Origin of the sequence: Halalkalibacterium halodurans, from assembly GCF_004376175.1 — a bacterium.
In the GTDB taxonomy this organism is placed as follows: Bacteria; Bacillota; Bacilli; order Bacillales; family Bacillaceae_D; genus Halalkalibacterium; species Halalkalibacterium halodurans.
Genome location: NZ_SNUY01000010.1, coordinates 12,298 through 69,255 on the forward strand (window position 1 = coordinate 12,298; position 56,958 = coordinate 69,255).

Below are 56,958 nucleotides of genomic sequence, written 5' to 3' on the forward strand. Positions count from 1 at the left end.
AAATAAGAGATTCTTTAGAATCGGTGAGTAAATGTGGTGCAGAAGGGAAACCAATTCGGTGGGCCTTTTAGGCCGAGGCCGGCAACAAAGGCTTTTAGCCGAAGAGCAAACCACCAGTTCACACTGGTGGTTTTGATTATGAAAGAGAAAGGGTCACAGCGCTTTATATAGACCAAGAAGGTCCCATCGTTCATCCACGAGTCTCATTTTCTTTACGCTGCTCATCTCGCAATGTTAATTGTCTTTGACGCTCGGAAATAACTTGACTCCGGTCTCGAGTGGAGTGCTTTTCGATAAGCTGTATATTCGTCAAGTCACTGTCGATACCCCAAACCCCTCCCCATTCGCGACATTTTGCTTGGGCGTACTGAAGGACATCTGGCGCTAGCGGTAGATTCATGTCGAAAAAAGGGCGTTTGCCTAATAAGTCCAGATGGTTTTGCACTAGGGCCGATAGTTTCTCTGGATCAAGGCCTAGCTCCTGTAATGGGGCATGCTCGATTGAAATGAGGCGAAGGGCGTTTTTATACATTTTTCTGGCCCCGTCTTCGTTGCCTCTCCGTTCGTGGTAGAGCCCTACAGCAATTTGGATGAGCGCCACCCAATGAGGCTTTCGCCTGCCTGGTGGGTCTTGCTTCCAACGCTCTTCTAGCACTTCATGGCATTCAAAGTAATCTCGAAATCCGTGAAAATACACAAGATATTCATGGAAGGCTTCGTCGTACATAGCTATTCACTCCACTCTATCTAAAAACTCTAACAATAGTCTAACATAGGATGTAGGCATTTTACTTCTATTTACATGAAACGAAACTCCCGTTGGATGGGAAGTTATGATATAATCCCACTAGTCCAACGAACTTAACGGTGATGAAATGAATCCATACAGTGTAAAACTTGATACGTTTGAGGGGCCTCTTGATTTACTGTTACATTTAATTAATCAAGCGGAAGTAGATATTTATGATATTCCTGTGGCGTTAATTACAGAACAATATATGGCATATATCCACACGATGCAAGAGCTTCAGCTAGATGTGGCGAGTGAATATTTGGTGATGGCCGCGACCTTGCTGCAAATCAAGAGCAAAATGTTATTGCCAAAACAGGAGGAAATTTTTGATGAGACGTTTGAGTATGAAGAGGAAGATCCGCGTGAGGAGTTAATGTTCCGGCTCATTGAGTATAGGCGCTACAAAGAAGCGGCACAAGAGCTAAAGGAAAAAGAAGGGGAGCGATCCCAAGTACATACGAGGTTACCCGACAACTTGGATGACTATTTAACAGAGGAAGAAAGACAGCGACAGTCCATTCAAGGGGTGACTCTTTTTGACATGCTTGCTGCCTATCAAAAGTTGTTGAAGCGAAGAGCGTATAGCAGACCAAGAACGAGTACGGTCAAGGTTGAAGAATATTCGATCGATGAACGGATGACGGATATTTTGATAGATTTAGAAAAGTGCAACGGGAAATGCCGGTTTCAGGATCTTTTTGTTGAAAAGGGGCGTGGCCATATGGTTGTCACATTTTTAGCAATGCTGGAATTAATGAAAACGGACGCGATCTATTGCGAGCAGAACGAAAATTTTGCCGACATTTGGATTTACCGAAGAGAGGGGAAGAATCGTGACATTGAAAGAGCTTCAAGCAGCCATTGAGGGGATCTTGTTCGTGCGGGGAGATGAGGGCGTGACGCTCGAGGAGCTTTGCGATTTGCTTGAATTAAGCACAGATGTCGTCTATGCAGCACTTGAGGAACTGCGCCTTTCCTATACGGATGAGGCGCGCGGCCTCCGAATTGAAGAGGTGGCCCATGCCTTTCGTCTTTCAACAAAACCTGAATTGGCTCCTTATTTTAAGAAGCTAGCGTTATCAACATTGCAGTCAGGGTTGTCCCAAGCCGCATTAGAAACGTTAGCGATTATCGCCTACAGGCAACCGATTACGCGAATCGAGGTTGATGAGGTCCGTGGGGTGAAATCGGAGAAAGCGATCCAAACGTTAACGTCTCGATTACTCATCAAAGAAGTCGGGCGGGCACAAGGAACGGGGCGGCCGATTTTGTACGGGACAACACCTCAATTTCTTGATCATTTCGGCTTAAAGTCATTGAAAGAACTACCGCCATTACCAGAAGATATTGATGAATCCTCCATAGGAGAGGAAGCCGATTTGTTTTTTCAACAAATGGAACAAGGAAGCTTGTTTCAAGAAGAATAAAAAGAAAAGCTGTGCTAAAGTCGAAACGAAGCGAATCCAGCGACTTAGCACAGCTTTTTGAATGTTGGTCCATCTATGTTTTCGTACGCGGCTTTGTCGGATCACAGTCTGGTGGGTGGAGCTCTGTCACTTCCGCTAGCTTCATCAAGTAGTAGCATTCTTCGCGAAACATGTGATCCGCCATTAAAGCATCCAATGTTCCAAGCAAGCGATTGGATAGCTCCATCTCTTCAAGTTCATCTAAAAAGGTCTGAAATAGAACGATTTCTAGTTGGACATCCTCGTTAAAGCGTTGTAGGGCAGGGAATTGCTCAACGTTCGCTCGTAAATAACCGGCCATTTCCACCGCTTTAATATAATATTGTTCAAACCTTACCGTAAATTCATCACTTTTTTCCTTTAACTTTTTTTCGGTTAAGTCCATCGAATTGGAAAGGCCACCTGCGTGTCCAGCAGCATCCAATAGCCAAACTAAGTGGTGATGAAGGGGATGTGTTTTAGGCGGGATTTGTTGATTTTCTAAGTATGGCAATAGACGTAAATATTCCTCTACTTCGTTCACCATATGGTTTAAAAATGTCGGGGACAGCTCGATCGTAATTTGGTTGACTAAATGCTCACGAATGAGCTGAAGCTTAAACGATCGAATCGCTCCCGCTTGCTCGTGGGCAGATGTCGTTAGTTGAAACAGCCTTTCTCCCGTTAGAGGCTGCTTGCTCTCTTCAAGCAAACGATCGAAGATATCAATAAACATTTGCGCCCGCTCGATATGATCTTCCTCTTTCACCGAAAGAGAATCGCGAATGAACCTAGCATGATCGCCCAATACTTGTAACCAGAAGCGGTGCTCAAACAAAGCAACCTTCTCATACCCTTGCATACATATGACCTCCTTTTTCTCGATTCAACGTATGAGGGAAAAGTCGAAACTATGAACCTTTTTTTCATAGGCCAAGACCTAACCACATATGGTGACATGAATGGAAGAAAAAAGGGAGGTTCTTCAATGAGCATAGAATGGGGGCAGCTACATGCATGGGTAAACCGTGTAGAGGAGGCGTGGAATCAAAACAAGGCGTTGCTCCGATCAGAAAGTGTAGACACCTTTTTATTTGAAGAAACGTTAGAACGATTGAAGGAACAACTACAAAATGATGGGGAGCCAACGGAAATTGGGGAGTTAGCGGAGCACCTGTATGAGGAGTGGGCAAGGCTTTTTAGCGAACAGACAGAGGCAGGAGGAAGTAACGGTATGCGGCGACCTGTGCCGATTGGCGGGCACCGGCTGCCACCATTACCGTATCCGTATGAAGCATTGGAGCCTTATATTGACCGAGAAATTATGCGGTTGCACCATCAGAAGCATCACCAGAGCTATGTCGATGGACTAAATAAAGCCGAGAAGGAAATGGAGAGAGCGAGACGGACGAATCATTTTCAGCTGATCAAGCATTGGGAACGGGAGGCCGCTTTTAATGGAGCGGGTCATTATTTGCATTCGATTTTTTGGGAGGTGATGTCTCCTCACGGGGGCGGGGAACCGAAGGGAGAATTGCGTCGACAAATCGAACGGGATTTCGGTAGCTTTGCCCGGTTTAAAAATCATTTTTCCCAAGCGGCTGAAAAAGTAGAGGGAGTCGGATGGGCGATTCTCGTTTGGGCACCTCGTGCTCATCGACTGGAAATTTTGCAGGCGGAGTTTCATCAAAACTTGTCACAACAAGATGCCATCCCGCTTCTCCCTCTGGATGTGTGGGAACATGCGTACTATTTACAATATAAAAATGAGCGAAAAGACTACATTGAAAATTGGTGGAATGTCGTCAACTGGGATGCTGTTGAAAAACGATACAACGCAGCTAAACAGTTACGCTGGATCCCATATTAATTTTCTTCTGTCATGAGTCTGATAATAAAATCTTTCAGATCGACCATTCGCAGGTGAGCTGGCGCCTTGTCTGTTCCTGCGATAATCATCGCGGCTTTCGTATCCTCTTCATGAATCCCTCCGTGCTCCCCTCCACCGATGTGGGCGGGAGCTCCTTCCGATTCAAAAATATAACCTGGCTTCGCCGTTAACACAAGAGTAGATGTATGGCTGTCTAACGCATGGAAGAGTTGGTTAAAGAGGTCTGGGTTTTCGCCGTACATAATCCGCTTGCAGTCATGATCGAAAAATACATCACCAATTTGTTCATTCCCCTCAATAGTCCACGTCTGTCCATACGGATCAATCCAAGAACCTCCCTTCTTAACCTTGAGCGGTTCCTTATGTTCAGGAGCTTTAATCACAAGCTCGTCGTCTTCTAAATAAGCAGCAAATTGAATTCGTAGATCCTCAAGGGCTTCGTTTGCGAGTGTATCAAAGGAATGTGCAGGTTGAAACGAATAGACGTAAACCATTCGATGGTTGTTCGCAATCACAATTTCACCGTCACTAGGAGCGTCCATTAAGGAGGCAATCTCATACTCCTCATAAAGGGTAGGAAGAGGTATGATGGCATCGCTTGCTGTAGAAGCAATTTGCGACTGTCCATGGTCGCCAATGACGATAAAAATGTTTTCTTCCAAAGCTTGCTCCCAGCTATCATAGCTATTTAAAATGTCTTGGAACGCATGATCGACTTTTTCAAAATCTTCAAGGTTCAATTGCCCATGGTCGTGAGTGGCTTGGTCAAAGTCCGGCATGAACAAAAACAAAAACTGAGGCTGTTCGTTTTTTTCAATCAGTGTACGAACGACCGCTGTACCGTAGGAATCGTTGAGCCCGTAAAGGTCGAGAAAGTGATCATCATCCAGCTCTTTAGCTTGAATGACATTCGGTTCGATGATCGTTCCAAAGGATAACAAGTCAGGTCCTTTCGTTTCAAATGGCTGTCCTTGCATCCATGTGTCAAATGGCTCAGGCAAATTCACTTTATGAGAAGTATTCCCCCTGTAAACAAGGGCATTTACGGAACCAGTTGACATTTGACTATCCTGCAAGATTTCATGGATTGTCGGTACATCTTTACTCAAATGACGGTTGTTCAAGTTGCTTAGGTCGTCAAAAAGGACTCGATTTAATCCTAATTTCATATAGGTTTCTGGTGTAGAGCCATAATCGACGAGACGATCTTCCTCCGCATGATACCAAACAAGTCCTGGAACCTTATGTTCATCTGGCAGTGATCCTGTAATAAGTGTGCTCTCAATGACAACCGACATGGAAGGGAACGGGGCAATCAGTTCGTCAAAATATGTACCGTTCTCCATTAAAAACGATAACCCTGGAATGATGCCTTCTTCTTTGGCAGCATCTAAAAGGTCTGCCGTCATCGAATCGATCATCACCATGATCACCGACTTTTCTGTTGACTGTGCAAAATCTTTTCCTTGAATTGAGGCTCCCTGCGGCTCTCGATTTTGGCAGCTTGTGACGATAAACAAACAACAGATACCAATCAAACACACTCTCCTTATCATGCTGGGCCACTCCTTTCTCTTCGTTCCTTAATAGGTTTGAATCTCCCATCCGTCTTCCGAAAGATATTCTGCATAAAGCACCGATTTATAGTTAGAAATACCTTGCTTGCGTAAAGAGTCGTTAAACGCCTCTTTTGTCATTCCCGCTTTTTCTAGGTTCTGTTCGTTTAACACACCATCGGCTACAACGACAATAGGTAATGTTTTGTAGGTTAACTGACCATTTGTCGTTTGGTAGCCTTGTTTTTTCACAACGCTAATGGAACCGTTCGGCTCAAGAATACCGTAGTGAACCTCCCGAATTGAAAACACCTCTTTTTCTCTAAGCAGCATCGCAAGTTGATCAATATCTAGCTTGCTACGTTTCAACTCGTGATACATGATCTTCCCATCGTTAATAATCAGTTTTGGTGATCCTTCTAAAAAAGGCCTTGTAATCGGAAACTTTTGTGTGATGATTTCGACTGTATAGATGAGCAAACCCCAGGCACTAATGGCATAAAGGACATAAAGGATGCCGATATCTTTGTCGTAAATGGCATTTCCTAGGAGCTCACCTAAGACGAGAGCTGAGATGAAATCAAAAGGGGTGAGTTGGTTAATCTGACTTTTTCCAAGCACTTTCATTAAAACAAGAAGAGCCCAAAAGCCAACGAAAAGCTCAACGGACAACGCTACAAAATTGGTGTTCACGATCTCACCCCTCTAAGGTGTTATGGTCAAAATGACCACGGTGTCATCAAACACCGTGGCTAATCTCTTTTAATGGAAATATGAGCGTGATTTAGTGTGCACTGCTTTACGTCGTTTTATGAGGAAGAGTTGAGATTAGAAAGAAGCTCATCGAAGATAGGGAGAATGTTTTTAGAGGCGATGACCATTTGGCCATATTCAGAATTAGGGAGATGGGGTGCTCCTCGAAACACAGATTTTATCTTACCTTTTTCTGTTAGCCAATGTTTTCTTAGGTAGGTCTCATAATGCTGCCAAAATGTTTGGATCGTGTGGACCTCTTCCTCAGTAAAAAGAAGACGAAGCTTTTTTATCGAGAACGGTAGCGCCCGTTGTGTCCGTTCAAGCGCGCGACGATGGAGCGCTTGCTCTTGCTTAGCGACAGCTGAGCGAATTTCGTACATTAAGGTCATCACATAAGCAGCTTCCTCTTGATATAGACGATGCTGGGCAAGGTCAGCCTCTTTTTCTTCAATGAGTTTTGCTTTTTGGAGAGCGATCGTCAATCGGCGTACTTTCCACATGAGAAGGAAAATGATCAGTATTTGTCCTGCACATAGCATTAGTAGAAAATAGAACATTTCCATCAACTCTTTCCATGTATTCTCCTTCTATCATATCAAGCTCTTTTGTTTTACATATATTTCAAGTAATAATCCGTTCATTTCCATTCATCCTAAATGTGAAACGAATAGATACAAAATATTGTGTGTAGAAACTGAGTTCAATGAATGATGGGGGTGAACAAAGTGAGAGTTAAACAATTGATGATCCTAACATGCCTCTGTGTGATCATTACCGGACTAGTTGCTTGCGGTCAAAGAGATCAAGTTCGACCAATGATGGTTGGGCATGATGCTGTTGCGGATCAAACTAATGCTGATCAGGCAAAGCAGGTGATTGCATCGATGGAAGAAGTAGTTAATGTAAAAGGTGTGTCTTTGGAGGACAAAATTTACGTAGCGCCACAGGTAAGGCACCGTTCCCGTTTTAATCTAGAAGGCATTCGGAAAGAAGGTTTTGAGCGGATTAAAAAACGTCACCCAGACGCAACCGTTTACTTTTCAACGGATAAAAAGATTTACATGGAGCTTGAAAAACTAGAGCAGCAGCTGCAAAAGCGAACGATTAGTAAAGGCCGTCTAAAAAAACGACTTGGAGAGCTTGAGGAATTAATGAAATGATAAAAGGAGGAAATGTACGAATGGGTGGAAACAACAAGCAATCGTTAACCCCTGAACAGCAGCAATATCAGGATCTTGCACAAAAGTATGAGCTTCAACGACCTGTTTTCAAAAATTGCATTCGAGCGTTTTTCATTGGTGGTCTCATTAGCTTGATTGGCCAATTGCTAATGACGTTTTTTATGACCTATTTTGATTTTACCGAGAAAACGGCAGGGGACCCAACGATCGCTGTATTAATTTTCCTTTCGGCCCTCTTAACAGGGTTAGGTGTATACGATCGAATGGCCCAATATGCTGGGGCGGGGACAGCAGTTCCTGTTACCGGTTTTGCGAATTCCATCGCCTCGGCAGCAATCGAGCACCGAACGGAAGGGTACGTACTCGGTGTTGGAAGTAACATGTTCAAGGTGGCGGGTTCGGTCATTGTATTCGGTACGTTTGCCGCCTTTATTATTGGCATCATTCATACGCTCGTGACGGGAGGTGTAGGACACTAATGTTAAAAGGAAGGCAAACATGGGAATTTGAAAACCGTCCCGTCATTCTTTCAAGTGCGGCAACGGCTGGTCCGTTTGAAGCGAATGGCCCATTAGCTGATGATTTCGATATTTTGTTTGAAGATATGTGGCTCGGTGAAGATTCTTTTGAAAAAGCGCAAAAAGTACTTATTGAAGAAGCGGCGAAGACGGCGATAGAAAAGGCGGGTATACAAAATGATGATATCCAATTTGTATTCGCTGGCGATTTACTTAATCAAATGACGTCGACTAGCTTTGCGTGTCGATCGCTATGCATTCCTTATTTCGGCTTGTTTGGAGCATGTTCCACTTCGATGGAAGGGTTAGCCCTAGCTGCGTTCGTGATTAATCATAGTGGAGCAAACTATGTATTGACCGGTTCAACCAGTCACAATGCAGCGATCGAGAAACAATTTCGTTATCCGACAGAATATGGAGCACAAAAGCCACCGACAACCCAATGGACAGCAACTGCAGCTGGAGTTGGAGTTGTTGCGAAGGTGGGAAGTGGACCTGTTGTAACATCAGCTACGATTGGCAAGGTTGTAGATATGGGCTTGAGCGACCCCTTTAATATGGGAGAAGCGATGGCACCAGCGGCAGCTGATACGATTGAGATGCACTTTCAGGAGCGAGGAGTCGGACCCGACTATTATGACTTAATTGCTACGGGTGACCTCGGAAAAATCGGCTTACCTATTGTTAAGGAGATGCTCGAACAAAAAGGATATTCTTTTAACGATGGGCAATTGAATGATTGTGGTTTGATGATTTACCGGGATGGACAGCCTGTTTTGGCGGGAGGTAGTGGTTCCGGTTGTTCGGCGAGTGTCACATATGGTCACTTGTTAAATCGCATGAAAAAAGGTGAGATTAACCGCATGTTAATCGTAGCAACAGGGGCGTTACTATCGCCATTGTCTTACCAACAAAATGAAACGATTCCCTGCATTGCTCACGCTGTTTCGATTGAGGCTGGAGGTGCATTGGCATGATCTTTTTATGGGCATTTATCGTTGGCGGGCTCATCTGTGTCATTGGTCAACTTTTAATGGATGTGGGAAAATTAACGCCTGCACATACGATGAGTAGTCTCGTTGTAGCAGGTGCGGTCTTAGATGGTGTCGGTTTATACGAACCGTTGATTGATTTTGCAGGAGCTGGAGCGACTGTGCCGATTACGAGCTTTGGTAACGCCCTCGTACACGGTGCCATTTCCGAGGCACAACGTAACGGAATTATTGGGGTGATTACAGGTATTTTTGAAGTGACGAGTGCCGGGATTTCTTCCGCGATCATATTCGGTTTTATCGCAGCACTATTATTTAAACCTAAAGGGTAAGGGGTTTGAGATGGAGGACACTAATGCTTCACACCGTGAATGGCTAGCGTTGCTAAAAGGGATTGATGCAACGCTAACGGGCCTTTCATTAAAAACCGATGATCATCAGGTACATGCAGATTATCATCAAGCTGCCTTGCTCACAAGACGTGTCATTCGTGAGTTGGAAACACTAGAGAGACAAGCAAACAATCGGTGAAGAACAGAGGAGGGACAGCTTTGGCTGGTTGGTTGGAAGCGTTCATACGGAGTGTTTGTTCAATCATTGTTCTTTTTTTGGTGTTCAAAGCTTATGGAAGACGGTCGTTTCAAGACGTTAGTTTATTTCAAGGAGCCATGATCATCGCATTAGCAGGAATCGCTAGTATCGGATCCTTTCTCTTGACTGTACCGTTTATGCCGTTTTTCGTTGCGCTTCTTCTTTGGAGCGCTGTGTTTTTAGGAGCGCACCGGTTGCAGGGGAAACATGGGGGCGCCCTCAAGTTTTTTGCTGGTCAACCAGAGACGGTAGTGGAAAAGGGAAAAATAAAAGAAGATGTTTTACACAAGCAAAAGCTAACAGCAGAAGACTTTATGCGAAAGCTTCGGGAAAAGAACATTTTTCAGCTTTCTGATGTGGAATGGGCGCAGCTAGAGACGAACGGCGCATTAACGGTTTTTCTCAAAGAAGGAAGATATTCTGAAGCTGCTTCAACCGGAAAACAAGGAAGGCGACAGCCACCTATGACGGTCATTCAAAATGGTCAAATCGTAGATAGCGCCTTGCAGAAACGTGGAGTCACTCGTGAATGGCTGAAAGCAGAGCTAGAAAAACAAGAGGTGTTGTTGGGCAACGTGTTTCTTGCTGAAATGGATCAAAATGGTCAGCTTTATGTCGACTTGTACAATGATGACATTACCCCTAAACCTGTAAATGAGCTACCACTGCTTCGTGAATCGATTAAAAAAGCGCAGGCCGATTTAGCCTATGCTGCATTAACAAGCACAAATCGAACGAACGCAAAGGTATATAGTAGGTGTGCGGAAACGATGCAACAAGTGGAAAACGTCGTCTCTCCATATGTCCGGTAATTTGGGTGAACCATGGGAATACGTGGTTCATCTTTTTTATGGTTACAGCACGACATTTTTGTACAAACCATTCATACCAATCCTTGCGGTGCATACACTTGTACAAATACAAATGAACAATAGGCGGGGATCAGATTGAGAAGATTTTGGTTAATCGCAATAAGTTTATTCGTCACCCTTTCCGTCGGCATTCCAGAGCGTGTTAGTGCAGAAACAACTGAACCTGCTTCCGTATCCGCACAAGCTGCCATTTTAATGGAGCAGTCAACAGGAAGAGTTCTCTATGAGAAAGACGCCCATACGTCATTACGAATTGCGAGTATTACGAAAATCATGACTGCGCTTTTAGCGATTGAGTCTGGGAAAATGGACGAGTGGGTGAAAGTCTCTTCAAATGCGGAAGGTACGGAAGGATCTTCTCTTTATTTGCGAGCAGGGGAAAAAATAAAGCTATCAGACCTCGTCTATGGTTTGATGCTACGCAGTGGGAATGATGCAGCTGTGGCGATTGCGGAACATGTAGGAGGAAGTATGGATGGTTTTGTTTATATGATGAATCAAAAAGCCGAGGAGTTAGGGATGTCGAACACCGTGTTTCAAAATCCGCACGGGCTCGATGATCATGAGGATCATTATTCTTCCGCCTATGACATGGCACTTTTGACACGCTATGCGATGAACAATGAAACGTATCAAGAAATCAGTGGAACGAAAACACATCGGGTCGATAACGGGGAGCAAATCCGTGTTTGGAAAAACAAAAATCGCTTACTGACCCAGCTTTATAAATATTCCACAGGTGGAAAAACAGGCTATACAAAGCGGGCGAAGAGAACACTTGTCTCGACTGCAAGCAAGGATGACTTAGATTTGATTGTTGTCACGTTAAATGCTCCTTCTGATTGGCATGATCATATGAATTTATTTAACTGGGCTTTTCATACTTTTGGGATGACAGAATTACTCGAGGAAGGAAAAGTAAAAGGACTGAAGGATGAGTTTTACGCTGGTCAAGTATACGCATCCCATGACGTTGTTTATCCACTAACGGAAGAGGAGAGGGAGAAGGTTCGGAAAGAAATTACCCTTTACCGCCCACCTAAGGATCGAAGGGAACCTCTCAATCTACCAAGCCCCATCGGGAAAATGTCGTTTTTTCTCGATGGACATGTGCTAACTGAAACACCTTTGTATTACAAAGGAACAGAGCCCAAGTCAAAAGGGTTCTGGTCTAAGTTTAAAGAGATCTTCTCATTAACGATCGGAGTGAGAAGCAGTGATTAACTATATTTGGGTAGGGATGCTCGTCATCGGAATCGTGTTTGCCGCAATAAACGGCACGATGGAAGAAGTGAATGAAGCGATTTTTACTGGGGCGAAGGAGGCCGTTGCCATATGCATCGGTCTCATTAGTATTCTCGTGTTTTGGCTAGGACTTATGAGAGTTGCCCAACAAGCAGGGCTGTTAAAAGGCTTGTCGCGTCTGATGCGACCTGTTGCAAAAAGGCTATTTCCTGAAGTCCCTCCTGATCATCCTGCTATGGGTTATATTTTATCCAACATGTCAGCGAACATGTTCGGTTTAGGGAACGCAGCTACACCGATGGGAATAAAAGCGATGGAGCAATTGAAGGAGCTAAATGGGGGAAAGGACTCTGCTAGCCGTTCCATGATCACTTTGCTAGCGATTAATACGGCAAGTATTACACTAATTCCGACAACTGTTATTTCGATTCGGATGAATTACGGGTCGGTGTCCCCGACGGATATCGTAGGTACGACTCTTGTAGCTACGGCGTGCTCAACGGTAGGTGCCATTGCGATTGATCGCTTCTTCTATTATCGGCGGGTACGAAAGGGGAGAGAATAATGGAATGGCTCACGACCGTGTCTATCTGGATGATTCCTGGTTTGATTGGAACGATCCTAGTTGTAGCAACGTACAAGCAGGTCCCTACGTACGAAACATTTGTGGAAGGAGCGAAGGAAGGCTTTGGCATGGCCGTTTCGATTATTCCATACTTGGTCGGCATGCTCGTTGCGATTTCTGTCTTTCGGGCTTCTGGGGCAATGGATGCGGTAATTTCTGCAATGAACCCTTTTTTAAGTGCGATTGGGGTCCCCTCTGAAGTTGTCCCACTTGCGTTCATTCGGCCGATTTCTGGAACGGGTGCGTTAGGAATGACATCTGATCTTATTGCCACCTATGGACCTGATTCATTCATCGGTCGATTGGCGGCAACGATGCAAGGAAGTACAGATACAACCTTTTATGTGCTAACCGTATATTTTGGAGCGGTTGGGATAAAAAAAATGGGTGACGCGTTAAAGGTAGGGTTATTAGCTGATGTGGTAGGGATTATTGCAGCCATTGTCGTCGTCACGATTGTTTTTGGCTCTATTTAATGGCATGATAGAAAAGCATGGCGGTTGGCCATGCTTTTTTCCTTGCAGAAAAAACGAAATGCTTTAACTTGTTCATCATACTAAAGTATGTGAACATTTCTCTTATATAATCAGCAGATGGAATGGAACGAGAATCAAGCGGTAGACTTGAAGACAAGAACGGAAGAAGCTATGATGATAAATGAGGTGTTAACATGGAACGTTTACAAAAAGTGATTGCACAGGCAGGCATTGCCTCAAGACGGAAAGCAGAACAGTTGATTTTAGAAGGGAAAGTCAAAGTCAACGGACAAGTCGTAAAAGAACTAGGGATCAAAGTAAACCCGAATCAAGATGACATCGAAGTCGAAGGGGTACCAGTTGAGAAGGAGGAACCAGTTTATTTTCTTCTTTACAAGCCGACCGGTGTCATCTCAAGCGTAAAAGATGATAAAGGACGAAAAGTGGTCACCGATTTTCTTGAAATTGAGCAGCGCGTATATCCTGTTGGTCGCCTTGACTATGATACGTCAGGCCTCCTTCTCTTGACGAATGATGGGGAATTTGCCAACTTGCTCATGCATCCGAGACATAAAATCGAAAAGGTGTATGTGGCAAAAGTGAAAGGAATCCCGACCCGAGATCAACTTAAGCTGCTCGCCAGAGGGGTGAAGCTTGAGGATGGTCCGACGGCTCCAGCTAAAGTAAAAATGCTGTCAGTGGATCGTCGAAAACAAACAGCGATCGTCAAGCTTACGATTCATGAGGGGCGAAATCGCCAAGTGCGGCGAATGTTTGAAACGATCGGTTGTGAGGTAATGAAGCTAAAACGAGAGCAGTTTGCCTTTTTAGATTTGTCGGGAATGAATCCAGGGGATGTCCGTCCACTGAAGCCAATTGAAGTCAAGCACTTACGGGAATTAGCTGTCACGAAAAAGTCATAAAGGAAAGCCAACAGTAATGTGGGACGACGTTATAATGGAAGAAGTCAATTCATTAGTCCTTATTTTGTAGCAAAGGGGAGAGACAAGGATGGATAAGCGAAAGCGATTTTGGATGCGATTGTCTATTTTAGCCGTTATTTCAGTTGCATTAGGCTACACGTTTTATTCAAACTTTTTTGCTGACCGAAGCTTAGCTCGTGCTGGTGAGCAGGCGGTTAACTTCGTTTTGGAAGATTTAGAAGGAGAGAGCATTGAGCTTCGCGAGCTAGAAGGGAAAGGGGTATTTCTGAATTTTTGGGGGACATACTGTCCGCCTTGCGAACGGGAAATGCCTCACATGGAAAAATTGTATGGAGAATATAAGGAGCAAGGTGTAGAGATTATTGCGGTGAATGCTAATGAACCAGAGCTTACGGTTCAACGCTTTGTCGACCGCTACGGACTTTCCTTTCCGATTGTGATCGATAAAGGGCTTAATGTCATCGATGCTTACGGAATTCGCCCTTTACCGACAACGATCTTAATTAACGAACATGGCGAAATCGTCAAAGTTCACACAGGTGGCATGACGGAACAAATGGTGGAGGAGTTCATGGAACTCATTAAACCTGAAGCTTAGAAAGACAATTGAGGTGTCCGACATGAATAAAGTAAAATGTGAATGCGGCCACGTAAACCCATTTGGGACGGTTCTCTGTGAATCATGCGGAAAGCCCGTGGAAGAAAATGATGATCAAAAAGGGCTTTTGAACATGCGCTACGAAGGGGTGGCGCGCCGTTCACAAACCTACACGACTACTTTTATCGATAAAATTTGGATGTTCTTCTCATCGGTAAAGGTCGGGATTTGGATCATCGTGTTAACGTTAGTCGCATCCATATTCGGGACGATTTTCCCGCAGGAAATGTACATTCCATCGAACGTCAGACCAGAAACACACTACGCGGAAGAGTATGGCGTTTTAGGGCAGATTTATTATCAATTAGGCTTTCATAATTTATACGGATCATGGTGGTACATGGCGCTTATTGCGGCCCTTGGTGTATCACTGATCATCTGTAGCCTTGACCGGGTCGTCCCTCTTTATCGGGCGTTAAAGACGCAACGTGTTACGCGACATGAAAACTTTTTAAAGCGGCAACGTTTGTTCGGCACATCAAACGTTAACAATGTGGATGGCGTGCTTGAAACGGTGAAGGCTCGGCTTGAGGAGAAAAAGTACAAAGTTCGCGAAGAAAACGGCAATCTACTAGCGGAAAAAGGGCGCTTCTCCCGGTGGGGTCCTTACGTGAACCATATTGGCTTGATCATCTTTTTAATGGGCTGTATGTTTCGTTTCTTCCCCGGGATGTATGTGGATGAAAACATGTGGATTCGCGAAGGTGAAGTAATGGTCGTGCCAGGAACGAACAGTAAGTATTACCTTGGCAATGAGAGCTTTACGCTAGAGTTGTATGATGAGGAGGACGAGCTGTTTGCTGAAGCGATTGAGCGGGCAGGCGGGGCAGTTGCAAAAAACTATGAAACCGAAGCTGTGTTATATGAACGGGACCCAGGAGCAACGGTTGGTGCAACAAGTGAGCTGCAAGAGGTGGCGCGCCACAACATCCGCGTAAATGACCCGTTGTCATATGAGGGCTTATCCATCTATCAAATCGATTATAAGCTTCATGAATTTAGCGTCATGAGCTTTACGTTAAACAAGAAAGAAACAGGAGAGTCATTAGGTCAAATTGATGTCGATTTGAATAATCCTGAAGATGAGTACGACCTTGGCAACGGAGCGAAAGTGATCCTTCGTGAGTATTTTCCGGACTATGAGTTAAATGAGCAAAACGTACCATCTACACGATCGCGTGTTCCTGATAATCCAGGGTTTATTTTTGAAATGATTACGCCGGAAACGCCAGAAGGTGAAATAAGCTTTGTCGCCGTTCAGCAAAATTTAGAGCCGTTAGGTGAAAATCAGTATGAGATGAAATTTGCTGACCTTGAAACGACTCACGTAACGGGGTTGACTGTACGAAAAGACTATACGCTTCCGTTCCTTTTCGTTGGGGGCTTCATTTTTATGGTCGGTTTGATCCAAGGCTCTTATTGGGCTCATCGCCGCGTGTGGTTGCAACGAGTAAACGGTGAAGTTTGGATCGCAGGTCACACGAATAAAAATTGGTCGTCCCTTCATAAGGAAATTGATGAAGCGATTGCGGAGACAGGATTAGGGTCCCCGTCTGATCAATTGGAAGAAAAGGAAAAGAACTCTGAACGAGAAAAGAAATTGGGAAAGGATAAAGGAGGAACAAACGAATGACGGCAGCACTGAGTAGTAACTTCCTGTTAGTTGCCTTCTTCCTCTATCTTGCAGCGACTATTTTTTATGCCGTGTCAATCATGGGTAAAAAATGGCGCAATAAAGAAGGAGAAATGAAGGGGAACCGTTGGGGCACCTTCGGGTATTATTCCGCTATCATCGCGTTGCTATTTGCCCTCGGTTATTTTATCACGCGCTGGATGGTGGCTGGTTTTGCGCCAGTGAGTAACATGTTTGAATATGTAACGTTCTTTGGCATCTGTATCGGCCTCGCCTTTGTTATTATTAATGCCATCTATCGTTCTAACATATTAGGGTTGTTCACGATGCCGACCGTGATGCTCATGATTGCATACGCTTCGGTTTTTCCGAGCGAGGTTGCCCCTCTTATTCCGGCGTTGCAAAGCAACTGGCTTGCACTCCATGTAACGACGGTCGCATTAGGACAAGGGATACTAGCGGTTAGCTTTGCTTCGGGCCTTGTTTATTTAATTCGGACGATTGATTATTCCATCCAAAGCTGGAAGACGTTTTGGTTAGAATTTATTCTTTATAGTGTCATTACTGTCGTCGGATTTATATTAATTACGTATACATTCCAGGCGATGAACTATGAGGCGAAATTTAATTATGTGAATGAAAATGATGTCGAAGCGACAATGGAATATCATTTGCCACCGATCGTAGGTCCTCATGAAGGACAGCTCATTTCGGAAACGGGAAATCAACCGCTCGTTAATATGCCTGCTTGGATTAAGAGCGATCAGTTGAATACGGTCATTTGGTCATTCCTCGTAGGACTTGTTCTCTATCTCTTACTTTATCTCGTTTTCCGAAAGCCGGTCGGAGCCATTCTCCAACCAATTGTGAAGCGAGTCAGTCCACAGCTCGTAGATGAGATTAGTTATCGAGCGATTGCGATTGGGTTTCCTGTCTTTACGCTCGGAGGACTAATCTTTGCGATGATCTGGGCGCAAATTGCTTGGACGCGTTTCTGGGGTTGGGACCCGAAGGAAGTATGGGCATTAATTACGTTTTTGTTCTATGCAGCCTACTTGCATTTACGTTTGTCAAAAGGTTGGCATGGAGAGCGTTCCGCTTGGTTGTGTGTTATCGGATTCGCGATCATTATGTTTAACTTAGTGTTTGTCAATCTTGTCATTGCAGGCCTGCACTCTTACGCAGGAGGCATGTAAAGGCGACCCCCGCAAACAATGGCGGGGGTTTTTTCAAAAAGGTATGTTACACTATTTGTAAAGTTGCTTAACTGTTGATGGGGAGGTTTGTTTGATGGAAAAAGAAGCAAAAATTTTAGTCGTTGATGATGAAGGTCGTATTCGTAACTTATTGAAAATGTACCTTGAACGAGAAGCCTATGATGTGGAAGAGGCATCAGACGGAAAGGAAGCGCTCGAAAAAGCGCTTGCATTCGATTATGATGTCATTTTACTTGACCTGATGATGCCTGAAATGGATGGAATTGAAGTGTGTCAAAAGCTTCGCAAACAAAAAGCAACGCCGATCATTATGCTTACAGCAAAAGGAGAAGAAGCCAACCGCGTTCAAGGGTTTGAAGTCGGAACGGATGACTATATTGTGAAGCCATTCAGTCCGCGTGAGGTGGTCCTACGTGTAAAAGCGTTATTGCGTCGCTCGTCTTCAACGAAGTTTTTACAGACGGATACGCAAGCGAAAGATGTGCTCGTTTTTCCGCATTTATCTATCGACAATGATGCGCACCGGGTGACGGTGGCTGATCAAGAAATTAATTTAACACCGAAAGAATACGAGCTTCTCTATTATTTAGCCCAGTCACCAGATAAAGTCTTTTCAAGGGAGCAGCTATTGAAAGATGTATGGAACTATGACTTCTTTGGGGATTTGCGCACCGTCGATACGCATATTAAACGACTGCGTGAGAAATTAAACCGAGTGTCCCCACAGGCGGCCAGTATGATTTCGACTGTTTGGGGAGTGGGCTACAAATTTGAGGTCGTGAAAGAGTAATGCTTTGGCGCAGCGTCGTCGGAAAGTTATGGTTTACGATTATTTTGCTCGTGTCCTTCGTTCTAACAGTGTTGATGGTCATGCTGCTTCAGTTTTTTGAGCGTTTTCATGTGAATGAAGCTGAGTCTCAGCTCCTTAACCATGCGAACATGATCGCCACGATTTACGAAGAATACGATGATCGGGTAACTGCTCGAATGACAATTACTGAATATGCCAATGCGTTTGAAAAAAAAGTGGTGATCATCGAAGACAGAGCGAATTACTGGAGCACTGGGGAAGCAGGTCTTGTGAATTTGCCCCTCGAAGTCTTTGTCGAGCATCCGATGTTGGCACAAGTTTTTCAAGGGGAGCGGGCGGTCGTGACCGAAGATGATTTTTCCGAATTTTACCGCGGTGATTCTGATACTGGAATGATGATCGTCGGCATCCCCCTACATTTGGACGATGGTAATGATGCTGTGTTTTTATATCAACCACTTGCCACGATTGAAGAAACGTCAGCGGAAACGAAACGGATTGTCTATTTCTCCGCGGGAATTGCCATCGTGCTTACAACGGTATTTGCTTTTTTCCTATCTAGTCGAATTACCTCGCCACTTCGAAAGATGAGACAAGTGGCATTGGAAGTTGCCCAAGGGAAATTCAATACGAAGGTTCCAATTTTAACCCATGATGAAATTGGTCAACTCGCGATCGCTTTTAACCGAATGCGGCGGGAGTTGAATCGAAATGTGACGGAGTTGAATCAGGAAAAAGAGCAGCTCTCCCGAATTTTGAGCAGCATGGCCGACGGTGTGATTACCCTTGACAAGCGTGGGAAGGTGATGGTAACCAATCCTCCGGCTGAGCGATTTATTCAAGCATGGCATTACGAACAAGGATTAGTTCCTTCTGAGAAAAATGAGCTGCCACAAGCGATCCATCAACTTTATCAGCAAGTGGTTGCCTTGGAATCGGAGCAGATGACGGAATTAGATGTTCAAGGGCGAAGTTGGGCGATTCTTATGACGCCTCTCTACGATAACTCTTACGTCCGTGGAGCGGTGGCCGTTATTCGCGACATGACAGAGGAGCGTCGTCATGATAAGCTGCGAAAGGATTTTATCGCCAATGTATCCCATGAGCTGCGAACACCGATTTCCATGCTTCAAGGCTATAGTGAAGCAATCATTGATGACATCGCCGGGACGGATCAAGAAAAAAAAGAGTTAGCGAAAATCATTTACGATGAATCGCTACGCATGGGGCGCCTTGTTAATGAATTGCTCGATTTGGCAAGAATGGAAGCAGGCCACATCGATTTAAATTATGAAGAGATTGAAGTGAAAACGTTCTGTGAACGGATCACAAGAAAGTTCCAAGGACTTGCGAAAGAACAACAACTAACCCTTGATTTCATCTATCGAGGGGATGAAGGGAAACGGATCCAGGTCGACCCAGACAGGCTCGAACAAGTTCTCACCAATCTTCTATCTAACGCGATACGGCATACCGACCCAGGCGGTACGGTGCAACTCGCGTGTCATGTGATGGAAAACGGTATGAAAATTGACGTAACGGATACAGGAACAGGAATACCGGAAGAAGATTTACCGTACGTATTCGAGCGGTTTTATAAGGCGGACAAAGCACGGACGAGAGGAAGAAGTGGGACTGGGCTTGGACTTGCCATTGTCAAAAATATTGTTGATGCCCATAGTGGAGAAATTAGTGTCCACAGCAAACAACAAGAAGGGACAACCTTTACAGCCTTTTTCCCGAATGCTCGTACCATTTTGTAGAATCGACAGGAATAATCTTGTTCCATAAGAAACATTGAAGCTGACAAACGCCTCTCTCATGCGTAGGTCAGCTTCTTTTTCCCCCTATAATCGTTTTTTGAAAACATAGCTCACTTTATCGTAAGCGCCTTTTTCCATATAAAACCGATGGGCCTCGGTTCGGCTAACATTGGATGACAGGGAAATGGCTTCGTATCCTTTTGTTTTGGCCCATGCTTCCACATGAGCCAGTAACATGAGCCCGTATCCGTTTGATCGATGGTGTTCATCTGTGACAAGGTCAGTTACCCAAATGCTTTTTCCGTTATAAAGCGTTGTTTGTGGCATAAAGCCAATGACAGCACAGAGGGTGTCTTCCACCTCCAAGGCAAACATTCGATAGCCTTCGTTTTTTGTCGCTTCATGGACAAGTTCTAAGTAACTAGCTTCGGTTAAATGAGGACGAAGCTGACGGATGAGGGGGAAAGCCTCAAGCCATTCTTGTTCGACTATTAATGATCGAATCAAGCTTCTCATCTCCCTCCTAGTTTATACTCCATCGTGATTACGTTAAGTCTTGCACCATCCGATCTTTCCATCATTTCTTCCTTTGTGTTCGCAAAGCCTAACGAATCGTAGAAAGCCACATTTTGCCCCATGTCCGCTCTCACTTTACAAACAACCGTTGCACACTTTTGTTCCTTCGCAAGTGTCATGAGATGGTCTATGAGCCGGCGGGCAATTCCTTGGTTTCGGGCTTCTGGTATAACGGAAAGTCGGAAGAAATAAAGCTGTTTATCATGAACCACAAACTTTACCATCCCTACACATTTATCGTTATGCTTATAAAGGAGGACTTGGGTGCCTGATGTTAATTCCTGTTCGATATCGGACACCGCTTCTCGTAAGGCAGTGGTCGGTGGGGTGGCGTAACGATATTCGTCAAACGCTTGATGAAGCACGGAATGAATCTCTTTTGCATCTTTCTTTTCAGCGTGCACGATGGTCATGACTCTCTCTCCTTTTTTCATTCAATGTAACATGTTTGTAAAAAGGATGGAACCCTTTTCCTGAATGATTCGTTTCACAATAAAAAGAGGGGGTCATGACGAAAATGAAAAAAATTGTAGGGAGCCTCATCGGTGTTATGCTTCTATTATTCATCGTAGGTTGCAGCAATACGGAGCAAATGGAAATGTTTGATGCGGGGAATATGGAGGGTGTCGATATGAATGTAGCTACCGATTATTCGGTCTCAGAGGAAGGAATGGAGGAAGAAGCTGCACTTGAAAAGGTAGAATTAGATACGGAAATTGAAACGGAGGAAAGAGGAAGTGCTGTTCCAGAGGGAATGGAACGAATGATCATTTACACTGGAGACATGGAGGTAGAGGTAGAGTCGTATGATGAGGCAGAGCAGCAGCTTACGTCGACTGCTCAATCTCTCGGTGGATTTATTGTGGAATCGTCTAAAAATGAACATGAAGACGGTCATACGTCTGGTTATCTTGTGGCGCGAGTCCCACAAGAGCGGTTAGATGATTTTGTTCAAGAAGTGAAAGAAACGAGTCTTACCATTCATTATCAACAATTAAGCGGTAGTGATGTGACGGAGGAATATGTTGATTTAGAAGCGAGGCTTAAGTCAAAGCGAGTGATGGAAGAACGATTAATCACGTTTTTGGAAGAAGCCGATTCAACGGAAAACTTATTAAAAGTTTCCAATGATCTTGGGAAAGTTCAGGAGGAGATTGAACAGCTCGTCGGTCGGATGAACTATTTAGAGGATCGTGTCCGATATGCTTCCATGACCATTTCCATAAGAGATCGTGGGATCGAAGTAGGAAGCTTACAAGGACAAAACACGTTAAACACGTGGGCAAACGCAAAGAAACTATTTATGGATACGACAAATGGAATCATCGCCTTTTTCTCTGGGCTTGTCGTTTTGCTAATTGGGTTTTCGCCGATTTTATTTCCACTCGTCGTCATTGCAGTTGTCATGATCATTCTCGTTCGCCGAAAGAAAAAAATGTCTACACCGCCTGTTCACGAAGAGTAGATTTTTGCAAAAACGCTGTTCTTTTGCGTTATTTTTTGTATAATAAAGACGACTTATCAATGAATCGTATATCGCGCTGAAGGGTCGTTCAATGTTTGAGCGTGAAAAGGGAAGTCGGTGAAAATCCGACACGGTCCCGCCACTGTAAATGGGAGAGGCTTGCAAGATCCACTGTCTAGCGACGGGAAGGGGGGCAAGTACTCGATGAACATAAGTCAGGAGACCTGCCTTTCAGTTTGAGTGTGTAGCCTTCGAGGAAAAGGTGAAGCAGTTCATTTGATTTCATGGAGATAGCATGGGATCTAGACTGGTTTTGCAAAAACACTCTGAAGGGAGTGTTTTTCTTTTTCACTTACGAAAGTTTAACTTCCATTAAGGTTAGGCGACAAGCCAAGTTTTCTATGCTAGTGGCCCACCACCTTCAGCGACGAGCGCCATTGATTAGTACGATAGAGAAAAGAGGGGATCAGTAGATGAAGTCGAATGTACGGTTATGGCTTCTGGCCTTGCTCTTGACGCTAGGTCTAGTGGCGTGTGGCACAACCACGGACGAGCCTGAAGCTCCAGCGGATGACCAAGGAACAGATGTAGTAGAGGAAGAAGCGGGTGGGGAATTCCCACGGACGATTACAGATTCATTAGGAAATGAAGTAACGATTGAAGAAGAGCCAGAACGAGTCGTCTCGTTAATTCCGAGCATTACCGAAACATTATTTGCGATCGATAAAGGGGACACCGTTGTCGGCCGCACTGATTTTGACAACTATCCGGAAGAAGTTGAGGATATTCAGAGCGTCGGCGGTATGGAGTTCGACGTAGAACAAGTGCTAGCACTCGAGCCCGATCTTGTCCTTAGCCACGGATCAGGTGCCCATTCATCCGAAGGCGGTTTAAACCAACTTCGGGAAGCGGGAGTTACGGTCGTTGTCGTTCATGATGCGTCTAGCATTGATGAAGTGTACGACTCGATAGCGATGATTGGTGAAGCAACAGGTGCTGATGAGCAAGCAGCTACCGTCATTAGCGACATGAAGGAAGGCTTTGCTGCACTAGCTGAAAAGGCTGAGGCGATCACAGACGAAGAGCGTGCAAACGTTTGGGTTGAAGTTTCTCCTGAGCCTGAAATCTATACAACAGGGAAAGGGACCTTCTTAGATGAAATGCTCACATTGATCAACGCGGACAATGCCGCGGGAGATGTGGAAGGTTGGGTTCAGTTCTCAGAGGAAGAGGCGGTTGCCTTCCAACCGGATGTGATCATAACAACATATGGCTATTACGTTGAAGATCCAGAGAAACAAGTGATGGCGCGTGACGGCTGGCAGAGCGTGCCTGCAGTAGAGAACGAGCGAGTGTACGATGTTCATTCAGACGAAGTGACTCGCTCAGGACCACGACTTGTACAAGGGGCAGAGAAGCTTGCGGAACTCATTTATCCAGACGTTTTTGCGGAATAATTTGCTTTTCGTGTATGGAGCGAGCGCAATCTTTTTGTTCGTCGCCATCATCATTAGCATTGGAAAGGGAAGTGTGGAGCTTCCCTTTTTCACCATTTTGGCGATTATTGGACAATACGTCTTTCATTTGCCTGTAGACAGTGGAGTCGACCAAACAATGGTGAGCATTGTAGTCAACATTCGCTTACCGCGTGTATTGCTCGCTGTTTTTGTCGGCGCGAGCCTCGCACTTGCAGGGGCGGCTTTTCAAGGGTTGTTAAAAAATCCATTAGCTGATCCGTATACACTCGGCGTTTCGTCAGGCTCAGCACTAGGAGCCGTCTTTGTCCTGTTTTTTGCCGTTCAATTGCCGGTTCTCGGCTTTTTTACGCTACCGGTCGTTGCGATTATTACAGGATTTTCCACCTTGTTTCTCGTGATTATGTTCGCAAGGCTCGTTCAGCGCTCCATGTCAGCAGAGACGATTATTTTAGCTGGAATCATATTTAGCTCGTTTTTAGGGGCACTCATTTCGCTCATGATTGCGTTGACAGGAGAGGAATTGCGACAAATTATCGGTTGGCTCTTAGGCAGTGTGTCGATGCGGGGCTGGGACTATGTAAAATTGCTCGTCCCTTGTTTTTGTTTTGGGGCCCTTTTGTTAATGGTTAATCGCAAGGAACTAAACGCCCTTGCCTTTGGAGAGGAAACAGCCAAACATTTAGGGGTAAACGTCAAAAGGCGTAAATATATGATCCTGATCTCGGCTTCTATTTTAACGGGATCAGCTGTTGCTGTCTCAGGCACAATCGGCTTTGTCGGCTTGGTTATTCCTCATATCACCCGATTAGTAGCTGGACCCGACCACCGCCACTTATTACCTTTATCAATGATGATCGGTGCTGGATTTCTTACCTTAACGGATTTATTCGCACGGACAGTCATTGCACCGACCGAACTACCCATTGGTGTGATCACTGCGATCGTCGGCGCACCTGTCTTCGGATTATTGCTTATCAGACAGCGAAAAAAACTGCTCTCGTAAGGAGTTGGACCATATGCTTGATGCACAAAATGTAAGTGTTGGCTATGATGAAAAGACACCGATTATTCAGCAACTCTCGTTCCAAGTTCATAAAGGTGAAATTTTCGGTATTCTTGGTCCGAACGGGAGTGGGAAAACGACATTGTTGAAGGCTGTGAGCGGCCTGTTGTCACCTTCGGAAGGAACGATCACCCTACAAGGAAAAGCCATTGCCGATTATCATTCAAAAGAGCTGGCACAAAAAATGGCCGTGCTGCCCCAGACAGCCGACACCACCTTTGCTTATAAAGTAAAAGAGGTGGTCGCTCTCGGGCGTTATCCCCATCAAAAGGGTTGGCTTGCCTCCGAATCGCAAGAAGATGAACGAGTCATCCGTGAGGCGATGGAGCAAACTGATACGTGGAAGTTTCGCAATAAGCCGTTACAAACGTTGAGCGGAGGTGAGCGCCAGCGAGCTTTGCTTGCCCGAGCCCTTTGCCAGGAGCCTGATCTCCTTTTGCTTGATGAGCCGACCAATCATCTCGATATTTCGCACCAAATGCAGTTACTCGATGCGTTGAAAGACTGGACACGAACGCGCCAGTTGACTGTTGTGGCCATTTTGCACGATTTGAATATGGCGAGCCTCTATTGTGATCGCGTATTGCTTCTTAATGAGGGACGGATGGTCGATCTTAATAGCCCACGCCAAGTGATGACCGAACACCAGCTGGCCAACGTTTACGAAACGAAAATTCGCCGCAACGAACACCCGACGATTCCAAGGCCACTCGTCACATTTGAGCCGGCGGCAATAAGAAGCAAACCAAGCTCCCCTATTTCTGAGCTTGAGGTTTTTACCTCCGAGCAACTAATTAAGGTGACAAGCTCCATAAGGTGGAAAACGTTATCATCTGCTGTATTAGGGGCAGGGTTCAAATGGCATCAAACGTTTGTGAACAGGCATGTATCAAAAGACTATTATTGTGATGATGTGGAGCGGGAGTTTCAAACGTTTTTATCAAATGTAGGGGTCGATGGAACCGATGCGTTAGGGATGATGACGGCCGCTATTCTTGAAGATGTTGCCATAACCGAAGCGACTTACGAATCGTTTAAAGTACGAGTGTTTGTGACGGCCGGAATATCAAATGCAGTGGATCCTGCCAAAGCTCATCTTCGCAAGCGAAATGAGGCAACGGTCGGAACGATCAATACGTGGGTGTTCATTGAAGGAACACTGCCTGATGCCGCCTATGTCCAAGCGCTGATGACAGCTACAGAAGCAAAAGGGAGAGCGCTTGCGGAGAAGGAGATTCTCGATCCTGTAACAGGGACTCTTGCGACGGGTACATCCACTGACAGTGTTATGATCGCAAGTTCACAGACCGGGACGTACTTCCCTTATGCGGGAACAATCACTCCGCTCGGTCAAGCGATCGGAAAGCTCGTCTACGATGCAACCATTCAAGCGGTGACAGACAATGAAAAGCGGAGGCTTGAACGATGATCGCTTGTCACGTAATCGCGATCGTTAGTGCCTTTATTCTTGATAAGTGGCTAGGTGATCCGAAGTGGCTTCCTCATCCTGTCGTCGGAATGGGGAAGTTGATCACTTATTTCGAGAGAAGATGGAATTGTGGTAGGTGGAGACGAGAAAAAGGCGTGCTGCTGCTCCTAACGGTTTTATTGATCGTGACAGCTTTATCCCTTGCTCTCGTATGGTTGTCCTATCAAGTCCACCTTCTGCTCGGTGTCATAGTAGAAGCTCTATTGATTGCTTCAACGATTGCGGCCAAAGGATTAAAAGAGGCGGCGGAAGAAGTTGCTCGTCCCTTAACAACCAGAAACTTGTTAGAGGCTAGGCGGAAGCTATCGTATATTGTCGGTCGAGATACTGATCAACTAGATGAGAAAGAGATCGCCCGAGGTGCGATTGAGACGGTTGCTGAAAACACAAGTGACGGAGTAACGGCCCCCCTTTTTTATGCCTTGATCGGTGGAGCCCCCTTAGCCCTTCTATACCGAGCCACGAACACGTGCGACTCGATGGTCGGTTACAAAAATGAGCGCTACCGCGACTTCGGTTGGGCTTCCGCTAAATTTGACGATGTTCTGAACTGGGTTCCGAGTCGTATCACCGGTGTATTGATGCTTCTTCTTCATCGAAAAAGGCGCCAAGCACCGTTAGGTCAATCTTTAAAGATGCTTGCGAGGGAAGCGAAGAAACACCCGAGCCCAAACAGTGGCTGGGGTGAAGCGGCGATGGCGTTGCTCCTCCATGTGACTTTAGGGGGAACGAATACATATCAAGGAATGACCTCGGAGCGGGCGAAAATGGGATACGGAACAAAGGCGATGACCGCTAAGGACATTGACGAATCGATCGCGATTATGAATCGAACGGTGCTCGGCTTTCTTGTTTTTTTATTTCTGTTAGGGGGATTCATTTATGCGATTACCTAATCATGGCGCTAACCCAAAAACACTCGCTGCCCAAATGGGGACAAGTTTGACTGGGGAGGCCATTGATTTTAGTGTCAATACGAACCCGTTCGGCCCGCCCCCACAGTTACTAGCTTACTTGAGGAAACAGCTAGATCAAGGACTGTTTACCCAATACCCAGACCAAGAGGCAAGCGAGTTAGCCCGTGCGATTGCCATAAAAGAACATGTACCTCCTTCCAGTGTGCTTGTAGCGAATGGAGCCGCGCAAATCATTTATACGATTGCCCAGCTATGGCATAAGCAGCGAGTGGCCATTGTTGAACCTACGTTTTTAGAGTATGAAGAGGCGTGCTTGGCAAATGATTGTTCGGTCGAACGGATTATGCTACCACCTCCATGGTCTCTTGATCTAGACCGTATGACCGCTGTGCTCAAGCGGACAGACCTCCTGTTTATATGCCATCCGAACAATCCAACGGGTGTCGCCTATCGTAAAGAGCAGCTCATCGAACTGTTAGAGCTTGCAAAGCAGTTTGGAACGACTCTTGTCATTGACGAAGCGTTTTATGATTTTATGGAAGTTCCGATTACGTTTACCGCTCAAGCGGCTGCAAACGAAGGGATCATCGTCGTTCGTTCGATGACGAAAATGTTTACAATTCCCGGACTAAGGCTTGGATATGCCATTTCAGCTCCTAGTGTCATAGAAAAGTTGAAAAGCAAAATTCCGCCTTGGAGTGTAAACGGATTGGCGGATAAGGCTGGGCAGTTTTGTTTGCGGGAGACAATGTTTGTCCGCGATTCAGCGCAAAGAATTGCTGCAGCCAGGGCAGAGATGCAAGCAGGCTTCCGGCATCTTGGATTTGACGTTTCTCCATCGGTAGTCAATTTTTTCGTCATATCTGATCCGAGAGAGTCGATTGGGATGCTGGCAATGCTTAAGGGATTACTTGACCGCGGATTTGTCCTTCGCCATACGGAAAATTTTCCTGGGCTTGACGGCCGATATCTTCGCGTGGCCGTTAAAGATCAAGATACGAACCGGAAGTTGCTACAGGCAGTAAAAGATTGGGTGGAAGGTGAGACGTCATGTTTGTCTTCATTTCAGGAGCGGTGAGAAGCGGAAAAAGTAGTTATGCGGAAGCGCGAGCGATCGAATCGATCAGCAAGCAAAGTGGAGGTCAGCTCTATTATGTCGCCACAAGCACCGTGGCGGACCATGAGATGGCAAGCCGTATTAAACACCATCAACAGCAGAGAGAGCAGGCAGGGGTGCCATGGAACGTCATTGAAGCACAGGTTGATATCGGTTCACTTGCGGCAAATTTTGATGAAAGAGATATTGTTCTTATTGATTGCTTAACGACGTTATTAAACAATGAACTGTTTCGCACGTTAGATGCAAAGGAGTACTCTTTAGCGAAGGAAAAAGAGCGAACCGTTGCGAAGCTGTCACAGGAATTGGATTTATTTTTGCACGGGAACTGGACGACCCTTCTCGTAAGCAATGAGGTCGGTGACGATATCCCATACGAAGATGAATATACGTTAGCCTATCAACATGCTCTAAGTCTCCTTCATCAAAAGCTCGTTCGTGAAGGAGATGAAGCGGTGCTTGTGGAACATGGCATCCCGCTCGTGAAAAAAGGAGGCTAGGGTCATGAAAGGTATTATGGTACAAGGAACCGCTTCAGATGTTGGTAAGAGCTTAATCTGTACCGCTCTTTGCCGAATTTTCGCGCGGAGAGGTTATAAAGTGACTCCGTTTAAGTCACAAAACATGTCGAACAATTCGTATATTACCGTTGAAGGATTGGAAATTGGTAGAGCCCAAGGAATTCAGGCCGAAGCTGCGATGGAAGAGGCTAGTGTGTATATGAATCCGATTTTGCTAAAGCCACGAAACGATCGGGAAGCAGAAATTGTTTGCTTCGGTCAAGCAGTGGATACGGTATCTGGCGTCAAATATCGCGATGGTTTTTATAAGCGAGGACTGGAGGCGATCAAGCAAGCGTTAGCCACGTTAAGTCAGTCTTTTGATATGGTTGTAATCGAAGGAGCTGGCTCTCCCGTTGAAGTCAATTTGAATGACAGAGAGCTTGTGAATATGAAGGTGGCTGAACTAGCGGACGTTCCGGTCATCCTTGTAGCTGATATTGAACGAGGCGGGGTGTTTGCTAGTCTTTACGGTACATTGGAACTTCTCCAACCGAATGAACGGAAGCGGGTCGTCGGGATCATTGTAAATAAATTTCGTGGTGACCCCGAATTGTTTTCGTCAGGGGTTCAGTGGATTGAACAGCATTTAGGTGTCCCTGTGCTCGGTGTACTTCCTCACCTGCCTGGGGTTCGGATTGAAGGTGAGGATTCCTTATCAAAGGGACAGGTAACCTCGGTTCTTCCTAGAGATCAAAGCATTGATATCGCCGTTCTCGATTTACCTTATCTTTCGAATTATACTGACTTGGAGCCGTTTCGCTATGAAGAAGATGTGGCGATTCGCTTCGTCTCAAGCGTCGATGCGTTAGGAAGGCCAGATGCAATTATTTTGCCTGGAACGAAGAGCACCTTTCATGACCTGCAGATTTTAAAAGAAAAAGGATTTAAAGAGCGTCTTCATGAATATGTAACAACAGACGGTACGGTCGTCGCCATCTGTGGAGGCTTTCAAATGCTCGGCCATCGGCTTATTGATGTGGCAGGGTCTGATACTGGAATCAAAGGGGCAACAATCGATGGGCTCGGTCTCGCTCCGGTTGAAACGAGATTCGCAGAAAAAAAGAAAACTGTCCGTTCTTTGGGGCAACTTTTACATCCATTCGGAACGGCAAAAGACATTTACGGGTTTGAAATTCATTTAGGTGAAACGGATATTGTTGATCCGTCCATTCCTGCTTTTTTACGTGTAGGCAATCATACCGATGGCGTTTATTTACATGAAGGAAGACTAATCGGCACTTATTTCCATCATCTCTTTTTTAATGATGACTTTCGCAGCGGATGGCTCAATACACTAAGAAGAAAAAAAGGTTTACGCGAGCGGCCAACCGTCGAGCTAGAAAAATGTAGACGTGCGTCCTACGATCAATTAGCGGACGAAGTGGAACGAGTTCTTCATGTGGACAGCTTGCTAGAAAAAATGGAACGGTGGGGCGAAACATCATGAAACATGGCCTGAACGGATTGCTTTTAGCGTTTCAATTTTTAACGACTGTGCCGATCACGCGGCAGATTCCATGGACTGCACGCTCTGCCCGCTGGTCGATTGTCTGTTATCCCTTAACTGGGCTTGTATTAGGTGGTTTGCTAGTAAGCCTTTACCTTTTGCTGTCCCCGTTTCTCTCGCCGTTAGTGCTGGCAGCTCTACTGGTGACACTCTCCATTTTCTATTCTGGCGGGTTGCACCTCGATGGGTGGATGGACGTGAGTGACGCATTTCTTTCTAGACGAGACCGTGAAACAAAATTGATCATATTAAAAGATTCCCGTGTCGGCGCATTTGCGGTCATGACAACGATCCTCCTCATCGGCTGGAAGGTACTCCTGCTAATGGAGCTGATCGCTTTGGCTCCCCGTGAATTCACGTGGCTGCTTTTGCTCGTGCCCGTTTGTTTGCGTTGGATGATCATCGTCCAGCTTATCTATGGCAAAACGGCCTCCGATCAGGGGATGGCGGCCAGCTTGCTGCCACATGTAACGACACACGTGAAAAACGCATCGAGAGTATGGTTTCTATTCATTGCTGGAGCTTGTTTTCTCTTGCTGCAAAACGTGATTCTCACCTTATGCTTCCTGCTGATGATTTGGCTTTTCCCCCTCTTCTGGCTGCGCGTGTGCAAACGGGAAATTGGGGGGATGTCTGGTGATACGATTGGCGCAAGTATCGAAGGGGGCGAGCTATTCCTATGGGGCATCATGTGGACATTCTTCTTATCCGTCACAGCCTAACAGTGTGCAATGAACAGAAGCGATATAATGGATGGAAGGACGAGCATTTATCTCCGAACGGAAGGGCTGCTGCGCAAATGCTTTCCCAGCGTATGCCACTAGTCGATTGCGTTTGTTCTAGCGATTTAACCCGGGCTTGTGAAACGGCTTCGATTCTATTTCCAGGTCATGAGATTCAAGCGTTCCCTGAGTTTCGCGAAGTGAATTTTGGGTGTTGGGAAGGAAAACGTTACGATGAACTTATGGACGAACCTTCTTATCGCCAATGGCTTGAGGACGCGGAGCAGTTTTATCCGCCTGATGGAGAGACATTGCCCACCTTCTATAAAAGGGTCAACCAGGGATGGGAGAAGTTATTACAAGAAGCAAACGCTAGAAAGGCGCATCGGCTCGCAGTTGTTACCCATGCAGGAGTCATTCGCGTGCTGCTCGATACGTGGGCAAGGCGTGAGGATGTCACGTTTTGGGATTGGAAAATTCCATTTGGTGTAGGCTATTGGATTTTTGGTACGTATGAAAAAGAAAGGAAGGAATTTCAGTGCATTTCGTTACAGGAGGAGCATTTCATGGAAAGCACCAATGGGTGAGAGAGCGCTATAATCTCCAAAGGCGATCGGACTATGTTGTTCATAACGGATTTGCAGGTGCAAAAGTTTTACCATCAAGTATTGAAGAAGGAGAGCTTGTCATTGTGACAGGGCTCCATCTGTACATTCGAATGCTGCAAGGGCATGAGGAGCCGCGAACAGTGTTTAAACATTGGCTTCAAGACGCGATTTCATGGGAAAAAGGGGGAAAGACGGTCGTTCTGATCGGAAATGAGATTGGCAAAGGCATTGTGCCTGTAAAACGAGAGGACAGGGAATGGCGTGACCTTGTTGGTTTGTGTTATCAAGATATCGTTCGATTAGCTGAGCGGGTCGATCTCATCTGGTACGGCTTGAACCAGCAAATAAAATAAAGGGGGACTGTCACATGCGACTTTATACACGAACTGGAGATGAAGGAAAAACAAGTGTGATCGGGGGACGATTAGCTAAGGATGATACGAGAGTGGTTGCCTATGGAACAACAGATGAATTAAATTCGTTTGTCGGATTGGCCATCACACAGCTGGACGAAAATACATTTGCTGATATCCGCGGTGAGTTATTCAAAATCCAGCATGAGCTCTTTGACTGTGGCGGTGACTTGGCGATGCTGAAAGTGAAGGAAGATCGTCCATACAAAGCGAAGCAAGAGATCGTGGACTTCCTTGAGCAACGAATTGATGCCTACATTAAGGAAGCACCAGAATTAGAGCGATTTATTTTACCAGGAGGCTCTGAGGCTGCCGCGAGTCTCCACGTATGTCGCACGATTGCCCGGAGAGCCGAGCGTTATGTTGTCCGTTTGCAGCAAGAAGGAGAGATAAACCCGATCGTATTAAAATATTTGAATCGGTTATCGGACTACTTTTTTGCTGTTGCCCGTGTAGTAAACTCCCGTCTACAGGTTCCTGATGTGGAGTATGAGCGAAGTGCGATTGTATTCCGTGAGGGTAAGCGAAAAGAAGATAAGAAATAGGGTGGAGCGAGCCTCAATATGACGTGAATCAAATACGTTTTACAAGTTACAACCCCCTTTTTTGAGAGAGCAATAGAGAGTTGTAAAAACTTTGAAACTGGCGACATATAGTATGGAGCGGAGCTTTTTTGAAAAGGGGGATTGAATTGAAAAGGAAGGTGTGTTTTAGTTTTATTGGGCTGCTCCTTCTTGCCACCGGTTGTTCTCAAGCGGAAGGAAAGGAACCTGCTTTTGCATCTTTTCATTCACAAATGGCATTGGACCATCATGGTGCTAAGGCTCCGGTCGTGCTGGATGTGCTATTAATGAATGAACTATCGGGGGAAAATGAAAAGGTCAGATTAAACGATTATGGATACTGGCCTGGGCGTGAGCTAGACATGACAGCTTTGGCTGATTTGGCGGGCGGGCTTGCGGAAGCGATTGACACTCCGATGAAAAACCCGCGATTGATGACAGATGGAACGTTTCTCCCCGGGGAACCTCGGGTTATTTTATCAGAACAAGAATTTGTTGAGAAGCTATCCTCTATTGCCCCGCTTGAAGCTGATGTCGTTATGCCGATCTATTTGACAGAACCGAATGTAACTGAAGAAGAGCTTAAGGAAAAGAAAACGGAAGAAGTCGCTTCGTTTACCACTTATTTTGACTCATCTGTAGCAGGGCGGACGGAAAATATTCGTTTGTCGGCTGACGCTATTCATGGCACCGTCCTAGGCCCAGGAGATACGTTTTCGTTTAACCATGAAGTTGGGGAACGAACGGTCGAACGAGGCTATAAGGAAGCAAAGGAGATCGTCAACAAAGAGTTTGTTATGGGGATCGGGGGTGGGATTTGTCAAACATCATCCACGCTCTTTAATGCCGTTGATCAAGCTGGTTTATCCATCGTTGAGCGTTTCACCCATTCAAGAGAAATTGGGTATGTTCCAACGGGACGGGATGCGACGGTTTCTTGGGGAGGACCTGATTTTCGATTTTCAAATCCATTTGACGAGCCGATCTGGATCCAAACAAGCGTCGAAGGTGGTGCCATTACCGTATCAGTCTATGTCTTTACTTCATAACCTTGCAACATTCTAATGTACCGCATGCTGAAAATAGCTGCGGTTTTTTTGTTGCACTATTTGTCATAAAACGGCCTCGCTTATCTCATACTAACGAATAATGACGGGCGAGGAGGGAAGGCAAATGTTTTTTAAATGGCTGTTAAACCAAATGCATGCCAAGCCGAAGCTCACCGTTGCAGACGTTTTGTCCCAGTGTAAACAGTCCAATGATTATACGGAGTTTTTAAACCATCAAAAAGGTTTCCCATACATACTCTCTTACTACGAAACATTAATCGATGCTGACCGTCTCAATCAAGATGTCACGCCTTATTTAAAGAAAGAAGCAAAAACATTAGAGGAATTAATTGAAGATGTTCCAATTCAAAATAAGGAAATCTCAGATGATCCCCAGCAAATTAAGACAAAGGTGATGCAAGGGTTTGTCTTATTACGAAAAAAAGGGGAGGGCCATGAGGTTGCTCTTATTGAAGTGACGATGGATTCTGGGCGTGAGGTTCAAAGGCCTGAAGTAGAATTTAGCGTTTCCGGACCACAGGAGTCGTTTGTTGAAGCTTTGCAGATCAATATTAACTTAATTCGTAAACGTCTGCCAATGCCACAGTTAAAAGTCGAACAATTAACCGTCGGTCAGTTAACGAAAACAAAGGTCGCCCTGTTGTACATTGAGGGGATTGCCAATGAAGAGAATGTGAATACGATTCGCCAGCGGATCGATAAAATCGAATTCGACCAAGTCATTGACTCTAACAGCTTAGCACAAATGATTACCGATAAGTCGTTGTCTATTTTTCCACAATTGATTAATACGGAAAGGCCAGAACGGGTAGCCGCCGTATTAGCAGAAGGCAAAGTTGCCTTTTTATGCGATGGTTCCCCTGAAGTGATCTTTGGCCCATCGACTCTTGTGGAATTTTTCTCTTCACTTGAGGATTATTACTTAACATGGCAAATTGCAACATTTGTTCGGCTATTACGTTTTTTTTCGCTTACGTTTTCCGTGCTTGCTACACCCGTTTATATTGCAGTATTAACGTTTCATTATGAGCTGATTCCGAAAGATTTACTCGCGACGATAATTGCTTCGCGAAGCAACATTCCCCTCCCTCCGTTCATTGAAGCGATCATTTTAGAGTTAACGATCGAATTGCTTCGCGAAGCGGGAGCAAGACTCCCGACGAGGATAGGGCAAACGATCGGGATCGTAGGCGGGATTGTCATTGGACAAGCGTCGGTTGAAGCAGGTCTTACGAGTAACGTGCTATTAATCATCGTCGCGTTAGCCGCACTTGCCTCCTTTACAACGCCTGTCTACCAGATGGGGAATACGATTCGTTTATTACGCTTTCCGTTCATGATCGCAGCAGCTGCATTAGGATTAGTAGGGATTACGGTGTGTACGATTTATTTAATCGTCCACCTCTTGCGCTTGACTTCTCTCGGCAGACCTTATTTGCAACCAATTTATCCATTCCGGTTTAAGGATCTTCGCGATGCGTTTGTGCGTATGCCGTTCAGTTGGATGGCAGAGCGACCGCAATTGACACGGCCGAAAGATCGCGGACGTCTGAATTTCTTTCGCGCCAATGAACGTCGCGACATCGATGAGTGATTATTTAGAGAAAAAGGTGATTGGATGGGACATCAAGTAAAGGAGCCATTTCTCGTTTCGACTGGAATGACGTTCTTTTTAGTTCACGGAATGCAGGTCGGAATCGGGGCCCTTAGTTTTCAACGGGCAATCGTGAAAATTTCCGGTTATGATGGATGGATATCGATCATCATCGCCGGAATTGTCGTTCAAATCATCATTGCCCTCATGTACGCTCTCCTTAACCGGGCGAATGGTGATTTAATCTCGGTTCATGACGATATTTTTGGAAAATGGCTTGGTGGGGTCTTTAGCGTCATCTTCGGTGTCTATCTCCTTTTATTAGCTGTCGTTATTTTGCGAATCTATATTCAGATTGTTCAAGCATGGGTGTTTCATGATTTACCGACATGGATCATTACGCTTATCTTAGCATGGATCTTTTATTTGCTCATCTCTGGGGGATTCCGTAAAGTGGTCGGCATTTGCTTTCTTGGGGTCATTGTACCAGCGCCGTTGTTTACGATCTTATTAATGCCTCTAGAATTCGGGCATTTTATTAACATGCTGCCGATCTGGAAGCATACGCTTAGCGAGTTAATAGCAGGTGCGAAGGAAGCTTCTTTAAGTTATTTAGGCTTTGAAATTTTGTTGTTATGCTATCCGTTCATTAAACAACGAGAAAAATCCCATAAATGGGCACAGCTTGGTGGTTTAATGACGATTTTTGCTTATACTAGCTTAATGGTAATTAGTTTAGCCTTTTATAGTGAGGAACAGCTTCATCGCACGATTTGGGCAACATTGACCCTTTTTAAAGTAGTAGAGTTTCCGTTTATTGAGCGATTTGAATATATTGGTATTTCTTTATGGTTGTTGTTAATTTCACCGAATATTGCGTTACCTGTATGGGGAGCCAGTCGAATTGGAAAACGTGTATTAGGCATTAATCAGCGGACGGTCTTAGTGTTTGTCATAGCAATCTTAGCTTTAATTACGATGTTCCTTCAGACGAGCCAAGAAATAGAAACGCTCGCTTTATGGGTTTCTGAATTCGGTTTTTATTTTGTTGGGGTATACGTTCCGTTGTTGGTTATGGTTTATCTTGCGGTTTCCCACTTAAGGAGTGGTGCTGATGAAAAAACAACGACAAGTTAAAAAGCTTGCTGTACTTGCGGCAGTATTCCTAATAACTGGCTGCATCCAAACAAGTATCATTGATGATGTGGCACTTATTGAGGCAGCGGCACTTGATCGGACGGAAAATGACAACATTAAGCTGACCGTAAGTTATCCTACTTTTTTAGAGCAAGGTCAAGAAAACATCTTGCAATCTGACCAAGCAACGGCTGTTGCCAAAACGATCAAAGGAGCCCGAGAGCTATTGAACGGTAGCTCACAGCGGCCATTAAAGTTCGGACAAATTCGCGTCCTTCTGTTTAGTGATGCCCTTTCAGAATCAGGAGTTGAGCCGTATGTAGATTCGATGTATCGGGATCCATCCATAGGGAACCGCGTCTTGTTAGCTGTAGTCGACGGGGAGGCACAGGACGCCTTGATGATTAGGCTTGGAGCAGGGGAGCGACCTGGCGTCTTTTTAGGGGATTTATTGCTACATAACATGGAGGAACATTTGCTTCCATCGACAAACCTCCATGTTTTTATGTTTAGCGCCCTTAACGATGCCCGTGATCCTTACTTACCGTTATTACTCGTAAAAGATGATAAGCTAAGGATCGGAGGAACGGCCCTTTTTAAAAGAGATCGATTCGTCGATAATATCGGAATCGAGGATTCTTTCTTTCTTAAATTGATGGTGGATGAGATGAAACAAACAACCCATCAATTTCAAATCGATGAGGATGGAGAAAAAGCCTATGTGGTGGTAGAGAAAATTTTTTCATCCTTCAATCGCGAGATGACCGGTTCAATGGAGGCGCCTCACTTCCGTTGTCATATTCATTTTCGCGGGGAAATAACCGACTATACAGGCCCGTTGACTTTAACAAAAGATGAGACGATGAATAAAATTGAAGAGGGAATGGCACGACAAATTGCAACAAAAGGTGAGGAATTGCTCAAGAGATTTCAATCTCTTGGCATCGATCCTGTAGGGTTAGGGGAAAAATACCGTAGCCATACACGAGACTGGAAGCCGGAAGTGTGGCACGATTCCATATATGAACAGGCCACTGTAGAAGTGACAGCCGAGGTGGAAATTGTCCAATCAGGAGTAACGGAATAAACAACCTTTCACATACGTTTGAACTTTTTTAGTCATAATATGGAGCATGTGTCCATAGGATAGCAGTAGATCATGGACGAGTTCATTCCAGCTAAATGAGCGAACACATAAGGAGGAACCCATGCTTGATTTTATTAAAAGGTTGTTTATTGCCCTTGCGATCGGAACGTGTATCGGAATCATGTTCATCGGTACAAGTACAGCCTCTGCAGAAGAAAAAGCGATTTCACCTATTCATATTTGGCCGACCGTAGGGGAAATTACAGATACATTTGGAACGAGAGGCGGGACCCATCACGGGATTGATATTGCTGCACCTGTTGGGACCCCTGTTATTTCTATTGCAGACGGAATGGTAAGAAAATCTTATTATTCAGATAGCTATGGCCATGTCATTTTTGTTCAACATGATCATGGTTTGGAAACGGTTTATGCACACTTGAATGAAAGGTTTGTAGAGGAAGGCGACACAGTAAAGGAAGGCGAGCAAATTGGTACCGTTGGTAACACCGGGAGATCGTCTGGTCCGCACCTTCATTTTGAGGTACATAAGGATGAATGGAATGTTGAAAAATCAAATGCGATTGACCCGTTTCTCGTCTTAGCTGATGAGCGGGATTATATGTATGCTGCCGTGGATGATAGCTGGAAAGACGGGAAGGAAGAGGAATCCACGTATGCATTTAAAAACAAATTTACTAACGAAGATGAGGATGAACTAGAAGAAATAGAGCTGCTAGAAAATCAACAAGTTTTTACGGTTTCAAAAGGTGATACTTTATGGGGAATCGCGCAAAAACATGAAATGAGTGTAGAAACGTTAATGGAGATCAACGGTTTAAACGACACATTGATCCATCCTAGAGATGACCTTATCGTCCTTCTTGATGACGAAGAAAGTCATGTCGTGAAAACGGGAGATACACTCTATCGGATTGCGCTAAACCATCAGTTAACAGTGGAAGAGTTGCAAGCGAATAATGACTTAACAGATGAGTTGATTTTCCCTGGTCAAGTGTTGGCTCTAAAGTAAAAGGAGCTCTGTCGCCAGCCTATGTGTAAGTGTGGTAAAATAAGACTTGATCACTAGGTAAAAAGGACGGAAAATAGGATGGGACAGGTGCAAGCGACAACAGAGCTTTTTCAATGGTTAAATGAACAAACAGACCTTACAAGCTATCAGATCGATTTAGTGGATGGGTTTGTGTTTATGCTGAAAAGAATTAAACACCATGGCCATATTCGTTTAACAGCACCGGATACGATTCACCCTCGTTTTTGGAAATGTCATGATCGGACATTTGGCTATCGGTTGATGAAAGGGAACAGAAGACGACCCGCTCATCTATACAAGTTTTATTTTGATGTGGCAAAGGTGGAAGGGCTTCTTCACATTCACAAGCAATCCGTTAGCTTGTCAGACAAAGGGGTTCAATTTCTTACGTATTCCAAAGAAATACAATTAGATCGTTTGTGCCATCATATCTGGATATAAAAAAACTAGCTGGGTAACGCCAGCTAGTTTTTTTACAATAGGGACAAGCTTCATTGCTCGTGCTACAACTCGATGCGATCGGCAAAATGGATTTCATCAACCGCTTTTAAGGCTTCGATCACTTCATCGGTGGCAACTTTGTCCACTGCTACCATCATGATCGCGTCGCCGCCTTCCTCTTGACGACCAACTTGCATTGTCGCGATGTTCACATTGTGCTCGGCGAGGAGCTGACCCATTTTTCCGATGACACCTGGACGGTCATTGTGTTGAATGTAAATTAAGTGACCTTCTGGAACAAAATCAACATTGAAGCCATTAATTTTCACAATCCGTGGTCCATATTCCTTAATAAACGTTCCGTGAACCTCAAACGTGCGATCTTCTCCATGAACGACCGCATGGATGATGTTTGCATACCCGAACGTTTGGTTGCTGCTATGCTTTTCTGTAAAACTAATTCCACGCTCTTTTGCAATGAGACCAGCGTTAACATCGTTCACGCCCGCATCAACACGTGGAGAAAGGAATCCGGCCATTAAGCTTCTTGTCGTAATCGACGTTTCAATATCGGCGACGTTCCCGCCGTAGCGAACTTCAATTTCTTGTACCGGTGTTTTCATACATTGGGAGAGCAAGAAGCCCATTTTCTTCGTTAACTCATAATAAGGCTTGACCTTCTCATAAACTTCTTTAGAGAGGGTCGGTAGGTTAATGGAGTTGCTGACAGGGTTGCCTTCTAAGAAGTGAAGAACTTCCTGTGAGACTTGTTCTGCCACGTTAAGCTGTGCTTCTTTTGTGGAAGCAGCAATATGCGGAGTGGCGATGACGTTGTCAAAGGCGAGTAGCTCTTCGTCAGCGACAGGCTCTTCTTCAAATACGTCCAATGCCGCACCAGCAATATGGCCTTCACGCAAGTAATGCTTAAGCGCCTCTTCATCGATGATTCCACCGCGGGCACAGTTAATGAGAAATACCCCTTTTTTCGTTTTGCCAATGTTTTTCATGCCTAGGAGGCCTTTCGTTTCTTTCGTTAAAGGGGTGTGGACCGTAATAATATCGGCGACCTGAAGAACGTCGTCTAAGCTTGCTACAGTGACACCAAGCTTTTCGGCACGGGCTTTCGTTAAAAATGGATCAAACACATAAGGAGTCATCTCAAACGCCTTGACACGTTTCGCAATTTGTGAGCCGATTCGGCCGAATCCGATAATCCCGAGCGTCTTGCCGCGGAGCTCGGTTCCTTGGAACGCCTTACGCTTCCATTCACCTGCTTTTATCGATGCATTCGCTTGTGGAATTTTGCGCAGGAGGGAACAAATCATCGCAAAAGTATGCTCAGCCGTAGAAATGGTGTTTCCGTCGGGAGCGTTTACGACGACAATCCCATGCTTTGTCGCAGCATCGATGTCGATATTGTCAACGCCCACACCAGCGCGGGCAATGATTTTTAAGGAAGACATCTTTTCCATGAGTTCTTCTGTGACCGTTGTGGCGCTACGAACGAGTAACGCATCATATTCATGTAAATCATCCGCGTCTGCTACGTTTTGTTGTACGCACTCTACACGAGGGTCATTCAATAAAGGGGAAAGTCCTTGTTCGCTCATAGCATCCGATACGAGGATGCGATAAATGGCTTTGTTCTCCGTTTGGCTTTTGTCAGCGATTGCTTGTTCAATCACGTTAAACTCCACTCCTTAAATTAAGTATTCTCTCTTGATCGTCTGTCCTCTCTACCTTTAGCAGCAAGCAATGGAATGATTTTGAAGCACATGCCCCCCTAACATCAAACTTTTTTGATAGTAAAAAAACCTTCTGCCCACACGACGACTGTCGTGAGGGGCGGAAGGTTCATACCGCGGTGCCACCCTCATTCACACATACTTGTTGTCGCAGTATGTGCCTCAAGGAGATTTAACTACGTCTCCAAGGTAACGGATTAACCGGAGCGCTCCTACTTAAATGTTCAGAGCGTCAACTCAGAAGGGCTACGGAAATTGTAGAGCCAAGCTGGTTCACAGCAACCACCAGCTCTCTGGATTGGTCATCTACATTCCTCATCTTCGTCATCGTTTTTAAGCAAATGTGTTTTATAATTTTTTGATAACTTACCACAGGAGATGGACATTTGTCAATTAGGTACTGAAGATTTACGGTGAGAAATATTGTGAAAAGAGGTGGTGAAATGTTGAAACATGTTGTAGAAAAAGGGGAGACGCTAGCGAAAATTGCAAATCGCTACGGAGTTCGTGCGGTCGACCTTTTGGATAGCAATTCGTTTATTGCCCATGAACGATCTTACGTCTATCCGGGAACAGAACTTTTGATCCCAAAAAGCGTGAATTCAACATTTGCTGCAGGACCGTTCGAATGTTTGTATGAGTATGGATATACGGAGCTGCTGCTTGATCGGAATAGGCTAAAACAACAACGGGTTAAAGAATCGGTCATCGGCAAATCGGTCATGGGGAAGGAGATTGTCGCATTTGAAATAGGATCAGGAGAGATTCCGATTTTTTATTCAGGCGGTTGGCATGCGAACGAATGGCATACAGCAAAATTTTTGATGACTTTTTTACAAACGTTAATCGAGGCGGAGGTGAGTAAAGCCGATTTGTTCGGCTATTCGGTTTACGAGTTGCTAAAAAAGGTGACTCTCCATCTCGTGCCCCTCGTCAACCCTGATGGTGTCGAGCTTGTTCAGCAAGGAATCTACCCAGAACATCCTTTTTATGAACAGGTTCTTGCCATCAATAAAGGTGCACGGACGTTTGATCATTGGTCGAGCAACATTCGCGGTGTCGATTTGAACCACCAGTGGCCAGCAGGGTGGGAGAAGGAGGCGGCGGAAAGTCCACAGCAGCCATGGCCGCGCCACTATAGCGGACCTTCGCCGCTGTCAGAACCAGAGGCGATCGCAATCTACGAGTATACGAAGGCAAATGACTTTGCGTATGTGCTTGCCTTTCATTCCCAAGGTCAAGAGATTTATTGGGGGTATAAAGGATTCGAGCCTAACGTTAGCAAAGCCATGGTGGAGCGCCTTTCACTTATGAGCTCGTATAAACCGGTTCATACGGCGGATAGCGATGGGGGATACAAGGATTGGTTTATTCAAGAGACGAGAAGACCGGGATTTACAATTGAAGTGGGCGTAGGGAAAAATCCGCTTCCACTTGAGGCGTTCGGAGAGATTTGGTCTAACAACATTTTGCTCGCATTGGAAGGGCTCACCTTACACGAACTTATGTAAAGGCATAGTGAAAGAATGAAAAAGACTCGGGATAATCCCGAGCCTTTTTTCCATATATTATCCTTTATAACGAGCAAAGCACTCGTCAATTAATTTAGCGGCTGCTTCTGCATCTTCATACGCACCAACCTCTGTTTTCTTTCCTTCAAGGTCTTTGTACGTTTTGAAGAAGTGAGCGATTTCATCCAGCTTATGCTTGGGTAGATCGTTTAAAGAGTTCACATCTTTAAAACGAGGATCTTCTGTTGGAACGGCGATTAGTTTTTGATCCTCTTCACCACCGTCAATCATGTTTAAAAATCCGAGTACTTTGGCATCAATAACGCAGCCCGGGAATGTTGGATTTGAGACAATGACAAGAACATCTAATGGATCGCCGTCAAGGGCTAGTGTGTTTTCAATGTAGCCGTATTCTGCTGGATAGAACATTGGCGAAAAAAGAACACGATCCAATTTGAAAACGCCACGCTCTTTGTCATACTCGTATTTGTTTTGACTACCAGTTGGAATTTCAATAAATGCTTCAATGACCTTTGGTTCGATTGCCATCTGAAGTCCTCCCTTGTTATGTATAAATGTAATCAACGTCCATTATAGCAACTTCGAAAAAAGAAAGGAAGAAAAAAACGGCTCCACCGAAAAGGGCCGCTTTTTCTGCCAACGATTTACTCAAATTTTAATGCGTCGCCATCAAATGGCTCGTCGGCTACCTTGATTGAGTCTGTTGGGCAACCTTCTTGAGCGTCGATCATATCTTCAAGCAATTCGTCTGGAACTTCAACCGTTCCTTCATTATCATCAAGGGTAACAAACGCGATCCCTTCATCATCATAATCATAAATGTCTGGTGCAGCTGCTCCACATGCACCGCAGGCGATACATGTATCTTTGTCAACAATTGTGTATTTAGGCACAAGAACCCCTCCTCTAAGAATCAGAACCTATCTCTTCTCTAACAGTTGTATGACAGAAAAGAAATGGATGTTTATATATTTTTAACGGTCAGCTCGTTCGTTCCAGTAACTATTGTATCGGTGATGACAACAGTTTTCAACCGTTAAGTTTTTTTCGTATAACGGTTTGTCTTTAACTTGTCCAGAGAGAGTGAGCATTACCCCTCTTTTTCAGAGCATTGTCTGTTAAAATAAACGAAGAGCTGTGATCGGTAATTTCGGTGAAGGGAGAGGCGTTCATGACGAATCACGTAACAAAAGGTGTCATCTTACTGGCAATCGATCGGGTAAGGGGTGATCGCTCCATTTACGGCCTTTACCATTTATTGAACGGAAAACGATCAGCACAAACGATTCAAGATGGACACTTATTTGGACTGCTTCCTTACTTCGGACTTCTTTCCCATCTATCGCGAACCGAGTTTGAGGAATTAATTGAGGAGTTAAAAAAGGATGATGCTCTCACGGTCAACGATAGGCGAGTGGTCGTGACAGCTAAGGGGAGAGAGGAGCTTGAAGAGTGGCGACATACACATACCTTTCTTCACTATGTCGATGGATGGAGATGGAAGAATGAAACGAAAAAAGCTTGGATGTGTTTACAATTATGGTTGCAAGCCTTATCGAATCGTGTCGCAGGTGTAACGTTTTATCCTGTAACCTTAAATGAGGCCGTTCAACAATGGGTGAAGCGAACCATTCCTCACAGCCCACAAGCTCGCATCCAGCAATTAACACGATTGCATCATGAACTCGTCGAGCTGTTGACGAAAATGGAGGAAGTGCAATGCGAAGTGCTCGTTCGCCAATTAAGCGGATCTACACAAATCGGCCAAACGTTGGAGCAAATCGCCTATGATCTAGGGCTCTCCCGATCTGATGCAGCTTTGATCCATACAGTATCGCTACAGCAAATTGGTTCGGTTGTTATAGAGAATCGTGAGTGTTATCCGCTGATCCAGTCGTTGTTTCAATCGGGAGAAGATTCGGGTAACGTGTTAACCAATTCAGCTCAGAAGACGTGGTCAATGTTCAGGCAAGGCTTATCATTAGAGGGAATTGCAAAGGCTCGGCGATTAAAACGGAGCACGATTGAAGATCATTTTGTCGAAATTGCTCTACACGATGAGACGTTTTCGCTCAGGGCGTTTGTCCCGCGGGATTTGGAGCAAGAGATCATCCAAATTGCCAGAACGTTAAACACAAAAAAACTGAGGCCAATACGGGATCAGTTGACACAACCAGGTAGTTACTTTCAAATCCGATTAGTGCTTGTAAAAATGGAGGCTGTACATGAATTTGGAACAAGAATTACATAAATGGTTTGGATACCATTCGTTCCGCTCAGGACAAAAAGAAGTGATAGAAGCGCTAGTGGAGGGGAACGATGTGTTTGCGATGCTTCCGACAGGTACTGGGAAGTCCATTTGTTATCAATTACCGGCGCGAATAACAGAAGGGGTAACGCTCGTCATTTCACCACTGCTTTCACTAATGGAAGATCAAGTGCAGCAACTGAAATCGAACGGCTGGAAAGACGTGGCGGCGCTGAGTAGCTTTCTGTCAAAAGGAGCTAAGGAGCGAATTATTAAACAGCTTCATCTGTACAAGCTGTTGTTTCTCTCTCCTGAAATGGTGCAGCACCCTGTCGTTTTCAAGCGGTTAAAGCAAGTGAAGGTGTCGTATTTTGTTGTGGATGAAGCCCATTGTATTTCCCAATGGGGACATGATTTTCGTCCAGACTTCCTTCGCCTCTCAGACGTGAAACACCAGCTTGGGAATCCACCATGTTTGGCGTTGACAGCAACGGCTACCCCAGCTGTTCAGCAAGACATCTTAACCCAATTATCGATTGATGAGGCAGTTACGATTGTTCATAGTGTGGACAGGCCAAACATATCCATTTCGGTAGAGCAAACACCGACCGTAAAGAATAAGCTTGAAGCAATTCGGGGGATTATTGAGCGACATAGCGGGGCGGGGATTATTTATTTTTCAAGCCGTTTATGGAGTGAGCAAATCGCTAGGGAGCTTATGTTAAACGTCAAGAAACGAGTGGCCTTTTATCATGGGGGGATGAGCAACGAGGATCGAATCTTGATCCAACAGCAATTTATGGCGGGAGAGCTTGATTTGATTTGCAGTACGAGTGCATTTGGAATGGGCATTAACAAGCAAGATATTCGCTTTGTGATTCATTACCATTACCCGCAGCAGATCGCCTCATATGTCCAGGAAATCGGTAGAGCCGGTCGTGATGGACTTGCGAGTAGCGCCTATGTGCTGTTTTCGGAGGAGGATAAGGGATTAGCTCGTTCGCTCATGACACATGATCACCCGTCAAAGGATGAAATCATTCAAATGATTCAAGATTGTCAAACAACTGAAGTGCCTTCATATGGCGGGGATGTAGCGACGGCACACAGATTCGTCCGCTTCTTGCTTGAGAGGTTTAAGAAAAGGAACCGGACCGTTGATGATTTCGTATCCATTGTGGAATCCCACTTTCAACAGCGCGAGCGAATAAAGGCAAAAGAACTATACTTAGTCGAAGAATGGTTACAGACAAAGGAATGCCGCCGGGAAAGGCTTCTGTCATTTTTTTCAGAACAACTGACAAGCCGGCCTGTACGGTGCTGTGATAATTGTGGTTTAAAAGACCAGCCAGGTGAGCAAGCCTCTGCCATCATAGCAGTGGGTCAAACAGTGCCGCATTGGCGCGAGCGTCTAGCTTTATTGTGCCATCAATCGAAAGGAGGGCGGGGATGAAGAGACAGCAACAGCTTATAAAACAGATGACAGACAGAGAGCTTTTAATAAATCTCTATCTTTCACAAACGTCCATGCTCGTCATTGCGTTCATATTAGGTTGGTGGTGGTTTGGAAGCTGGGACGCTTACATCGACATCCTTCGTTTCGAGCCGTTCAACATTTTCGTTCTCGGTGGCGGTGCAGCCGTTCTCGTTGTGACAGTCGACATTGTTTTATACCGATATGTTCCAAAAGAATGGATGGATGATGGGGGCATTAATGAGCGAGTGTTTCGCAACAGATCCACTTTCCACATTGCGTTTTTATCTCTCGTTGTTGCCGTTGCGGAAGAAACGTTATTCCGCGGCATCATTCAGCAACAGCTTGGTCTCGTGATCGCAAGTCTCGTGTTCGCTCTCGTCCACTTTCGCTATTTACATAAGCCTATTTTGTTTATAAGCATCGTTGCGATCAGCTTTTTGCTAGGGGTTTTGTTTTTAGTGACAGGGAATTTACTCGTCACCATCTTTGCTCATTTTTGCATCGATTTTCTTCTCGGGATCTTCTTGCGAAATATGTTAAAATCATCTTCAAATCGGGTATAACGTAGCCGATAATAACAATAGGGGGGATGATTATGCCAGCACACGTGAATAACCAAGCAGAACATTTGCGGTATGAAGCTAAAGGCAGAAACGTGGAAGAGTTGCCTGTTGCTAGCGAAAAGCTGCCTTCTCGGCTTGACGTGCATCGCCGTAAGCGAAGGAAGAAGAAAAAGGCGCTTAGCTTTCCACTCATTCGGATCTTGCTCGTGTTTTTTTTCCTTATTGTCATTGGCGCCCTATTATCTCCGTTTTGGCTTGAATACATGTTATAAAAGTTAGTTCTTTAAGCCCCTCTTCGTTCATATATCAGATAATGAAGGGGGACTGAAGCATGGGCGGTAAAGGAGCAACTCTGTTCATAAAAAATCGAGTGACCGATGTGACATATGTTATGATTGAAGAGCTAATTGTCCGTAAAGAAAAATGGGATAAGCTCGAAAAACAGCTTCGATTTTGGTCTGTGCTCGGACTAGCGTTCTTGTTACTAGGCATCATCCATGTCATCGTCCTTACTACAAGCACGCACACCACATATTTATTGCAGTTCATTAGTGGCAATCAGACGTTTTTATTCGTGTTGTTAGGTGTGGCCCTTTCGTTCTTTCAAATGCAATTCGTTCATAAAAAAGCTGAAAAGGCGGAAACGGAATATGAAGAGCTTCGCAAGGAACTTGTGGAACGCTCGGTCGAACTATGGGATACGGAACCTTTGTGGCAAAAGCGAAATGAGACGTTCCAACACTTAAAGGATACATTTGATATTAATTTATATTATAAATAACAGCAAAAAAGCCTGATCGACAACATCAGGCTTTCTTTAGTGAAGGGGTGGTTACAGGCTGACCAAAGAACAAGCATTGATCGCGGGAAAAGGTTTGGTCATTTACTTGAACGTACTCTTCGCTATATGCTTGTATCCGACCAAAGGCGAGTGTGTGCAAACGTTGAAGGCAGACAACTTCAATCGGCAATCCGATCGTTCGGTTAAAGTGGAGGTCCGCATTTGTCACGAGTGATTTTTCCAATCGTTTCGTTGTGAACAAATAAGTCACCTTCCTTTTTCTGTTTTTTTAAATGATAACCAACACGAGCATTTAAACATAAGTTGTTTCATTTATTTGGACATATCATGTTTTATGAGAGATGGATCGAAAGAAATGTTAACGGTTTCATAATTAAAATTATACAATGAATGGAAATGAATTTCAATAAGTTTCTGAAAATTCTTGGTTAGAATTAGAAGTAAATGAATGTCTTATAATTGTCACAAAATGATCACATGAAAAGCCTTTGTTCATGTTAAGCTACAAGATAAGGAAACGTTTTAAAAAGATATGGGAGTGGATCAAGAGAATGATGACAGCAGGGCAATTAGGTGCAATTATTGGCATTGGTTTTTTAGCAATGGGAATTGCAGTGTTAATGGCATATTCTCTCTACAAATTCTCAAATATGTCAGATTAATTTACTAGGCTGGTACTCATAAAGAGGTACCAGCCTTTTTCGTATATAATCATAACTAGAGTACTTACAGCACATCTTGGGGGGATGGACGTTGCTCGTTTTTGTTTATGGGACGCTTCGCAAAGGAGGAGCCAACGATCATTATTTGCGCGGAGCCCGGTGTCACAATCGGCGTTGCTATGTATATGGTCACTTGTATGATTCAGGGCTCGGCTATCCAGCACTTATAGCCGATGAAAAAGGGGGAAAGGTGGTTGGTGAACTTTATGAGATTAATGAACAGCATTTAGTTTCCCTTGATGAATTGGAGGATTATGCTCCAGATCGGAATCATAACTTGTACGAGCGGGTCTTACATACACTAGAAGACGGTAGCCATTGTTATTTATATGTAGTTACTCCTGACTCGCCCCTTGTGCGCACATTGATTCCTTCGGGGGATTGGCTTGACTGGACGGAAAACAAAAAATCAACCGAATAAACAGACTTTTCTTTTATTTACAGGAGCGTTACACTAGAAGAAAAAGATGGAGGGGATTCAGATGCTTGAAGCCGTATTGAAAAAAGTGGACGCTTATTTTGACGAATTGGTTGACATTCGGCGGACACTTCATAAACATCCTGAGTTATCATTTGAAGAAGTAAAAACACCTGCCTTCATCGCAGATTATTTAGAAAAGCTTGGTGTCAATGTTCGTCGCGGCGTAGGAGGCCGAGGCGTTGTTGGCACGATTAAAGGTGGAAAGCCTGGTCCAACGGTGGCGTTACGAGCTGATTTTGATGCCCTTCCGATCCAAGAGGAAACAGGTCTTCCTTACCAATCAACTGTTCCTGGAGTTATGCATGCGTGCGGGCACGATGGTCATACGGCCACCCTTCTCATCATTGCAAAAATTTTAATGGAGCACCGTCAACAGTTGGAAGGAAGTGTTGTCCTTATCCACCAATTTGCCGAAGAGCTTGCCCCAGGGGGTGCGATTGCCATGATTGAAGATGGTTGCCTCGATGGGGTGGACGTCATTTACGGCACACACTTATGGGCGACGATGCCCGTTGGCGAAATCGGGTATCGAAGCGGGGCATTCATGGCAGCAGCGGATAAATTTGCAGTGACGATTTACGGAAAAGGAGGACATGGAGCAGCACCTCACGAGACGGTCGATGCGGTGACGGTGGGTGCTTCGGTCGTCCAGCAATTGCAGCAAATTGTCAGTAGAAATGTCGACCCGTTAGAATCGGCTGTTGTAACCGTTGCGTCATTCCAAGCAGGCGGGCCATTTAACGTCATTGCTGATAAGGCAAACCTTGTTGGAACGGTTCGTACGTTTAAAGAAGACATTCAAGATATGATCATTGAACGAATGGAGCGCACGATTAAAGGTGTTTGTGATGCTGCAGGGGCTACATATGCCTTCGCTTATGATAAAGGCTATCCAGCGGTGATCAATCATCCGAAAGAAACAGACGACCTTAAGAATGCGGCGGTGGCAGTTGTCGGGGAAGAACATGTAGCTGAAATGGCTCCGGTTATGGGCGGCGAGGATTTTGCCTATTACCTTCATCATGTGCCAGGGGCCTTTTTCTTTACAGGTGCAGGAAATGAGGATGAAGGGATTATTTACCCTCACCATCATCCGAAATTTATGATCGATGAACGATCGTTAGCGATTGCGGCCAAAACATTACTGACGGCTACGCTATCATATAGTCAAAAGGACGCTTCAGCTCATGAGCCATCTGCCACATCTGATCGCTAAGTTAGAGAATCACGCCGAATGGGTCAAACGCCTAGTGCTTGTGGGCCAGAAAAGCTGGCACACGCCACTCCAGAAGGGAGGATGGTCACCTGCTGAGGTGATTCATCACTTTCACCGCTGGGACGATTTTGCCCGCAATCATCGATTTATTCCCTTTCTTGGGGGAAGAGCGACGTTTACCGCCGGTGCTCATGCAAAGTTCAACGAACAATCGGAGAGGGAAGTTCGGGATGGATTAGGAAAAGAAGCGATCATCGTTCAATGCCTGAAAAGCCGTTATGCGCTTATTGAAACAGTAGAAAAATTATGTGAGGAAGCATGGGAACAGACGTTGACGATTGGGGATCATGATCTGTCTATTCATACGTACTTACAAGGAGTGATCGAGCATGATCGACATCACCGCGAGCAAATAGAGCAGTTTTTTTCTTTAGAACAACAAGGAAAGTTGCCTATGGTCAATATAACGGAGCGATGCGGTGAGGAACTGCCGATGAATCTTTTGTTGTTAGCTGATCCCGAACAAGCGATGATCGAACGTTACCTTTCTGGTGGCTTAGGCTTCCTAGCCGAAGTGGAAGGAACGCCTGTTGGTGTCATCGTCTTGAAGGATAAAGGGCAAGGTCTGTTCGAAGTGATGAACATAGCGGTGGCTGAACAGGAGCAAGGAAAAGGATACGGAAAACTGTTGCTTCTTCACGGGATTCACGTTGCCCTCAAAAGGGGTACTGACAGAATCGAAATTGGCACGGGAAATTCAAGCATTGGTCAATTGGCTCTTTATCAGCGATGCGGGTTTTCGATCACCGCCGTCGACAAAGATTTCTTTACGAAGCATTATCGTGAGCCGATCGTTGAACAAGGTATTCGTTGTGAGCATATGATTCGCTTAGCCCAAGACTTGAAATAGGGGACAAAACTAGCCAAACGTAATCAAAAAGGTTCGGATCATTTTCTTTTGATGACCCGAACCTTTTTCTTTTGATTGATGGGATCGTTTGATTAGCTTTTATGGCCGTGAACTTACGTACTGTATGTTTCAAAATGTTTTGTATCAACCTGTTTTGGTTGCATCACGGCACCATACAAATTTTCACAAAAAGAGCCCACCATGTGCCGGGAAATGGTAGGATGTAAGTATCGGGTCCATACAGGCTTTGCTTATGTCTTCAGGCTCATTAATCGCTGAGTTTTTCTAAAAAGACTACATATGGTGTAACCTTCAGCTCAAATGTGTCGTTTCATAGTCAGATAGAGAAGGTGTACATCTTACGGAGGGTCATTACAAATGGAAGAGCTTTTACTGATGAAGGCAAAAAAGGGGGATGAGGGTGCGTTCGAGCAGCTGATCGAACTGCATCTGAAAACGGTAGAAAAATTTGCCTTCCAGCTAGGTGTTTCACCTTTTGCGGTAGAGGATATTTCCCAAGAGGTGTTTATTAAGGTATATCGGTTTCTCCATAAACATGATCGGGGCAAATTTACGACGTGGCTCTATTCAATTACGTTGAACGTTGTCCGCGATCATTACCGAAAAGAGCAGCGGCTGCGAAAGAAAGCGCTAGAGCTGCAACATCAATCACCAGAGACGGCGTATGTTGAAGAGCATTTTGACGAAGAGGCGAGAGCCCTTCACGAGATGATTCAACAGCTTGACGATAAATACAAAATCCCGATCGTTCTCCATTATTTTCACGATCAGACGTACCAGGAGATTGCTCAAGTGTTAGGGATTACAGAAGGAGCTGTTAAGACACGCATGCTTCGTGCAAAACAGCAACTTAAAGCGAAGTACGAAAAAGTAGGTGAACAGCTATGAGTGAAAACCAATTGGATCGGGCGATGGAAAGGTTGAAGCGTCAATATGATGAGATGCCTACACGTTCCTCCTCCGCCAAGATTGCGGCAAACATAAAAAAGAAACGTCAATGGTCCGCGCGATTCCGGCGCTGGCAAATGGCGGCCCTTCTCGTTTTAACGGTCGGCATTGGCTCTGTATTAGGGCTTAACCTTTTCGGCAACCCTTCCCAACCTGAGGAATTTAGCTTACATGCTGATTCTGAACAGGAGCGAGCAATCGAAAAGGGCTCGCTTGAACAAGACGAACATCAGACCAATATGGATCAAGGCGCAGAAGCCGGAGCGGTAGAAGCAGATGAGGAGCCGGTTGAGACTCCTGCGATGGAAGAGGAAGGAGAAGAAACATCTCCTGCTAATGATGCGGAACAGCCAGATATAGGCATGGCTGAAGCTGATGAAGCGGATGTAGAAACACGGATTGTCTATGGTGAGCTAGAAGGGATGTCTGAGGAATTTGTTTATAAAAAAGAAGTGATCGATGAGTTTGGATTAGATTTTTGGTATGACGAGCGTTTTGTTTTAGAGCGGTTCAACGAAAACGGTATCGTGGGCAGGCAAGTCTATGTAAAGTTTAGTGGTGGCGATCCTATTTGGGACGTACCTGTGTTTGAGCTGTTTGCGTTTACGAATGACGCGACTTTCGAAGCTTACGTAGATGTCCTTGAAACAGAGGGTTATACGAAAAGTGGCACAGATGACTTGATTACATCACAGACCCGCCTCCAGGCGATCGACGATGAGTATGACGTTTTTAGAAACGACGATGTCGAAGTTCATCTCGCTCGATTTGAACACCATCAAGGAGGGGAATTTGCCATCCGTTTGAATCGCCCGACAGAGTATGTTGAGTGGTCTGAAGGTTACGGCCCTCATGAACAGCTTATGTTAGAGAATATTGAGCATCGCTATGATGAGCGAAATTAAGCAAACCAATGCCCGTTTCACTGGACGGGCTTTTTCTTTACCGTAAAAAGACATGCTTTAAGCGGAGGCTGAATACAATGCTCTTAGCAACTTGTCTAGGAGGGTTTTACGTGCTAAAAGATGTCTCGATCAGGTCTGGTTTACTTCTAGCTGGGTATGGTGGCTTGCTTGCAGCTGCAGTTTCCTTTCCCCATTCCCATCCATGGTCGGTTTCACTCGTATTAGGACAACTTATTTTTTCGCCAATCAAGCTGCTCGTCGCTGCATTCATGTTTAGCATCGGCTTTTTAGCTTATTCGCTTTTTGTTCAAGATCTATGTAAAATTTTATTTTTAGAGAAGAATGGGAGACCGGCAGAAAGCCACGTTCGCCTTGCTTTCGTACTTGTGGCTGGGTTGTCACTCATCCATTTGTTTTTTCATCACTGGATTGTCGCCTTGCTTGGAGGGGTGTTCGCCTTGTTTTATGGTATAATGGACGTTGATTTACCTACTATTTGGCGGAATCGGAGGATTCCATTATGATCATCCTTGGTAGTATTATCGCTGTTATTATTGGAGCCGTACTTGTTGTCCATATGAAAAAAGAAGCCAAGCAAAATCGTTTGATTACTCATGAGTTGTATTTTCCGAGTCTACCTTTGTCATTTGATGGAGTAATGATCTTTTTTATTTCTGATCTCCATCGCCGGAAGCTGGAAGATGAGCTACTCGAACAGCTCCCTGCATCGATTGATTACGTCATCATCGGAGGCGACCTGCTTGAAAAGAACGTACCGCTCGAACAGGTTCGAGAAAATGTCCAAAAACTAAGGCGGCTCGGGCCGACCTTTTTTGTGTGGGGAAACAATGATTATGAAGGGGACATTCAAGGGCTTCGGACGCTATTTCGAGAAGAGCAAGTAGAAGAGCTCGTGAATCGTTTTACGGTGATTGCGCAAAATGAAGATACCCTCGTTTTCATTGGCGTCGATGACTTGGGTCATGGACGGGATCGTCTGTCTGACGCGCTGGAAAACGCTCCTGACGGATTTCGTATTCTCATAAGCCATAACCCAGAGATCGTCCATCAGTTAGATCCCCGCCATTCGCTTGACCTTGTATTAAGTGGTCATACCCACGGTGGACAAATTCGTCTTTTTGGACTCGGATTAGAAAAACCTGGAGCATTAACGAAGCACCGTACCTTCGTTCAACTCGTCAGCAATGGCTATGGGACGACCGGTGTTCCGTTCAGGCTGGGAGCACCCCCGGAAACTCATGTTCTCATCCTTCGTCGCGGGAAGGAATGATCAAGATTGTACAAAGGGGTATGTTCCGTTATACTTACTATCAGTAATGGGAATGGGACAGCGTAGGGCAATCATTTGAAGTCGAACGAAGGGAAATCTAACATAAAGAATGTCGACAAAGCGGGGGCATTTATCCATTCATTCTAAGCGATGGGGGATTGACTATTAGGAACATTTGTGCAATCAGGCGAAAATGGACAAGTTATCATTGTGTCAATTGCGTATTTCGTTACAGTTTCAGGTTTCCGTTAGTAGCAAACAATGGGGTGTAACGTTCTTTTCCCCAGAGCAGGAATTTCAGTGGAAGATGTGGAACTAATCATTCGTGACGCGAAAACGAGCTTTTTTTAGGGGATTACACGTGTCAATCAAAACTCTATATCGCCTTTTGCTTTATCACAGAGCAGGAGCGTCAGTGCTTTGGCGTGACGATAAAGGTTACAAAGAGATAAGGCAACGGGCAAAACAGGGGTGGACGCTCCTTATTGGAAGTACAAAAGAATTAGGAGCGATGGAGCTAAAAATTTATAAAAGTAAATGGGTTGGCTGAAAGGGTTGAATCATGAACCTTCTGTTCAATTCCACATACCGTATAGTAAGAAGATCTCAAGACTTGGTCCTTCTTCGTCGTGTTAGGAGGCCGTGAGAGGAGGGTCAGAGATGCGTTTAGAGCGTTTAGCTGTGAATAAAATCAAAGTGTTTTTGACATTCGATGACTTAAAAGAGCGAGGCATTACCAAGGATGAACTTTGGCAGGATATCCCAAAGGTTCATGACTTGTTTCGCGATATGATGCTAGAAGCAGACGATGAATTAGGTTTTAAAGCCGATGGCCCGATTGCTGTTGAAGTGTTTGCCCTCCCAGCACAAGGGATGGTTATTATCGTAACGAAAGGTCACCAAGAATCAGATTTTGATGAAGATGGGCTCGAAGATGGCTATATTGAAATGCAAGTGACCCTTGATGAGAGCGATGAAGTGTTTTACGAATTTGCCGATATTGAAGATGTCATCTCACTTGTCCCTAGGCTGGTAACGTTAGGAATGACGGGCGGGACTCTTTATTCGTATCAAGGGCGATACTATATTTCTTTCACAGATCTTGATTTGGACGGAATCGATGAAGAGTCGTTAATAGCCCTGCTGGCCGAATACGGTTATCCTTCAACAATCTCAACCTATCGTGTAGCAGAATACGGATCATTAATCATTGCTAATGATGCATGCATTAAGTTGTATCAATCTTTTTTCAAAGCGAGAACATAAACTGATGGGGAAACTCATCGGTTTTTTGCACTTAAAAAAATTAACTACTAAAGAACAAAAGGATCAGAAACGGCTTCGTCAGAGGTCTAGCTCTAAGTCATAACTGGAAATCTCAACAGAGACGAAACGATCCACGTCCTATGACAACGTCTAGGTGTCCCACATCGCCAGAGATTGGACAAACGTTCAGCAGAGGCGCCCACTTTGTGAAGTTCACTTTTTTGTGATGAAACTATTAGCTTCGTCATATTTGAAGCTGTGATACAATGATACAGGATAGACAATCGTCCAATACATAGTTCATTGAATAAAGTGATTGTAGAAACATATGACAGTGGGAGTGAACATACGTGAAAATAGCGGTTTTATATGGTGGGACATCAGCAGAACGAGAAGTATCATTATCATCAGGAAAAGGGATTATGGAGGCGTTAAAGGTCAACGGTCATGAGGTCATTGGCATTGATTTTCATCCAGATCAGGTTCGCGACTTGGTTGACTTAGACGTTGACCTTGTATTTATTGGACTTCACGGACGGTTAGGCGAAGATGGAAAGGTTCAAGCACTGCTTGACTTGTTAAACATCCCTTATGTTGGTACAGGTGTTCAAGGTTCGGCCCTTGCCATGGATAAAGCGAAGGCTAAGCTCTTTTTTGAAAAAGCAGGCATTCGGGTTGCAGAGGAGGTCGTACTCCATTCATTTACGTACGATGCAAATGCGTTTAACTTTACAGGCACATATCCTGTCGTCGTTAAACCAAATCAGGAAGGATCAACCATCGGCTTAACCGTAGCAGAAACAGAGGAGGAGCTTTTGCAAGGGATTGAAGAAGCTTTCCGTCATGATGATACAATTCTCATTGAAGAGTTTATCGCCGGAACAGAAGTAACGGTTGCTGTGCTTGGCAATAAAGGGGAAGAGCGGTCACTTCCTGTTGTGGAAATTGTTCCGAAAAATAAACTTTATGATTATGAGTCAAAATACGCTCCAGGGATGAGCGAACATATTGTTCCTGCCCGAATTTCTGAGGAGCATACCGCTTATGTGCAACAAGCAGCCGTTCGTGCTCACCAAGCGCTAGGATGTGATGTATATTCGCGGGTTGATTTCATCGTTCCAAACGACGGATCGGATCCGGTCATTTTAGAAGTCAATACGCTTCCGGGGATGACACCAACGAGTTTGTATCCAGATGCTGCCAAAGGGGTTGGTATGTCGTATGAGGAAATGATCCAAACGTTTGTCAACCTTTCGTTAAAAAAATAACGTTTCCGTGTTTAAAAACCCTTCAAAAATCGATGCAAAGAATCATCCGATTTTTGAAGGGTACACTATTGGATGATCTCGTAATTTTTCTTACAGAAACGGTGGAAAAAAGAAGGTACTTTCTTTATAGTTATAAGTGTCGAAGCTTTTTAACTAAAGAGTGTAAGGGTGGCCAGAGGTGAAAACGAATGGAAGATAAAGACAAGCGGTCGGGGAAAACAACAGACGTGCTTGCTTCTACGCAAACAGTGATTAAAAAGGCGCTTGATAAATTAGGTTATCCAGATGAAATGTATGAGTTGATGAAAGAACCGATTCGCATGTTAACGGTTAGAATTCCTGTGCGAATGGATGACGGTTCAACAAAGATATTTACTGGCTATCGGGCCCAGCATAACGATGCGGTAGGCCCAACAAAAGGCGGTGTTCGCTTCCATCCAAATGTAACGGAAAAAGAAGTGAAAGCGCTTTCTATCTGGATGAGCTTAAAAGCAGGAATTGTCGACCTTCCGTACGGAGGAGGAAAAGGCGGAATTGTCTGCGACCCGCGGGACATGTCGTTCCGTGAACTAGAAAGACTCAGTCGCGGCTATGTGCGGGCGATTAGTCAAATTGTCGGTCCGACGAAGGACATTCCGGCACCAGATGTTTTTACAAACTCACAGATCATGGCATGGATGCTTGATGAATATAGCCGAATACGTGAATTTGATTCACCGGGCTTTATTACAG

64 protein-coding genes, 1 riboswitch and 1 other annotated feature (1 of these 66 only partly in view) are annotated in these 56,958 nt (G+C 44.9%); of the genes, 53 read left to right on the forward strand and 11 right to left on the reverse strand.

Annotated features, from left to right (window positions below; translation table 11 throughout):
* Positions 1-190 precede the first annotated feature (190 nt).
* Positions 191-727, reverse strand: a complete 537-nt coding sequence (locus tag E2L07_RS04985) for a DUF309 domain-containing protein (protein WP_053431417.1) — start codon at positions 725-727, stop codon at positions 191-193.
* Between the two features lie 148 nt (positions 728-875).
* Here E2L07_RS04985 and E2L07_RS04990 point away from each other — a divergent pair, with 148 nt between their 5' ends.
* Together E2L07_RS04990 and scpB are read left to right on the forward strand one after the other, a co-directional pair.
* Positions 876-1,658 (forward strand): segregation/condensation protein A, encoded by a 783-nt coding sequence (locus tag E2L07_RS04990; protein WP_053431416.1) that lies wholly within the window; start codon positions 876-878, stop codon positions 1,656-1,658.
* The gene (gene scpB, locus E2L07_RS04995; protein ID WP_134228993.1) at positions 1,627-2,220 is read left to right on the forward strand and encodes an SMC-Scp complex subunit ScpB; all 594 of its coding nucleotides are present in this window, start codon (positions 1,627-1,629) and stop codon (positions 2,218-2,220) included. The genes E2L07_RS04990 and scpB overlap by 32 nt, the downstream gene beginning before the upstream one ends.
* Positions 2,221-2,293: 73 nt before the next feature.
* Here the strand turns inward: scpB and E2L07_RS05000 are convergent, their stop codons facing one another.
* Complete coding sequence (locus E2L07_RS05000; protein WP_053431415.1) at positions 2,294-3,100, reverse strand: DUF2935 domain-containing protein; 807 nt, start codon at positions 3,098-3,100, stop codon at positions 2,294-2,296.
* A 126-nt stretch (positions 3,101-3,226) separates the two neighbouring features.
* Between E2L07_RS05000 and E2L07_RS05005 the strand changes: the two genes are divergently transcribed.
* Positions 3,227-4,108 carry a superoxide dismutase gene (locus E2L07_RS05005; RefSeq protein WP_053431414.1) on the forward strand — a complete coding sequence of 294 codons (882 nt, stop codon included), beginning with the start codon at positions 3,227-3,229 and terminating at the stop codon, positions 4,106-4,108.
* Here the strand turns inward: E2L07_RS05005 and E2L07_RS05010 are convergent.
* The 3 genes from E2L07_RS05010 to E2L07_RS05020 form a co-directional block, all read right to left on the reverse strand.
* Positions 4,105-5,685 carry an alkaline phosphatase family protein gene (locus E2L07_RS05010; RefSeq protein WP_134228994.1) on the reverse strand — a complete coding sequence of 527 codons (1,581 nt, stop codon included), beginning with the start codon at positions 5,683-5,685 and terminating at the stop codon, positions 4,105-4,107. The two genes, E2L07_RS05005 and E2L07_RS05010, sit on opposite strands and share 4 nt — an antisense overlap.
* Before the next feature lie 27 nt (positions 5,686-5,712).
* The gene (locus tag E2L07_RS05015; RefSeq protein ID WP_134228995.1) at positions 5,713-6,378 is read right to left on the reverse strand and encodes a YetF domain-containing protein; all 666 of its coding nucleotides are present in this window, start codon (positions 6,376-6,378) and stop codon (positions 5,713-5,715) included.
* A gap of 116 nt (positions 6,379-6,494) precedes the next feature.
* The gene (locus E2L07_RS05020) at positions 6,495-6,998 is read right to left on the reverse strand and encodes a hypothetical protein (RefSeq protein ID WP_134228996.1); all 504 of its coding nucleotides are present in this window, start codon (positions 6,996-6,998) and stop codon (positions 6,495-6,497) included.
* Positions 6,999-7,166: 168 nt separating this feature from the next.
* On the opposite strand from E2L07_RS05020, the gene E2L07_RS05025 reads away from it, so the two are divergent.
* The 15 genes from E2L07_RS05025 to E2L07_RS05095 all read left to right on the forward strand — a co-directional run bounded on the left by E2L07_RS05025 (position 7,167) and on the right by E2L07_RS05095 (position 19,967).
* The gene (locus E2L07_RS05025; protein ID WP_233443886.1) at positions 7,167-7,601 is read left to right on the forward strand and encodes a YhcN/YlaJ family sporulation lipoprotein; all 435 of its coding nucleotides are present in this window, start codon (positions 7,167-7,169) and stop codon (positions 7,599-7,601) included.
* 20 nt (positions 7,602-7,621) lie between these two features.
* Positions 7,622-8,101 (forward strand): stage V sporulation protein AC, encoded by a 480-nt coding sequence (gene spoVAC, locus E2L07_RS05030; RefSeq protein WP_010897731.1) that lies wholly within the window; start codon positions 7,622-7,624, stop codon positions 8,099-8,101.
* Positions 8,101-9,117: a stage V sporulation protein AD gene (gene spoVAD, locus E2L07_RS05035; protein ID WP_134228997.1), complete on the forward strand. Its 1,017-nt coding sequence runs from the start codon at positions 8,101-8,103 to the stop codon at positions 9,115-9,117. The genes spoVAC and spoVAD overlap by 1 nt, the downstream gene beginning before the upstream one ends.
* On the forward strand, positions 9,114-9,464 hold the full coding sequence (gene spoVAE / locus E2L07_RS05040; protein ID WP_010897733.1) for a stage V sporulation protein AE: 351 nt from the start codon (positions 9,114-9,116) through the stop codon (positions 9,462-9,464). The genes spoVAD and spoVAE overlap by 4 nt, the downstream gene beginning before the upstream one ends.
* Positions 9,465-9,474: 10 nt before the next feature.
* On the forward strand, positions 9,475-9,663 hold the full coding sequence (locus E2L07_RS05045) for a DUF1657 domain-containing protein (RefSeq protein ID WP_134228998.1): 189 nt from the start codon (positions 9,475-9,477) through the stop codon (positions 9,661-9,663).
* A 20-nt stretch (positions 9,664-9,683) separates the two neighbouring features.
* Positions 9,684-10,535 (forward strand): DUF421 domain-containing protein, encoded by an 852-nt coding sequence (locus tag E2L07_RS05050; RefSeq protein WP_053431411.1) that lies wholly within the window; start codon positions 9,684-9,686, stop codon positions 10,533-10,535.
* Positions 10,536-10,670: 135 nt separating this feature from the next.
* Complete coding sequence (locus E2L07_RS05055) at positions 10,671-11,819, forward strand: D-alanyl-D-alanine carboxypeptidase family protein (RefSeq protein ID WP_134228999.1); 1,149 nt, start codon at positions 10,671-10,673, stop codon at positions 11,817-11,819.
* Positions 11,812-12,405 (forward strand): nucleoside recognition domain-containing protein, encoded by a 594-nt coding sequence (locus tag E2L07_RS05060; RefSeq protein WP_010897737.1) that lies wholly within the window; start codon positions 11,812-11,814, stop codon positions 12,403-12,405. Before E2L07_RS05055 ends, E2L07_RS05060 begins: the two co-directional genes overlap by 8 nt.
* A complete protein-coding gene (locus E2L07_RS05065) occupies positions 12,405-12,941 on the forward strand; it encodes a spore maturation protein (protein ID WP_010897738.1) in 537 nt (178 codons plus the stop codon). The genes E2L07_RS05060 and E2L07_RS05065 overlap by 1 nt, the downstream gene beginning before the upstream one ends.
* Positions 12,942-13,135: 194 nt before the next feature.
* Complete coding sequence (locus E2L07_RS05070; RefSeq protein ID WP_010897739.1) at positions 13,136-13,864, forward strand: pseudouridine synthase; 729 nt, start codon at positions 13,136-13,138, stop codon at positions 13,862-13,864.
* Positions 13,865-13,952: 88 nt separating this feature from the next.
* Positions 13,953-14,483, forward strand: a complete 531-nt coding sequence (resA, locus tag E2L07_RS05075) for a thiol-disulfide oxidoreductase ResA (RefSeq protein WP_010897740.1) — start codon at positions 13,953-13,955, stop codon at positions 14,481-14,483.
* 22 nt (positions 14,484-14,505) lie between these two features.
* Positions 14,506-16,176, forward strand: coding sequence for a cytochrome c biogenesis protein ResB (resB, locus tag E2L07_RS05080; protein ID WP_010897741.1), 1,671 nt, complete (start codon positions 14,506-14,508; stop codon positions 16,174-16,176).
* Positions 16,173-17,372, forward strand: a complete 1,200-nt coding sequence (gene ccsB, locus E2L07_RS05085) for a c-type cytochrome biogenesis protein CcsB (protein ID WP_010897742.1) — start codon at positions 16,173-16,175, stop codon at positions 17,370-17,372. The genes resB and ccsB overlap by 4 nt, the downstream gene beginning before the upstream one ends.
* Before the next feature lie 94 nt (positions 17,373-17,466).
* A complete protein-coding gene (locus tag E2L07_RS05090; protein ID WP_134229000.1) occupies positions 17,467-18,183 on the forward strand; it encodes a response regulator transcription factor in 717 nt (238 codons plus the stop codon).
* A complete protein-coding gene (locus E2L07_RS05095) occupies positions 18,183-19,967 on the forward strand; it encodes an ATP-binding protein (protein ID WP_053431409.1) in 1,785 nt (594 codons plus the stop codon). Before E2L07_RS05090 ends, E2L07_RS05095 begins: the two co-directional genes overlap by 1 nt.
* Before the next feature lie 84 nt (positions 19,968-20,051).
* Here E2L07_RS05095 and E2L07_RS05100 read toward each other — a convergent pair whose 3' ends face one another.
* Both E2L07_RS05100 and E2L07_RS05105 read right to left on the reverse strand, forming a co-directional pair.
* Positions 20,052-20,483, reverse strand: coding sequence for a GNAT family N-acetyltransferase (locus E2L07_RS05100; RefSeq protein WP_053431408.1), 432 nt, complete (start codon positions 20,481-20,483; stop codon positions 20,052-20,054).
* Positions 20,480-20,956: a GNAT family N-acetyltransferase gene (locus tag E2L07_RS05105; RefSeq protein WP_166740020.1), complete on the reverse strand. Its 477-nt coding sequence runs from the start codon at positions 20,954-20,956 to the stop codon at positions 20,480-20,482. The genes E2L07_RS05100 and E2L07_RS05105 overlap by 4 nt, the downstream gene beginning before the upstream one ends.
* 104 nt (positions 20,957-21,060) lie before the next feature.
* Here E2L07_RS05105 and E2L07_RS05110 point away from each other — a divergent pair, with 104 nt between their 5' ends.
* The 18 genes from E2L07_RS05110 to E2L07_RS05195 all read left to right on the forward strand — a co-directional run bounded on the left by E2L07_RS05110 (position 21,061) and on the right by E2L07_RS05195 (position 38,831).
* Positions 21,061-22,008: a DUF4349 domain-containing protein gene (locus E2L07_RS05110; RefSeq protein WP_166740021.1), complete on the forward strand. Its 948-nt coding sequence runs from the start codon at positions 21,061-21,063 to the stop codon at positions 22,006-22,008.
* Between the two features lie 64 nt (positions 22,009-22,072).
* A riboswitch (cobalamin riboswitch) is annotated at positions 22,073-22,254 on the forward strand.
* A 227-nt stretch (positions 22,255-22,481) separates the two neighbouring features.
* Entirely contained in the window at positions 22,482-23,465 is a 984-nt protein-coding gene (locus E2L07_RS05115; protein ID WP_010897748.1) for an ABC transporter substrate-binding protein, read from the forward strand.
* A complete protein-coding gene (locus tag E2L07_RS05120) occupies positions 23,428-24,489 on the forward strand; it encodes a FecCD family ABC transporter permease (RefSeq protein WP_134229003.1) in 1,062 nt (353 codons plus the stop codon). The genes E2L07_RS05115 and E2L07_RS05120 overlap by 38 nt, the downstream gene beginning before the upstream one ends.
* A 13-nt stretch (positions 24,490-24,502) precedes the next feature.
* Complete coding sequence (locus E2L07_RS05125) at positions 24,503-25,978, forward strand: heme ABC transporter ATP-binding protein (protein ID WP_134229004.1); 1,476 nt, start codon at positions 24,503-24,505, stop codon at positions 25,976-25,978.
* Positions 25,975-26,934 carry an adenosylcobinamide-phosphate synthase CbiB gene (gene cbiB / locus E2L07_RS05130; RefSeq protein WP_134229005.1) on the forward strand — a complete coding sequence of 320 codons (960 nt, stop codon included), beginning with the start codon at positions 25,975-25,977 and terminating at the stop codon, positions 26,932-26,934. Before E2L07_RS05125 ends, cbiB begins: the two co-directional genes overlap by 4 nt.
* Entirely contained in the window at positions 26,921-28,033 is a 1,113-nt protein-coding gene (cobD, locus tag E2L07_RS05135) for a threonine-phosphate decarboxylase CobD (protein WP_053431402.1), read from the forward strand. The genes cbiB and cobD overlap by 14 nt, the downstream gene beginning before the upstream one ends.
* Positions 28,006-28,572 carry a bifunctional adenosylcobinamide kinase/adenosylcobinamide-phosphate guanylyltransferase gene (locus tag E2L07_RS05140; RefSeq protein ID WP_134229006.1) on the forward strand — a complete coding sequence of 189 codons (567 nt, stop codon included), beginning with the start codon at positions 28,006-28,008 and terminating at the stop codon, positions 28,570-28,572. Before cobD ends, E2L07_RS05140 begins: the two co-directional genes overlap by 28 nt.
* A 4-nt stretch (positions 28,573-28,576) precedes the next feature.
* Complete coding sequence (locus E2L07_RS05145) at positions 28,577-30,082, forward strand: cobyric acid synthase (protein WP_134229007.1); 1,506 nt, start codon at positions 28,577-28,579, stop codon at positions 30,080-30,082.
* Complete coding sequence (locus E2L07_RS05150) at positions 30,079-30,864, forward strand: adenosylcobinamide-GDP ribazoletransferase (protein WP_134229008.1); 786 nt, start codon at positions 30,079-30,081, stop codon at positions 30,862-30,864. Before E2L07_RS05145 ends, E2L07_RS05150 begins: the two co-directional genes overlap by 4 nt.
* Positions 30,822-31,451: a histidine phosphatase family protein gene (locus tag E2L07_RS05155; protein ID WP_134229009.1), complete on the forward strand. Its 630-nt coding sequence runs from the start codon at positions 30,822-30,824 to the stop codon at positions 31,449-31,451. The genes E2L07_RS05150 and E2L07_RS05155 overlap by 43 nt, the downstream gene beginning before the upstream one ends.
* Positions 31,403-31,825: a bifunctional adenosylcobinamide kinase/adenosylcobinamide-phosphate guanylyltransferase gene (locus tag E2L07_RS05160; RefSeq protein WP_134229010.1), complete on the forward strand. Its 423-nt coding sequence runs from the start codon at positions 31,403-31,405 to the stop codon at positions 31,823-31,825. The genes E2L07_RS05155 and E2L07_RS05160 overlap by 49 nt, the downstream gene beginning before the upstream one ends.
* Before the next feature lie 14 nt (positions 31,826-31,839).
* Positions 31,840-32,430, forward strand: coding sequence for a cob(I)yrinic acid a,c-diamide adenosyltransferase (locus E2L07_RS05165; RefSeq protein WP_134229011.1), 591 nt, complete (start codon positions 31,840-31,842; stop codon positions 32,428-32,430).
* 146 nt (positions 32,431-32,576) lie between these two features.
* The gene (locus E2L07_RS05170) at positions 32,577-33,497 is read left to right on the forward strand and encodes a VanW family protein (protein WP_134229012.1); all 921 of its coding nucleotides are present in this window, start codon (positions 32,577-32,579) and stop codon (positions 33,495-33,497) included.
* A gap of 124 nt (positions 33,498-33,621) precedes the next feature.
* Entirely contained in the window at positions 33,622-35,112 is a 1,491-nt protein-coding gene (locus E2L07_RS05175) for a spore germination protein (protein WP_010897760.1), read from the forward strand.
* Positions 35,113-35,136: 24 nt separating this feature from the next.
* Positions 35,137-36,249 carry a spore germination protein gene (locus tag E2L07_RS05180; RefSeq protein WP_134229013.1) on the forward strand — a complete coding sequence of 371 codons (1,113 nt, stop codon included), beginning with the start codon at positions 35,137-35,139 and terminating at the stop codon, positions 36,247-36,249.
* Positions 36,227-37,336 carry a Ger(x)C family spore germination protein gene (locus tag E2L07_RS05185; protein WP_134229014.1) on the forward strand — a complete coding sequence of 370 codons (1,110 nt, stop codon included), beginning with the start codon at positions 36,227-36,229 and terminating at the stop codon, positions 37,334-37,336. The genes E2L07_RS05180 and E2L07_RS05185 overlap by 23 nt, the downstream gene beginning before the upstream one ends.
* A gap of 121 nt (positions 37,337-37,457) precedes the next feature.
* Positions 37,458-38,369 carry a M23 family metallopeptidase gene (locus E2L07_RS05190; RefSeq protein WP_134229015.1) on the forward strand — a complete coding sequence of 304 codons (912 nt, stop codon included), beginning with the start codon at positions 37,458-37,460 and terminating at the stop codon, positions 38,367-38,369.
* A 78-nt stretch (positions 38,370-38,447) separates the two neighbouring features.
* Complete coding sequence (locus E2L07_RS05195; RefSeq protein ID WP_053431391.1) at positions 38,448-38,831, forward strand: hypothetical protein; 384 nt, start codon at positions 38,448-38,450, stop codon at positions 38,829-38,831.
* A gap of 62 nt (positions 38,832-38,893) precedes the next feature.
* Here the strand turns inward: E2L07_RS05195 and serA are convergent, their stop codons facing one another.
* Positions 38,894-40,516: a phosphoglycerate dehydrogenase gene (gene serA / locus E2L07_RS05200; protein ID WP_243854912.1), complete on the reverse strand. Its 1,623-nt coding sequence runs from the start codon at positions 40,514-40,516 to the stop codon at positions 38,894-38,896.
* Between the two features lie 153 nt (positions 40,517-40,669).
* Positions 40,670-40,913 (reverse strand) — a binding site (T-box leader).
* Positions 40,914-41,019: 106 nt separating this feature from the next.
* Between serA and E2L07_RS05205 the strand changes: the two genes are divergently transcribed.
* On the forward strand, positions 41,020-42,087 hold the full coding sequence (locus E2L07_RS05205; RefSeq protein ID WP_053431390.1) for a M14 family metallopeptidase: 1,068 nt from the start codon (positions 41,020-41,022) through the stop codon (positions 42,085-42,087).
* A gap of 57 nt (positions 42,088-42,144) precedes the next feature.
* Here the strand turns inward: E2L07_RS05205 and E2L07_RS05210 are convergent, their stop codons facing one another.
* Positions 42,145-42,636, reverse strand: a complete 492-nt coding sequence (locus E2L07_RS05210) for an inorganic diphosphatase (RefSeq protein ID WP_010897767.1) — start codon at positions 42,634-42,636, stop codon at positions 42,145-42,147.
* A 116-nt stretch (positions 42,637-42,752) separates the two neighbouring features.
* Positions 42,753-43,001, reverse strand: coding sequence for a ferredoxin (locus tag E2L07_RS05215; protein ID WP_010897768.1), 249 nt, complete (start codon positions 42,999-43,001; stop codon positions 42,753-42,755).
* A 278-nt stretch (positions 43,002-43,279) separates the two neighbouring features.
* On the opposite strand from E2L07_RS05215, the gene E2L07_RS05220 reads away from it, so the two are divergent.
* Genes E2L07_RS05220 through E2L07_RS05240 form a run of 5 tightly spaced genes read left to right on the forward strand, consistent with a single transcriptional unit; the run spans position 43,280 to position 47,177 of the window.
* Positions 43,280-44,359 (forward strand): YpbB family protein, encoded by a 1,080-nt coding sequence (locus tag E2L07_RS05220; RefSeq protein WP_010897769.1) that lies wholly within the window; start codon positions 43,280-43,282, stop codon positions 44,357-44,359.
* On the forward strand, positions 44,334-45,809 hold the full coding sequence (locus tag E2L07_RS05225; protein WP_134229016.1) for a RecQ family ATP-dependent DNA helicase: 1,476 nt from the start codon (positions 44,334-44,336) through the stop codon (positions 45,807-45,809). Before E2L07_RS05220 ends, E2L07_RS05225 begins: the two co-directional genes overlap by 26 nt.
* The gene (locus E2L07_RS05230; protein WP_053431387.1) at positions 45,806-46,396 is read left to right on the forward strand and encodes a CPBP family intramembrane glutamic endopeptidase; all 591 of its coding nucleotides are present in this window, start codon (positions 45,806-45,808) and stop codon (positions 46,394-46,396) included. Before E2L07_RS05225 ends, E2L07_RS05230 begins: the two co-directional genes overlap by 4 nt.
* 32 nt (positions 46,397-46,428) lie before the next feature.
* Positions 46,429-46,668: a hypothetical protein gene (locus E2L07_RS05235; protein ID WP_053431386.1), complete on the forward strand. Its 240-nt coding sequence runs from the start codon at positions 46,429-46,431 to the stop codon at positions 46,666-46,668.
* Positions 46,669-46,727: 59 nt separating this feature from the next.
* Positions 46,728-47,177, forward strand: a complete 450-nt coding sequence (locus E2L07_RS05240; RefSeq protein ID WP_134229017.1) for a YpbF family protein — start codon at positions 46,728-46,730, stop codon at positions 47,175-47,177.
* A gap of 25 nt (positions 47,178-47,202) precedes the next feature.
* Here the strand turns inward: E2L07_RS05240 and E2L07_RS05245 are convergent, their stop codons facing one another.
* Positions 47,203-47,439: a hypothetical protein gene (locus E2L07_RS05245; RefSeq protein WP_134229018.1), complete on the reverse strand. Its 237-nt coding sequence runs from the start codon at positions 47,437-47,439 to the stop codon at positions 47,203-47,205.
* A gap of 512 nt (positions 47,440-47,951) precedes the next feature.
* Here E2L07_RS05245 and E2L07_RS05250 point away from each other — a divergent pair.
* The 11 genes from E2L07_RS05250 to E2L07_RS05300 all read left to right on the forward strand — a co-directional run.
* Positions 47,952-48,341: a gamma-glutamylcyclotransferase family protein gene (locus tag E2L07_RS05250; protein ID WP_041820470.1), complete on the forward strand. Its 390-nt coding sequence runs from the start codon at positions 47,952-47,954 to the stop codon at positions 48,339-48,341.
* A 61-nt stretch (positions 48,342-48,402) separates the two neighbouring features.
* Positions 48,403-49,617 carry a M20 family metallopeptidase gene (locus E2L07_RS05255; RefSeq protein WP_134229019.1) on the forward strand — a complete coding sequence of 405 codons (1,215 nt, stop codon included), beginning with the start codon at positions 48,403-48,405 and terminating at the stop codon, positions 49,615-49,617.
* On the forward strand, positions 49,589-50,527 hold the full coding sequence (locus E2L07_RS21625) for a GNAT family N-acetyltransferase (protein WP_134229020.1): 939 nt from the start codon (positions 49,589-49,591) through the stop codon (positions 50,525-50,527). Before E2L07_RS05255 ends, E2L07_RS21625 begins: the two co-directional genes overlap by 29 nt.
* Before the next feature lie 378 nt (positions 50,528-50,905).
* A complete protein-coding gene (locus E2L07_RS05265; protein ID WP_010897778.1) occupies positions 50,906-51,436 on the forward strand; it encodes an RNA polymerase sigma factor in 531 nt (176 codons plus the stop codon).
* Positions 51,433-52,401 carry a hypothetical protein gene (locus E2L07_RS05270; RefSeq protein ID WP_134229021.1) on the forward strand — a complete coding sequence of 323 codons (969 nt, stop codon included), beginning with the start codon at positions 51,433-51,435 and terminating at the stop codon, positions 52,399-52,401. The genes E2L07_RS05265 and E2L07_RS05270 overlap by 4 nt, the downstream gene beginning before the upstream one ends.
* A 110-nt stretch (positions 52,402-52,511) precedes the next feature.
* Positions 52,512-52,925: a hypothetical protein gene (locus E2L07_RS05275; RefSeq protein WP_010897780.1), complete on the forward strand. Its 414-nt coding sequence runs from the start codon at positions 52,512-52,514 to the stop codon at positions 52,923-52,925.
* Complete coding sequence (locus E2L07_RS05280) at positions 52,922-53,692, forward strand: metallophosphoesterase (RefSeq protein ID WP_010897781.1); 771 nt, start codon at positions 52,922-52,924, stop codon at positions 53,690-53,692. Before E2L07_RS05275 ends, E2L07_RS05280 begins: the two co-directional genes overlap by 4 nt.
* 361 nt (positions 53,693-54,053) lie before the next feature.
* Positions 54,054-54,242 (forward strand): hypothetical protein, encoded by a 189-nt coding sequence (locus tag E2L07_RS05285; RefSeq protein ID WP_134229022.1) that lies wholly within the window; start codon positions 54,054-54,056, stop codon positions 54,240-54,242.
* A gap of 110 nt (positions 54,243-54,352) precedes the next feature.
* On the forward strand, positions 54,353-54,958 hold the full coding sequence (locus tag E2L07_RS05290; protein WP_010897783.1) for a genetic competence negative regulator: 606 nt from the start codon (positions 54,353-54,355) through the stop codon (positions 54,956-54,958).
* 350 nt (positions 54,959-55,308) lie between these two features.
* Positions 55,309-56,226 carry a D-alanine--D-alanine ligase family protein gene (locus tag E2L07_RS05295; protein ID WP_053431379.1) on the forward strand — a complete coding sequence of 306 codons (918 nt, stop codon included), beginning with the start codon at positions 55,309-55,311 and terminating at the stop codon, positions 56,224-56,226.
* Between the two features lie 188 nt (positions 56,227-56,414).
* Positions 56,415-56,958: the 5' portion of a Glu/Leu/Phe/Val family dehydrogenase gene (locus E2L07_RS05300; protein ID WP_053431378.1), read on the forward strand. The gene runs 722 nt beyond the window's last position; 544 of the gene's 1,266 nt are visible here — the first part of the coding sequence; it begins with the start codon at positions 56,415-56,417; its stop codon lies off the right edge, out of view.

Coding starts and splice junctions, on each gene's coding strand:
- E2L07_RS05225 (WP_134229016.1), top strand. CDS start 44,334: ATGAATTTGGAACAAGAATTACATAAATGGTTTGGATACCATTCGTTC.
- E2L07_RS05010 (WP_134228994.1), bottom strand. CDS start 5,685: ATGATAAGGAGAGTGTGTTTGATTGGTATCTGTTGTTTGTTTATCGTC.
- E2L07_RS05220 (WP_010897769.1), top strand. CDS start 43,280: ATGACGAATCACGTAACAAAAGGTGTCATCTTACTGGCAATCGATCGG.
- E2L07_RS05070 (WP_010897739.1), top strand. CDS start 13,136: ATGGAACGTTTACAAAAAGTGATTGCACAGGCAGGCATTGCCTCAAGA.
- E2L07_RS05165 (WP_134229011.1), top strand. CDS start 31,840: ATGCGACTTTATACACGAACTGGAGATGAAGGAAAAACAAGTGTGATC.
- E2L07_RS05125 (WP_134229004.1), top strand. CDS start 24,503: ATGCTTGATGCACAAAATGTAAGTGTTGGCTATGATGAAAAGACACCG.
- E2L07_RS05190 (WP_134229015.1), top strand. CDS start 37,458: ATGCTTGATTTTATTAAAAGGTTGTTTATTGCCCTTGCGATCGGAACG.
- E2L07_RS21625 (WP_134229020.1), top strand. CDS start 49,589: ATGAGCCATCTGCCACATCTGATCGCTAAGTTAGAGAATCACGCCGAA.
- E2L07_RS05100 (WP_053431408.1), bottom strand. CDS start 20,483: ATGAGAAGCTTGATTCGATCATTAATAGTCGAACAAGAATGGCTTGAG.
- E2L07_RS05180 (WP_134229013.1), top strand. CDS start 35,137: ATGGGACATCAAGTAAAGGAGCCATTTCTCGTTTCGACTGGAATGACG.
- cobD (WP_053431402.1), top strand. CDS start 26,921: ATGCGATTACCTAATCATGGCGCTAACCCAAAAACACTCGCTGCCCAA.
- resB (WP_010897741.1), top strand. CDS start 14,506: ATGAATAAAGTAAAATGTGAATGCGGCCACGTAAACCCATTTGGGACG.
- E2L07_RS05205 (WP_053431390.1), top strand. CDS start 41,020: ATGTTGAAACATGTTGTAGAAAAAGGGGAGACGCTAGCGAAAATTGCA.
- E2L07_RS05045 (WP_134228998.1), top strand. CDS start 9,475: ATGGAGGACACTAATGCTTCACACCGTGAATGGCTAGCGTTGCTAAAA.
- E2L07_RS05280 (WP_010897781.1), top strand. CDS start 52,922: ATGATCATCCTTGGTAGTATTATCGCTGTTATTATTGGAGCCGTACTT.
- spoVAE (WP_010897733.1), top strand. CDS start 9,114: ATGATCTTTTTATGGGCATTTATCGTTGGCGGGCTCATCTGTGTCATT.
- E2L07_RS05155 (WP_134229009.1), top strand. CDS start 30,822: ATGGGGCATCATGTGGACATTCTTCTTATCCGTCACAGCCTAACAGTG.
- E2L07_RS05195 (WP_053431391.1), top strand. CDS start 38,448: ATGGGACAGGTGCAAGCGACAACAGAGCTTTTTCAATGGTTAAATGAA.
- E2L07_RS05090 (WP_134229000.1), top strand. CDS start 17,467: ATGGAAAAAGAAGCAAAAATTTTAGTCGTTGATGATGAAGGTCGTATT.
- E2L07_RS05065 (WP_010897738.1), top strand. CDS start 12,405: ATGGAATGGCTCACGACCGTGTCTATCTGGATGATTCCTGGTTTGATT.
- E2L07_RS05210 (WP_010897767.1), bottom strand. CDS start 42,636: ATGGCAATCGAACCAAAGGTCATTGAAGCATTTATTGAAATTCCAACT.
- E2L07_RS05000 (WP_053431415.1), bottom strand. CDS start 3,100: ATGCAAGGGTATGAGAAGGTTGCTTTGTTTGAGCACCGCTTCTGGTTA.
- spoVAC (WP_010897731.1), top strand. CDS start 7,622: ATGGGTGGAAACAACAAGCAATCGTTAACCCCTGAACAGCAGCAATAT.
- E2L07_RS05185 (WP_134229014.1), top strand. CDS start 36,227: ATGAAAAAACAACGACAAGTTAAAAAGCTTGCTGTACTTGCGGCAGTA.
- E2L07_RS05005 (WP_053431414.1), top strand. CDS start 3,227: ATGAGCATAGAATGGGGGCAGCTACATGCATGGGTAAACCGTGTAGAG.
- resA (WP_010897740.1), top strand. CDS start 13,953: ATGGATAAGCGAAAGCGATTTTGGATGCGATTGTCTATTTTAGCCGTT.
- E2L07_RS05230 (WP_053431387.1), top strand. CDS start 45,806: ATGAAGAGACAGCAACAGCTTATAAAACAGATGACAGACAGAGAGCTT.
- E2L07_RS05140 (WP_134229006.1), top strand. CDS start 28,006: ATGTTTGTCTTCATTTCAGGAGCGGTGAGAAGCGGAAAAAGTAGTTAT.
- E2L07_RS05240 (WP_134229017.1), top strand. CDS start 46,728: ATGGGCGGTAAAGGAGCAACTCTGTTCATAAAAAATCGAGTGACCGAT.
- E2L07_RS04990 (WP_053431416.1), top strand. CDS start 876: ATGAATCCATACAGTGTAAAACTTGATACGTTTGAGGGGCCTCTTGAT.
- E2L07_RS05255 (WP_134229019.1), top strand. CDS start 48,403: ATGCTTGAAGCCGTATTGAAAAAAGTGGACGCTTATTTTGACGAATTG.
- E2L07_RS05175 (WP_010897760.1), top strand. CDS start 33,622: ATGTTTTTTAAATGGCTGTTAAACCAAATGCATGCCAAGCCGAAGCTC.
- E2L07_RS05150 (WP_134229008.1), top strand. CDS start 30,079: ATGAAACATGGCCTGAACGGATTGCTTTTAGCGTTTCAATTTTTAACG.
- E2L07_RS05265 (WP_010897778.1), top strand. CDS start 50,906: ATGGAAGAGCTTTTACTGATGAAGGCAAAAAAGGGGGATGAGGGTGCG.
- E2L07_RS05270 (WP_134229021.1), top strand. CDS start 51,433: ATGAGTGAAAACCAATTGGATCGGGCGATGGAAAGGTTGAAGCGTCAA.
- cbiB (WP_134229005.1), top strand. CDS start 25,975: ATGATCGCTTGTCACGTAATCGCGATCGTTAGTGCCTTTATTCTTGAT.
- E2L07_RS05110 (WP_166740021.1), top strand. CDS start 21,061: ATGAAAAAAATTGTAGGGAGCCTCATCGGTGTTATGCTTCTATTATTC.
- ccsB (WP_010897742.1), top strand. CDS start 16,173: ATGACGGCAGCACTGAGTAGTAACTTCCTGTTAGTTGCCTTCTTCCTC.
- E2L07_RS05235 (WP_053431386.1), top strand. CDS start 46,429: ATGCCAGCACACGTGAATAACCAAGCAGAACATTTGCGGTATGAAGCT.
- E2L07_RS05105 (WP_166740020.1), bottom strand. CDS start 20,956: ATGACCATCGTGCACGCTGAAAAGAAAGATGCAAAAGAGATTCATTCC.
- E2L07_RS05115 (WP_010897748.1), top strand. CDS start 22,482: ATGAAGTCGAATGTACGGTTATGGCTTCTGGCCTTGCTCTTGACGCTA.
- E2L07_RS04985 (WP_053431417.1), bottom strand. CDS start 727: ATGTACGACGAAGCCTTCCATGAATATCTTGTGTATTTTCACGGATTT.
- spoVAD (WP_134228997.1), top strand. CDS start 8,101: ATGTTAAAAGGAAGGCAAACATGGGAATTTGAAAACCGTCCCGTCATT.
- E2L07_RS05020 (WP_134228996.1), bottom strand. CDS start 6,998: ATGTTCTATTTTCTACTAATGCTATGTGCAGGACAAATACTGATCATT.
- E2L07_RS05145 (WP_134229007.1), top strand. CDS start 28,577: ATGAAAGGTATTATGGTACAAGGAACCGCTTCAGATGTTGGTAAGAGC.
- E2L07_RS05290 (WP_010897783.1), top strand. CDS start 54,353: ATGCGTTTAGAGCGTTTAGCTGTGAATAAAATCAAAGTGTTTTTGACA.
- E2L07_RS05095 (WP_053431409.1), top strand. CDS start 18,183: ATGCTTTGGCGCAGCGTCGTCGGAAAGTTATGGTTTACGATTATTTTG.